General features: G+C 72.7%; 59 protein-coding genes (1 of these 59 cut by a window edge). 31 read left to right on the top strand and 28 right to left on the bottom strand.

The window, feature by feature from the left end; genetic code table 11:
- Positions 1-194: 194 nt before the first annotated feature.
- On the bottom strand, positions 195-503 hold the full coding sequence (locus tag C4U44_RS32180; RefSeq protein WP_103889596.1) for a hypothetical protein: 309 nt from the start codon (positions 501-503) through the stop codon (positions 195-197).
- A 263-nt stretch (positions 504-766) separates the two neighbouring features.
- On the opposite strand from C4U44_RS32180, the gene C4U44_RS32175 reads away from it, so the two are divergent.
- The 5 genes from C4U44_RS32175 to C4U44_RS32150 all read left to right on the top strand — a co-directional run bounded on the left by C4U44_RS32175 (position 767) and on the right by C4U44_RS32150 (position 5,856).
- Positions 767-1,777 carry a bifunctional lytic transglycosylase/C40 family peptidase gene (locus C4U44_RS32175; RefSeq protein WP_103889595.1) on the top strand — a complete coding sequence of 337 codons (1,011 nt, stop codon included), beginning with the start codon at positions 767-769 and terminating at the stop codon, positions 1,775-1,777.
- Positions 1,778-2,191: 414 nt separating this feature from the next.
- On the top strand, positions 2,192-2,881 hold the full coding sequence (locus tag C4U44_RS32170; protein WP_103889594.1) for a phosphatase PAP2 family protein: 690 nt from the start codon (positions 2,192-2,194) through the stop codon (positions 2,879-2,881).
- Between the two features lie 300 nt (positions 2,882-3,181).
- Entirely contained in the window at positions 3,182-3,862 is a 681-nt protein-coding gene (locus C4U44_RS32160; protein ID WP_160145155.1) for a hypothetical protein, read from the top strand.
- 312 nt (positions 3,863-4,174) lie between these two features.
- The gene (locus tag C4U44_RS32155) at positions 4,175-4,843 is read left to right on the top strand and encodes a hypothetical protein (RefSeq protein WP_103889591.1); all 669 of its coding nucleotides are present in this window, start codon (positions 4,175-4,177) and stop codon (positions 4,841-4,843) included.
- The gene (locus C4U44_RS32150) at positions 4,840-5,856 is read left to right on the top strand and encodes a hypothetical protein (RefSeq protein WP_235032500.1); all 1,017 of its coding nucleotides are present in this window, start codon (positions 4,840-4,842) and stop codon (positions 5,854-5,856) included. Before C4U44_RS32155 ends, C4U44_RS32150 begins: the two co-directional genes overlap by 4 nt.
- An 89-nt stretch (positions 5,857-5,945) precedes the next feature.
- On the opposite strand, the gene C4U44_RS32145 is transcribed toward C4U44_RS32150, so the two are convergent.
- Together C4U44_RS32145 and C4U44_RS32140 are read right to left on the bottom strand one after the other, a co-directional pair.
- The gene (locus C4U44_RS32145; RefSeq protein ID WP_103889590.1) at positions 5,946-7,493 is read right to left on the bottom strand and encodes an FAD-binding oxidoreductase; all 1,548 of its coding nucleotides are present in this window, start codon (positions 7,491-7,493) and stop codon (positions 5,946-5,948) included.
- Between the two features lie 202 nt (positions 7,494-7,695).
- Complete coding sequence (locus C4U44_RS32140; RefSeq protein ID WP_235032499.1) at positions 7,696-7,902, bottom strand: hypothetical protein; 207 nt, start codon at positions 7,900-7,902, stop codon at positions 7,696-7,698.
- 269 nt (positions 7,903-8,171) lie between these two features.
- Here C4U44_RS32140 and C4U44_RS32135 point away from each other — a divergent pair, with 269 nt between their 5' ends.
- Positions 8,172-9,065 carry a hypothetical protein gene (locus C4U44_RS32135; protein WP_103889589.1) on the top strand — a complete coding sequence of 298 codons (894 nt, stop codon included), beginning with the start codon at positions 8,172-8,174 and terminating at the stop codon, positions 9,063-9,065.
- 133 nt (positions 9,066-9,198) lie between these two features.
- A complete protein-coding gene (locus tag C4U44_RS41735; RefSeq protein WP_160145154.1) occupies positions 9,199-9,372 on the top strand; it encodes a hypothetical protein in 174 nt (57 codons plus the stop codon).
- A gap of 71 nt (positions 9,373-9,443) precedes the next feature.
- Here C4U44_RS41735 and C4U44_RS32130 read toward each other — a convergent pair whose 3' ends face one another.
- Complete coding sequence (locus tag C4U44_RS32130; protein ID WP_103889588.1) at positions 9,444-9,770, bottom strand: metal-sensitive transcriptional regulator; 327 nt, start codon at positions 9,768-9,770, stop codon at positions 9,444-9,446.
- 190 nt (positions 9,771-9,960) lie between these two features.
- Between C4U44_RS32130 and C4U44_RS32125 the strand changes: the two genes are divergently transcribed.
- Positions 9,961-10,581 carry a DUF47 domain-containing protein gene (locus tag C4U44_RS32125; RefSeq protein ID WP_103889587.1) on the top strand — a complete coding sequence of 207 codons (621 nt, stop codon included), beginning with the start codon at positions 9,961-9,963 and terminating at the stop codon, positions 10,579-10,581.
- A gap of 5 nt (positions 10,582-10,586) precedes the next feature.
- The gene (locus C4U44_RS32120) at positions 10,587-11,582 is read left to right on the top strand and encodes an inorganic phosphate transporter (RefSeq protein ID WP_103889586.1); all 996 of its coding nucleotides are present in this window, start codon (positions 10,587-10,589) and stop codon (positions 11,580-11,582) included.
- Between the two features lie 148 nt (positions 11,583-11,730).
- Here the strand turns inward: C4U44_RS32120 and pstB are convergent, their stop codons facing one another.
- From pstB to C4U44_RS32050, 14 genes are all read right to left on the bottom strand, one after another.
- Positions 11,731-12,507 (bottom strand): phosphate ABC transporter ATP-binding protein PstB, encoded by a 777-nt coding sequence (pstB, locus tag C4U44_RS32115; protein WP_103889585.1) that lies wholly within the window; start codon positions 12,505-12,507, stop codon positions 11,731-11,733.
- Positions 12,508-12,550: 43 nt separating this feature from the next.
- Positions 12,551-13,633 carry a phosphate ABC transporter permease PstA gene (gene pstA / locus C4U44_RS32110; protein ID WP_103889584.1) on the bottom strand — a complete coding sequence of 361 codons (1,083 nt, stop codon included), beginning with the start codon at positions 13,631-13,633 and terminating at the stop codon, positions 12,551-12,553.
- The gene (gene pstC / locus C4U44_RS32105) at positions 13,630-14,613 is read right to left on the bottom strand and encodes a phosphate ABC transporter permease subunit PstC (RefSeq protein WP_103889583.1); all 984 of its coding nucleotides are present in this window, start codon (positions 14,611-14,613) and stop codon (positions 13,630-13,632) included. Before pstC ends, pstA begins: the two co-directional genes overlap by 4 nt.
- Before the next feature lie 110 nt (positions 14,614-14,723).
- The gene (pstS, locus tag C4U44_RS32100; protein WP_103889582.1) at positions 14,724-15,875 is read right to left on the bottom strand and encodes a phosphate ABC transporter substrate-binding protein PstS; all 1,152 of its coding nucleotides are present in this window, start codon (positions 15,873-15,875) and stop codon (positions 14,724-14,726) included.
- A gap of 368 nt (positions 15,876-16,243) precedes the next feature.
- Positions 16,244-16,657 carry an NUDIX hydrolase gene (locus C4U44_RS32095; RefSeq protein ID WP_103889581.1) on the bottom strand — a complete coding sequence of 138 codons (414 nt, stop codon included), beginning with the start codon at positions 16,655-16,657 and terminating at the stop codon, positions 16,244-16,246.
- Entirely contained in the window at positions 16,654-17,895 is a 1,242-nt protein-coding gene (locus tag C4U44_RS32090; protein ID WP_235032498.1) for a CHAD domain-containing protein, read from the bottom strand. Before C4U44_RS32090 ends, C4U44_RS32095 begins: the two co-directional genes overlap by 4 nt.
- Before the next feature lie 64 nt (positions 17,896-17,959).
- On the bottom strand, positions 17,960-20,221 hold the full coding sequence (locus C4U44_RS32085) for an RNA degradosome polyphosphate kinase (RefSeq protein ID WP_103889580.1): 2,262 nt from the start codon (positions 20,219-20,221) through the stop codon (positions 17,960-17,962).
- Between the two features lie 376 nt (positions 20,222-20,597).
- Entirely contained in the window at positions 20,598-21,527 is a 930-nt protein-coding gene (gene mshD, locus C4U44_RS32080; RefSeq protein WP_103889579.1) for a mycothiol synthase, read from the bottom strand.
- Entirely contained in the window at positions 21,524-22,720 is a 1,197-nt protein-coding gene (locus C4U44_RS32075) for an MFS transporter (protein WP_103889578.1), read from the bottom strand. Before C4U44_RS32075 ends, mshD begins: the two co-directional genes overlap by 4 nt.
- A gap of 140 nt (positions 22,721-22,860) precedes the next feature.
- Positions 22,861-24,318, bottom strand: a complete 1,458-nt coding sequence (locus tag C4U44_RS32070; RefSeq protein WP_103889577.1) for a sensor histidine kinase — start codon at positions 24,316-24,318, stop codon at positions 22,861-22,863.
- On the bottom strand, positions 24,315-25,058 hold the full coding sequence (locus C4U44_RS32065) for a response regulator transcription factor (protein WP_103889576.1): 744 nt from the start codon (positions 25,056-25,058) through the stop codon (positions 24,315-24,317). Before C4U44_RS32065 ends, C4U44_RS32070 begins: the two co-directional genes overlap by 4 nt.
- Before the next feature lie 125 nt (positions 25,059-25,183).
- Positions 25,184-26,425 (bottom strand): S1C family serine protease, encoded by a 1,242-nt coding sequence (locus C4U44_RS32060; RefSeq protein WP_103889575.1) that lies wholly within the window; start codon positions 26,423-26,425, stop codon positions 25,184-25,186.
- A gap of 147 nt (positions 26,426-26,572) precedes the next feature.
- Positions 26,573-27,595, bottom strand: coding sequence for a LacI family DNA-binding transcriptional regulator (locus C4U44_RS32055; RefSeq protein ID WP_103889574.1), 1,023 nt, complete (start codon positions 27,593-27,595; stop codon positions 26,573-26,575).
- 43 nt (positions 27,596-27,638) lie between these two features.
- Complete coding sequence (locus tag C4U44_RS32050) at positions 27,639-28,475, bottom strand: response regulator transcription factor (protein ID WP_103889573.1); 837 nt, start codon at positions 28,473-28,475, stop codon at positions 27,639-27,641.
- A gap of 195 nt (positions 28,476-28,670) precedes the next feature.
- On the opposite strand from C4U44_RS32050, the gene C4U44_RS32045 reads away from it, so the two are divergent.
- The 7 genes from C4U44_RS32045 (at position 28,671) to C4U44_RS32015 (ending at position 34,388) form a co-directional block, all read left to right on the top strand.
- The gene (locus tag C4U44_RS32045) at positions 28,671-29,480 is read left to right on the top strand and encodes an alpha/beta hydrolase family protein (protein ID WP_103889572.1); all 810 of its coding nucleotides are present in this window, start codon (positions 28,671-28,673) and stop codon (positions 29,478-29,480) included.
- Positions 29,481-29,533: 53 nt separating this feature from the next.
- Positions 29,534-29,821 carry a MoaD/ThiS family protein gene (locus C4U44_RS32040; protein WP_103889571.1) on the top strand — a complete coding sequence of 96 codons (288 nt, stop codon included), beginning with the start codon at positions 29,534-29,536 and terminating at the stop codon, positions 29,819-29,821.
- Position 29,822: 1 nt separating this feature from the next.
- The gene (locus tag C4U44_RS32035; RefSeq protein WP_103889570.1) at positions 29,823-31,496 is read left to right on the top strand and encodes a hypothetical protein; all 1,674 of its coding nucleotides are present in this window, start codon (positions 29,823-29,825) and stop codon (positions 31,494-31,496) included.
- 113 nt (positions 31,497-31,609) lie between these two features.
- Positions 31,610-32,317: an LmeA family phospholipid-binding protein gene (locus C4U44_RS32030; RefSeq protein ID WP_103889569.1), complete on the top strand. Its 708-nt coding sequence runs from the start codon at positions 31,610-31,612 to the stop codon at positions 32,315-32,317.
- Between the two features lie 431 nt (positions 32,318-32,748).
- Positions 32,749-33,585, top strand: a complete 837-nt coding sequence (locus C4U44_RS32025; protein WP_103889568.1) for a sulfurtransferase — start codon at positions 32,749-32,751, stop codon at positions 33,583-33,585.
- A gap of 38 nt (positions 33,586-33,623) precedes the next feature.
- Positions 33,624-33,914 carry a DUF1416 domain-containing protein gene (locus C4U44_RS32020; protein ID WP_103889567.1) on the top strand — a complete coding sequence of 97 codons (291 nt, stop codon included), beginning with the start codon at positions 33,624-33,626 and terminating at the stop codon, positions 33,912-33,914.
- A 129-nt stretch (positions 33,915-34,043) separates the two neighbouring features.
- Positions 34,044-34,388 carry a DUF3099 domain-containing protein gene (locus tag C4U44_RS32015; RefSeq protein WP_103889566.1) on the top strand — a complete coding sequence of 115 codons (345 nt, stop codon included), beginning with the start codon at positions 34,044-34,046 and terminating at the stop codon, positions 34,386-34,388.
- A 129-nt stretch (positions 34,389-34,517) separates the two neighbouring features.
- On the opposite strand, the gene C4U44_RS32010 is transcribed toward C4U44_RS32015, so the two are convergent.
- Complete coding sequence (locus tag C4U44_RS32010) at positions 34,518-34,880, bottom strand: DsrE family protein (protein ID WP_103889565.1); 363 nt, start codon at positions 34,878-34,880, stop codon at positions 34,518-34,520.
- Between the two features lie 129 nt (positions 34,881-35,009).
- Between C4U44_RS32010 and C4U44_RS32005 the strand changes: the two genes are divergently transcribed.
- From C4U44_RS32005 to ygfZ, 7 genes are all read left to right on the top strand, one after another.
- Positions 35,010-35,711 carry a hypothetical protein gene (locus C4U44_RS32005; RefSeq protein ID WP_103889564.1) on the top strand — a complete coding sequence of 234 codons (702 nt, stop codon included), beginning with the start codon at positions 35,010-35,012 and terminating at the stop codon, positions 35,709-35,711.
- 162 nt (positions 35,712-35,873) lie between these two features.
- On the top strand, positions 35,874-36,644 hold the full coding sequence (locus tag C4U44_RS32000; protein ID WP_103889563.1) for a hypothetical protein: 771 nt from the start codon (positions 35,874-35,876) through the stop codon (positions 36,642-36,644).
- Positions 36,641-37,576: a hypothetical protein gene (locus C4U44_RS31995; RefSeq protein WP_103889562.1), complete on the top strand. Its 936-nt coding sequence runs from the start codon at positions 36,641-36,643 to the stop codon at positions 37,574-37,576. The genes C4U44_RS32000 and C4U44_RS31995 overlap by 4 nt, the downstream gene beginning before the upstream one ends.
- A gap of 44 nt (positions 37,577-37,620) precedes the next feature.
- A complete protein-coding gene (locus C4U44_RS31990; RefSeq protein WP_235032497.1) occupies positions 37,621-38,526 on the top strand; it encodes a hypothetical protein in 906 nt (301 codons plus the stop codon).
- A gap of 222 nt (positions 38,527-38,748) precedes the next feature.
- Entirely contained in the window at positions 38,749-39,312 is a 564-nt protein-coding gene (locus tag C4U44_RS31985; protein ID WP_103889560.1) for an FABP family protein, read from the top strand.
- 19 nt (positions 39,313-39,331) lie between these two features.
- Positions 39,332-39,766: a Fur family transcriptional regulator gene (locus tag C4U44_RS31980; protein ID WP_103889559.1), complete on the top strand. Its 435-nt coding sequence runs from the start codon at positions 39,332-39,334 to the stop codon at positions 39,764-39,766.
- A 64-nt stretch (positions 39,767-39,830) separates the two neighbouring features.
- The gene (gene ygfZ, locus C4U44_RS31975; protein WP_103889558.1) at positions 39,831-40,811 is read left to right on the top strand and encodes a CAF17-like 4Fe-4S cluster assembly/insertion protein YgfZ; all 981 of its coding nucleotides are present in this window, start codon (positions 39,831-39,833) and stop codon (positions 40,809-40,811) included.
- 42 nt (positions 40,812-40,853) lie between these two features.
- Here the strand turns inward: ygfZ and dtd are convergent, their stop codons facing one another.
- Positions 40,854-41,279, bottom strand: a complete 426-nt coding sequence (dtd, locus tag C4U44_RS31970; protein WP_103889557.1) for a D-aminoacyl-tRNA deacylase — start codon at positions 41,277-41,279, stop codon at positions 40,854-40,856.
- Between the two features lie 321 nt (positions 41,280-41,600).
- On the opposite strand from dtd, the gene C4U44_RS31965 reads away from it, so the two are divergent.
- Complete coding sequence (locus C4U44_RS31965; RefSeq protein WP_103889556.1) at positions 41,601-42,215, top strand: RsiG family protein; 615 nt, start codon at positions 41,601-41,603, stop codon at positions 42,213-42,215.
- 186 nt (positions 42,216-42,401) lie between these two features.
- Here C4U44_RS31965 and C4U44_RS42080 read toward each other — a convergent pair whose 3' ends face one another.
- Positions 42,402-42,569, bottom strand: a complete 168-nt coding sequence (locus C4U44_RS42080) for a hypothetical protein (protein WP_200823472.1) — start codon at positions 42,567-42,569, stop codon at positions 42,402-42,404.
- Between the two features lie 173 nt (positions 42,570-42,742).
- On the opposite strand from C4U44_RS42080, the gene C4U44_RS31960 reads away from it, so the two are divergent.
- The 3 genes from C4U44_RS31960 to C4U44_RS31950 are packed head-to-tail and all read left to right on the top strand — an operon-like array spanning position 42,743 to position 45,625.
- Positions 42,743-43,654, top strand: a complete 912-nt coding sequence (locus tag C4U44_RS31960; protein WP_103889555.1) for a winged helix-turn-helix domain-containing protein — start codon at positions 42,743-42,745, stop codon at positions 43,652-43,654.
- A 60-nt stretch (positions 43,655-43,714) separates the two neighbouring features.
- Complete coding sequence (locus tag C4U44_RS31955) at positions 43,715-44,863, top strand: phosphotransferase (protein WP_103889554.1); 1,149 nt, start codon at positions 43,715-43,717, stop codon at positions 44,861-44,863.
- A gap of 42 nt (positions 44,864-44,905) precedes the next feature.
- Positions 44,906-45,625 (top strand): HAD family hydrolase, encoded by a 720-nt coding sequence (locus tag C4U44_RS31950; RefSeq protein ID WP_103889553.1) that lies wholly within the window; start codon positions 44,906-44,908, stop codon positions 45,623-45,625.
- Between the two features lies 1 nt (position 45,626).
- On the opposite strand, the gene C4U44_RS31945 is transcribed toward C4U44_RS31950, so the two are convergent.
- Complete coding sequence (locus tag C4U44_RS31945; RefSeq protein ID WP_235032496.1) at positions 45,627-46,037, bottom strand: GNAT family N-acetyltransferase; 411 nt, start codon at positions 46,035-46,037, stop codon at positions 45,627-45,629.
- Positions 46,038-46,121: 84 nt separating this feature from the next.
- Between C4U44_RS31945 and C4U44_RS31940 the strand changes: the two genes are divergently transcribed.
- Both C4U44_RS31940 and C4U44_RS31935 read left to right on the top strand, forming a co-directional pair.
- Positions 46,122-47,096, top strand: a complete 975-nt coding sequence (locus C4U44_RS31940) for a dihydrodipicolinate synthase family protein (RefSeq protein ID WP_103889551.1) — start codon at positions 46,122-46,124, stop codon at positions 47,094-47,096.
- A gap of 85 nt (positions 47,097-47,181) precedes the next feature.
- Entirely contained in the window at positions 47,182-48,234 is a 1,053-nt protein-coding gene (locus tag C4U44_RS31935; protein WP_103889550.1) for an aspartate-semialdehyde dehydrogenase, read from the top strand.
- A gap of 205 nt (positions 48,235-48,439) precedes the next feature.
- Here the strand turns inward: C4U44_RS31935 and C4U44_RS31930 are convergent, their stop codons facing one another.
- The 5 genes from C4U44_RS31930 to C4U44_RS31910 all read right to left on the bottom strand — a co-directional run bounded on the left by C4U44_RS31930 (position 48,440) and on the right by C4U44_RS31910 (position 53,561).
- The gene (locus C4U44_RS31930) at positions 48,440-49,714 is read right to left on the bottom strand and encodes a M14 family zinc carboxypeptidase (RefSeq protein WP_103889549.1); all 1,275 of its coding nucleotides are present in this window, start codon (positions 49,712-49,714) and stop codon (positions 48,440-48,442) included.
- A gap of 227 nt (positions 49,715-49,941) precedes the next feature.
- Positions 49,942-51,174, bottom strand: a complete 1,233-nt coding sequence (locus C4U44_RS31925) for a M14 family zinc carboxypeptidase (RefSeq protein WP_103889548.1) — start codon at positions 51,172-51,174, stop codon at positions 49,942-49,944.
- A 111-nt stretch (positions 51,175-51,285) separates the two neighbouring features.
- The gene (locus C4U44_RS31920) at positions 51,286-52,029 is read right to left on the bottom strand and encodes a flavin reductase family protein (protein WP_103889547.1); all 744 of its coding nucleotides are present in this window, start codon (positions 52,027-52,029) and stop codon (positions 51,286-51,288) included.
- Positions 52,030-52,127: 98 nt separating this feature from the next.
- On the bottom strand, positions 52,128-52,715 hold the full coding sequence (locus tag C4U44_RS31915) for a GrpB family protein (protein WP_103889546.1): 588 nt from the start codon (positions 52,713-52,715) through the stop codon (positions 52,128-52,130).
- Between the two features lie 147 nt (positions 52,716-52,862).
- Positions 52,863-53,561 carry a class I SAM-dependent methyltransferase gene (locus C4U44_RS31910; RefSeq protein WP_103889545.1) on the bottom strand — a complete coding sequence of 233 codons (699 nt, stop codon included), beginning with the start codon at positions 53,559-53,561 and terminating at the stop codon, positions 52,863-52,865.
- A gap of 85 nt (positions 53,562-53,646) precedes the next feature.
- Here C4U44_RS31910 and C4U44_RS31905 point away from each other — a divergent pair, with 85 nt between their 5' ends.
- A complete protein-coding gene (locus C4U44_RS31905; protein WP_103889544.1) occupies positions 53,647-54,387 on the top strand; it encodes a hypothetical protein in 741 nt (246 codons plus the stop codon).
- A gap of 35 nt (positions 54,388-54,422) precedes the next feature.
- Here the strand turns inward: C4U44_RS31905 and C4U44_RS31900 are convergent, their stop codons facing one another.
- The gene (locus C4U44_RS31900; RefSeq protein WP_103889543.1) at positions 54,423-55,565 is read right to left on the bottom strand and encodes a saccharopine dehydrogenase family protein; all 1,143 of its coding nucleotides are present in this window, start codon (positions 55,563-55,565) and stop codon (positions 54,423-54,425) included.
- A gap of 185 nt (positions 55,566-55,750) precedes the next feature.
- Here C4U44_RS31900 and C4U44_RS31895 point away from each other — a divergent pair, with 185 nt between their 5' ends.
- A protein-coding gene (locus C4U44_RS31895; protein WP_103889542.1) for a LysR family transcriptional regulator crosses the window boundary here: on the top strand, positions 55,751-55,806 show its beginning. The gene runs 877 nt beyond the window's last position; 56 of the gene's 933 nt are visible here — the first part of the coding sequence; it begins with the start codon at positions 55,751-55,753; its stop codon lies beyond the right edge, outside the window.

Here is a 55,806-nt window from a genome sequence, read left to right as displayed (position 1 = left end):
CGGGCGCCGCGGGCACGGCGCGCGGGCGCGTGTCGCGGCGGAGCGTGTCGCGGAGGACGACAGCGCTGCTTGGTTGAGTGGGCATCAGCACGCAGCCTTGGTCGGGACGGTGGAGCCTGGGACGGGCTCCGGAAGGGGAACGGTGGTGCCCGCGGGCACCCGGGGATGGTCCGGCCGCGCCGGCCGGACCGGGGCTAGATCGCCATCCCGTAGACGATGGTGAACAGCGTGCCCAGGGAACCGATGATGAACACGCCGGTCAGCCCGGCGATGATCAATCCCTTGCCCTGCTCCGCGCTGAAGGTGTCGCGCAGCGCGGTGGCACCGATCCGCTGCTTGGCCGCACCCCAGATCGCCAGGGCCAGGCACAGCAGGATCGCCACCGCCATGATCACCTCGACCAGGACACGTGCTTCGTTGCCGAGGGAACCGAACGGTCCCCAGTCCGGGGCGATGCCACCGATGATGGTGTTGATGTCGCCCTTCGCCGCTGCCTGAAACATGTAACTCACCACCCCGCTCGATCAGTTGGCTCCCTCGCCGGGGCGCAAGGGGCCATCATCTATCTTGACGGAGGAATCCGCTGTTGCATGTCGACTGAGCGACTTTCTCGGCGGATCGTCCGTGTGATCCGGCCCGCAGCAGCCAGACTGGTGAACGGACCGGTGTTCGAGGGACACAGACGACTACTGTGTGTATCACGAGCATCACCGTAGGGCAACGAAGAGAGCGGGATCGTACGAGGATCGGAAGGGGTGGGGACCGCGTGCGCCGCATCTGGCTCGTCGTCATCATCGCGCTGGGCCTGTGCTTTTCGTTCCTCGCGCTGCTCGTGGTGGGGACCTTCTCGGCCGCGGCCGGGCTGACGGACGGCGAGAACGGACAGGCCGTCACACTGGCCAAGGGCTCGGTGCCGGCCGAGTACCAGCCGATCGTGCTGAAGTGGGGCAATCTGTGCCCCGCCCTCAACCCGGCGCTGCTGGCCGCGCAGCTCTACCAGGAGAGCGGGTGGAACGCGCACGCGCAGAGCGGGGCCGAGGCGCAGGGCATCGCGCAGTTCATCCCTGGCACCTGGGCGACGCACGGCATCGACGGCAACGGGGACGGCAAGGCCGACGTCTGGGACCCGCAGGACGCGATCCCCTCCGCGGCCACCTACGACTGCCAGCTCGCCGACTACGTGAAGAACGTGCCGGGCGACAACACCGACAACATGCTCGCCTCCTACAACGCGGGCGCGTACGCGGTGATCAAGGCCGGCGGCATCCCGCCATACGCCGAGACGCAGCACTACGTGACGATCATCCGCACCCTCGCGCAGAGCTTCGCCGCGCCGGTCGCGCGGCTGGAGCCCACCGAGCAGGCCGCGGGCGCGATCAACTACGCGCAGTCGAAGCTCGGCACGAAGTACCTGTGGGGCGGGGAGGGGACGCCGGCGCAGGGCGGGCGGTTCGACTGCTCGGGGCTGACGCAGGCGTCGTACCACGCGGTCGGGGTGAGCCTGCCCCGGGTCGCCAACGATCAGTGGAACGCCGGGCCGCACCCGACCAGGGCCGAGCTGCTCCCGGGCGACCTCGTCTTCTTCGCCTACGACCTCAGCGACCCGCGGTCGATCCACCACGTGGGGATCTACGTCGGCGGCGGCTACATGATCGACGCGCCGCACACGGGTGCGGTCATCCGGTTCGACAAGATCGACTCGCCCGACTACATCGGGGCGACCCGGGTCACCGAGAGCGGGGCGCAGGCGCTGCCCACCGCGTCGCCGACGAGCTGACGCGTATTGGCTGACGCCGGCGGGCCGACTCCGGCGCGTTCGCGTCCGTGTGTTCGGGTCCGTGCGCCCGCGTGTCCGTACGTACGTGCCTTCGCGCGTTCGCGCGCCCCTGCCTCCATGCGCCCGCGCGTCCGCCGGGAGCGGGTGGGGGCGGGGCCGGGTGCGCCGGGACGGATGTGACGGGTGCGCACCGTGAGGCTCTGCCCCGAGGGTTGGGCGGATCGGGCGCGTAATCGTTCCTCCTGGTCACCCTTCCATAACGTCCTGGTGATCATCTGGCGAAGACCGGAACGCTACGTAGTGTGCCGGCCGTTGTACGGGGGAGAATGGCGCGAGACGCAAGCGACGGGGGTTGCGCACGAGCCGACCGATGGCACACGTTCAGTTGCGTTGACGGAAGAGTGGTGGTCCGCGATGGCGAAGGTCGCAGGCGACAGCGCGAACCCTGACGTCAGCCTGCTGCGCGGGGTCAACGGGCTGTCCGGGCACGCCCCGCGCGGGGTCGACCGGGCGGTGGAGTGGGCCGGCGGGTACGGCCTGGTCGCCCTCGCGCTCGTGCTGGTCGTCCTTTGCTGGTGGCGGGTGGCCCGGCGGGCCGAGGACGCGCCGGCGGCGGTCGCCGGCGTGCTGTGGTCGGCGCTGGCCGCGGGGATCGCCCTGCTGCTGGACCTGCCGATCCGGGCGCTCGTCCAGCGCCCCCGCCCGTACCTCGACCACGACGGCCTCCATGTGCTGGTGCACGAGGGCGGCTACTCCTTCGTCAGCGTGCGCAGCGCGGTGATCGCCGCGGTCGCCGTCGGGCTGTTCACGGTCAGCCGCAGGTTCGGCGCCGTCGCCCTGCTCGCCGCGCTCGCCGAGGGGTTCTGCGACATCTACGTCGGCACGCACTACCCGACCGACGTGATCGGCGGGTTCGCGCTCGGCACGGCCACCGCTCTGCTGCTCACCGCGCCCGCCGTCGCCCTGCTCACCGCGCTCACCACCCGGCTGGCGCGCGGCCGCGCCTCCGCCCTGGTCCGCTCGCCGCGCACCGTCCCCGCCGCCGGGCGGATCGGCCCCCGCGAGGTCCGGCACAGCGCCACCGACAAGGACCTGGCGGCCTGATCCCGCCCGCCAGGCGCGGCGGATGCGTGGGCCGGGGAGATCCTGTGCGCGTCGGTGGCGCGGGCGCGACGCGCTGGTAGCGTCGGGCCGCAGACTCCGTCTGTGACGTCTCTGTGGGGGGGGACTTCCATGGTTCGCGCACGCCTGCCCGCGGTGGCCGCGTTGCGGTTCGCGGCCGGCCCGTCGTACTGCCGACTGCCGTACCGCGGGCCATCACGTGGTGCCGACGGCACGCCGCACCCCCTCGCCCGCGCTGAGTGCCCCGCCAGCACGTCCACCACGGACCCGAGGGAAACCACGATGACCCGTTCCACCACACTCGGCGTTGCGGCGCTCTGCGCGGCCGGCGCCTTCCTGCTCTCCGGGTGCGGAGGCGGGGGCGGCGCCGACGACGGCGCGCACCCGTCCGGCTCCGGCTCCGCGTCGTCCTCGGCGACCAACCCGACCCCGTCCGCCACGGCTTCGGCGACCGCGCCCGCCCTCTCCGGGGCACCGAAGTTCGACCTGCCGCCCGACGTGACCGTGAGGTTCGACGGATTCGACGGCGGTTCCGCCACGCACGCGGCGCTGCTGCGCGACACCTCCTACGCGGCCACCGCGGTGCTGGAGTTCGAGGCGCACGGCTATCCCACGGAGCCGTCGAACTTCGCCCGCTACTGGGCCGGCGGCACCGGCGCCGAGTACGCCGACTCGATCATCTCCCAGGAGAAGGACGGCACCGTCATCACCGGCGCCTACCACTACTACCGCCCGGTGGTGAAGTCCCTCCCCGACTCGGGAGGCAACATGTCGGTCACCTACTGCGAGGACCAGCGCAAGGCGTACTCCAAGGTCGCGAAGACCGGCAAGGTCCTGACCACCCAGCCCTCGCTGTCCGACTTCCGCCAGTGGACCCTCCTGATGACCAAGGGCCCCCACGGCGACTGGCAGGCCTTCAACCACACCTGGACCAAGGGCGCGAAGCAGTGCGAGATCTCCTGACCCCCGGGCCGCACCCGGTACGAGTTGCTCCTGTTCCGGGATACGGCCGACGGCGTGTGGCAGGCGTCGCGGATCACCGTCGTGCAGAGCGCGAGTTGTCGGGCGTGAGCTCTGCCGAGAGGCGAAACGTGGGGAGTTGACGGGGGGAGGGGGAGGAAAGGCCGGGGGGCAGTGGGGTTGTGCGGTCTGTGTGCCGGACCGGTCACAGATGGGGCGGAACCCTTCCTGCCGCCACGAGCCCGCGGGTAGCGTCGACCTGCCAGCTTTTCTCGCATGTTCGGCTATCTCAGGTATCTCACGGGGGATGTCATCGTGACCCGCTCTTTCCTGCCCACCGTGTCGGCTGTCTCGGCGGTGGCCGCAGCCGCCCTGCTCCTGACCGGTTGCGGCGGCGGTTCGGGCGGCTCGGACAAGATCGACCAGTCCGACGCCACGACGACGTCCGCGGCGGCCCCGACGACGACGGCCAGTGCGACGCCGTCCGACACGGTCAAGCGGCCCTCGACAGTGCTGCCCAAGGACCTGACGATGACGTTCGACTGGCCGAAGACCGGGGACACGACGAAGGACGCGGTGCTCAACGACGCGGAGCAGTACATCCGCGGCTACAACCGTGCGGCGGCCGCCCACAACCTCAAGGACCCGGCGTACCAGTTCTATTCGCGGGACCAGGGTCTGACGTACGCGCAGGCGCAGATCAAGGCGAACATCAGCGGCAACTGGGCGCCGATGGGTGATGACCGGTACTACGGCGACAAGCTCAAGGTGGTGGGCTCCGGTTCCGTCACGTTGAGCTACTGCCGCAACCAGACCAAGGCGTACAGCAAGAACTTCACCTCCGGGAAAGTCAACATCACCACACCGAGCGACAGCGACTACGTGCTGTACAACGTGCTGTTCACGAAGGACGCCGTCTCCAACGGCGTGTGGCAGGCGTCGCACGTCGTCGTCGTGGAGAGGGCCACCCAGTGCAAGCAGTGAGAACGCGGAAGACGCTCGTCGTGCTCGCGGTGGCCGGACTGACGCTGCTCGCGACCGGTGGACCGGCCCGCGCCGGCGACGCACCGGCCCCGGGAGTCGGTGCCGGCAGCGGCGACGGGAACATCAGCGCTTCGGCGGCGGCCTACCAGGTCACGTACACCCCCGCCGAGCCCCCGAAGGGACACCCGCTCACCGCGAACACCGGGTGGACCCCGCCCGCTTGCTGGCAGGCGCCGGTCGCCACACCGAAGGAGCTCAAGGCGGAGCGGGAGAGCGTGTGGGGGGAGGACTCCACCGGGTACGAGTGGGACTCCACGCAGCGCGACTACTACGTGAACGGCCACCCGCACAAGGACTTCGAGATCCCCAACACCGGCAAGGGCATGTGGTGGAACGGGCAGGCGAACCCGAACCGGATCGGCGACCCGGGCGCGCTGTCGTGCTTCAAGGAGTACGACGACTGGGTGCTCAACGGTGACACGCCGCCGGCTCCGAAGGGCCCGATCGTGACCCCGGAGATCCTCGCGGAGTCGGCCTACGACCGGATCCGCATCCCGGAGAACCCGATCACCCTCTCCCCGTCCGCCAACGACGTCCAGACCGTGAACCTCAACACGTGGGCCTGGCTGGACAAGGGCGACGTCGCACCGGTGTCGGTGACGGCGCGGCTGGCCTCGCTGAACCTGTGGGCCACCACGACCGCCACACCGGAGGGGCTCCATCTGAGGGCGGGCACGCCGGACGCGGACCTCTACCCGGCGTCCGGGGACTGCCCGCTCAACGCGGACGGGTCGATCGGCGAGAAGTACGTGAAGGCCGACGGCAACAAGGTCCCGCCCTGCGGGCTGACCTACCGCCGCTCCTCCGACGGCGGCACCTTCCCGCTCAGCGCGACCATCAGCTGGAAGGTGAGCTGGACCGGCAGCGGCGGTACGGGCGGGGATCTGGCCGGCGGCAGCTTCGAGTTCGACCAGGACGTCCAGGTCCAGGAGATCCAGTCCGTCAACCACTAGCCCAACCGCCCGATCCCGAGCACCGAGCACCGATTCGGGACGCCGATGCCGGGGCGGCACCCCGGCATCGGCGGTGGCCGGGGCGGCGGTCAGAGCGCCTGCGGGAAGTCGAAGAGGCGGTTCGGGTCGAGTTGCTTCTTCAGGGCGGTGAGGCGGGCCGCGTTCTGGCCGTAGTACGCGGTGCGCCAGTCCGTCAGGGACGGGTCGGTGTAGTTCTGGTAGGCACCGCCGGAGGCGTAGCGGCGCAGGGCGGAGTGGGTCGTGTCCAGCCAGTTGGTGCCGGTCAGGGCGTGCGAGGCGAGGTACTGCGCGAGGAAGCGTGAGCCGCGGTGGGAGAAGGCGGTGGCCGTGGGGGAGACACGGTTGACCGCGCCGCCGAGGGCGGTGAGGGCGATGCTGCCGGAGCCGCTGCCGGACTGGCTCGCGAGCCGCTGCATCTGGGCGACGAGCGTCTCGATGCCGCCGGCGGGCAGGTTGGTGTCGTAGAAGTCGGAGCACGCGGTGTACGTGTCGCGTTCGAGGCTGCCGGCCGGGGCGAGATGGCACTGGGCGGCGCTGCGGCCCTCGCAGCCGGCGTAGGAGAACATCGCGTCGACGTAGGTGTGCGGTCGCAGCGACACCGAGGTGGCCGGGGAGCCGACGGCGCTCGCCAGCCGGTCCGCGGCGGCGGCGAGGTCGGTGCGGGAGCCGGTGGAGGTCATCGCGACCGCGATGGTGGGGGTCTGGCCGACCGTGCAGTTCAGGTCCAGGGCCGACCAGATGTGGTCGGGCAGGTCGGGACCCCAGGACTGCCAGCCGCGGACCAGGTCGGCCGCCCGGTTCCACGGCCAGGTCAGGTACCCGGTCACCACGTCGGGCACCGGGTGGGTGCTGAAGGTCAGCGACGTCACCACTCCGAAGTTGCCGTTGCCCGCGCCGCGCAGCGCCCAGAAGAGGTCGGGCTCGGCGTCGGCGGAGACCGTGTGGCTGCGGCCGTCCGCCGTGATCAGCGTCGCCCCGGCGAGGTTGTCGCAGGTCAGTCCCATCGAACGGCTCATCACGCCGTGGCCGCCGCCGAGCGCCAGCCCCGAGATGCCCACCGACGGGCAGGAGCCGCCCGGCACCGTCCTGCCGGACTGCGCAAGGGTGTTGTAGACGTCGATGAGCTTCGCGCCCGCGCCTATCGTGGCGGTCGTGCCGTCCACCCGGATCGAGTTGAGCTTCGAGACGTCCACGATCAGCCTGCCGTTGCCGCTCGACCAGCCCGCGTAGGAGTGGCCGCCGCTGCGGATCGCCGGCACGGTGCCGGTGCGGCGGGCGAAGTCCAGGCAGGTGCGGATGTCGTCGGCGCCGGTGACGTAGGCGACGGCCGCCGGGCGCAGCGTGTCGAAGCGGGTGTTGTAGAGGCGGTGGTCCAGGTCGTACCCGCTGTCCTGCGGGCGCACCAGGCTGCCGTCCAGCGACTTCGCGAGTGCGGTCCAGTCCGGCTTCACCAGCGTCGGGGACGGTGAGGAGGTCGGGGCCGCCGGCGACGTCGTGCCCGAACCGGACACCGGCGAGGGGGCCTTCGCGTCGTCGCCGCCCGCGTTGTCGCACCCGCTCAGCAGCGCGCCGGCCAGTACGCCACCGCCCGCCGTCAGCGCTTTCCGCCGCTTCACCCGTCCACCGCCGCATCCGCCCCACCGGGGCCTCTGAACTCGGTGCGTCGGTCACTCCCGCACCTTCAGAATCCCTAGACGCCGGACCCCCCCTCCCGGTTGCCACGAATTTTCCCCGCGGGGACCGGTCGGGGGAAGTACGGCGACGTGTCCCCGAACGGGAGGGCGGTGGACGGTCCGCCGGGGAAGACGGAGGAGGGGTTCAGCCGGGCCGGTGGCGTGCCGCGTCTCTGCGCGCGCTGTCCCGCGCGCGCCGGGCGGGCCCCTTCCATCCGCACGAGCAGCGGGCCACGGCGAACGACCCCCGCTCGACGACGGCGAGGTCGTGGTGGTCGCCGTCGCTCGACGGGCGGGCCGGTTCCGGGTCCTCGGCGGAGGCGGACGCGGAACCACTTCCGGCATCAGGCACGCCTCCACCGTAACGGGCGTGACGGCCCGCTCAAGAGCGTCGTTATCCGGGTGAGACCCAGCCGGCCGGGCGGGTGCAGGGACGGACAGGCGATGGTGGCAGCGGTGACCCCAGCGGCGGGCGCGACGAAGAGCGAGACGGCGGGCGCAACGACGGACGGTACGGCGACGGGTGCCCGCCGAACAGGCCGGGCAGGCGGGCGGATCCGGCCGGACCGGGCCGGCCGGGTGGACCGGAGGGACCGGGCGGGCCTCGGGGCACGCGGTCGCGTGACCGTACGCCGGACCGCCGGCGCCGCGGGCCTGGCCTGCGCGGCCGTGCTGGCCTCGGGCTGCGGCGGCCCGGCCGCGGGCACCTCCGCGGGTGCGGCTCCCGCCGACGCGGCGCAGGTCCGCGCGGTCACCAACGCCGCGGACACGCTCGGCAAGGCGGGCAGCGCCAAGGTGAGCAGCGCGCTGCGGACGGCCAGCGGCGGCACCTGGGTCACCATCACCGGCACCGGCGGCTTCGACTTCGCCCGCCGGCAGGGCGAACTGGTGCTGCTGCTGCCCAAGGACGCGGTCGGCAAGGAGGAGCACAAGCCGATCACCGAGCTGATGACGCCCGGCGCGCTCTACATGAAGAACCGCGGCGCGGGCGTCCCCGCGGGCAAGTGGGTCCGGGTGGACACCACCCGCATCCCCGACGGGAACCTGGTGACCGGCGGCGCCACCGAGCCGCTGGCGGCGGCCGAACTGCTGCGCGGCGCCGAGGACGTGACCTACGCCGGGACCGTGCGGATGCAAGGCGTCCAGGTGCGGCACTTCCGGGGCACGACCGACATCGCCCGGGCCGCCCGCACCGCCTCGCCCGCCGTGCGCGGCCCGCTGGCCGCCGCGGCGAGGGGCTTCACGGTGACCCGGGTGCCCTTCGACGCCTGGCTGGACCCGCAGGGCCGGCTGCGCAAGCTCTCCGAGCAGTTCACGATGACGGTGTCCGGCAGCGGGACCGCTGCGGCGAAGGACGGCACGGGCGCAAAGGACACGAAGGACGCGCAGGGCGCCGCGCGGAATGTGATGGTTGTCTCCACGACGACCTACGACGCCTTCGGCACCCCGGTCGCGGTGACCATGCCGGGCAACAGCGACATCTGGACCGGAAAGATCGTTTCTGCTCAGCCGTGAACACGGCTCGGCCGGATGGAGGCCCGCTCGGAAAATGGTCCATCCGTGCCATGCGCCGGGTCGCGTATGGTCCCTACGCTTGATGACGGCCGTTCGCAGGCGTACGGGGATGCGTAGAGGAGGTGGTGCGGGTATGGCACTGTCGCTCATGACATCGGTGCAGGACGATCCGGTGGCGCTGGCCGAGATCGATCTGTGCGGCGAGCTGATGATCGCCGCTTCCGCCGCCGTCGAGGAGCGGTTGAGCGTCGACCGGATCGACGAGGTGCTGGAGGTCGCCCGGGTCCGGGTGGCCCAGGCGAGCTAGTCCCGGACGGCTCGCCGCCCGGCCGCGACCTGCCGCCGCGCCCCGGTTTCCCGGCCGTAGCGGCACCCTGGTCAGGTGCGCAGCAGCCGCGCTATCGCCGCCGTCGCCTCGGCCACCTTCTCGTCGATCTCCGGGCCGCCGCCGACCGCGGCCGCGGCCACGCAGTGCCGCAGGTGCTCCTCCAGGAGCTGGAGGGCGAAGGACTGCAGCCCCTTGGTGCTTGCCGAGACCTGGGTGAGGATGTCGATGCAGTAGACGTCCTCCTCGACCATCCGCTGCAGCCCGCGCAGCTGGCCCTCGATCCTGCGCAGCCGTTTCAGGTGGGACTCTTTGTCATGGCTGTAGCCATGCGGCCCGTGCGGCTTCACAATCTCCCCCGCAACGCTTTCCGTGGCCATCCGCCTGTCCGCCCTTCTGTCCCGTTATACCCCCGATGGGTATACCTTACCGAATCGATACCCTGTGCGAGGCATCCCCTGTCAGGGGGACTTCGTCCGATGGGCGACACTGGTGGACGCCGGTCAGCCGCGGCCGGATGATGCACCTAGCATCAACGAGACCGAAACTCATGCACCCCGAGGACCTCACGTGCGCTTTCGTCTGACCCCCAGGGAGACGAGCTTCTATGACATGTTCGCCGCATCCGCGGACAACATCGTCACCGGTTCGAAGCTACTGATGGAACTGCTCGGGGCCGATTCGCCGACCCGGACCGAGATCGCAGAACGCATGAGGGCGGCCGAGCACGCCGGGGACGACGCGACCCACGCGATCTTCCACCAGCTGAACTCCTCCTTCATCACGCCCTTCGACCGGGAGGACATCTACACCCTCGCCGGCTCGCTGGACGACATCATGGACTTCATGGAGGAGGCCGTCGACCTGGTCGTCCTCTACAACGTCGAGGAACTCCCCAAGGGCGTCGAGCAGCAGATCGAGGTGCTGGCCCGGGCCGCCGAGCTGACCGCCGAGGCGATGCCGAACCTGCGCACCATGGCGAACCTGACCGAGTACTGGATCGAGGTCAACCGGCTGGAGAACCAGGCCGACCAGATCCACCGCAAGTTGCTCGCGCACCTGTTCAACGGCAAGTACGACGCCATCGAGGTGCTCAAGCTCAAGCAGATCGTCGACGTGCTCGAAGAGGCCGCCGACGCGTTCGAGCACGTTGCCAACACGGTGGAGACCATCGCCGTCAAGGAGTCCTGACCTTCGTGGACACCTTCGTTCTGGTGGTGACCATCGCGGTCGCGCTCTTCTTCACCTATACCAACGGCTTCCACGACTCGGCGAACGCCATCGCCACCTCGGTCTCCACCCGCGCGCTCACCCCCAAGGCCGCGCTGGCGATGGCCGCGGTGATGAACCTGCTCGGCGCCTTCCTCGGCTCGAAGGTGGCCGCCACGGTCAGCAAGGGCCTGATCGCGACGCCCTCGGGCCGCAGCGGCATGGGCATCCTGTTCGCGGCACTCGCCGGGGCGATCGTATGGAACCTGGCGACCTGGTACTTCGGGCTGCCGTCGAGTTCCAGCCACGCGTTGTTCGGCGGGCTGGTCGGCGCGGCGCTGGCCGGCGGCACCGCGGTGCACTGGAACGGCGTGGTCGACAAGGTCATCGTGCCGATGTTCCTGTCCCCGGTGGTCGGCCTGGTCGTCGGCTACCTGGTGATGCTGGCCATCCTGTGGTTCTTCCGCCGCTCCAACCCGCACAAGGCGAAGCGCGGCTTCCGGATAGCGCAGACCGTCTCGGCCGCGGCGATGGCGCTCGGCCACGGCCTCCAGGACGCCCAGAAGACGATGGGCGTCGTGGTGCTGGCGCTGGTCATCCACGATCCCGGCCGCGGCTTCGGCATCCCGATCTGGGTGAAGTTCGTCTGCGCGGCGATGATGTCGCTGGGCACCTACGCGGGCGGCTGGCGGATCATGCGGACCCTCGGCCGCCGGATCATCGACCTGGACCCGCCGCAGGGTTTCGCCGCCGAGACCACCTCGGCCGCGATCCTCTACACCACGTCGTACGTGTTCGCCGCGCCGGTCTCCACCACGCACGTCATCACCTCCGCGATCATGGGCGTCGGCGCGACCAAGCGGGTCAAGGCGGTGCGGTGGGGCGTGGCGAAGAACATCGTCGGCGGCTGGTTCATCACGATGCCGGCCGCGGCGCTGGTGGCCGCCGCCTGCTACTACCTGGTCCGGCTCGTCTTCGGCTGACCCTCCGGCCTTCTGGGCTTCCGGGCTCACCGGCCTCCAGGCCATCCGGCCCCGGCGACACAAAAGTGCCCCGGCTCCCTTGGGGGGAGCCGGGGCTTTTCGCGCCCTGCGGTGGCACCGCCATGCAGCACCGCACGGCGGTCTGGGGTCAGCCGAAACGGCCGGAGATGTAGTCCTCGGTGGCCTGGACCGACGGGTTGGCGAAGATCCGCTCGGTGTCGTCGATCTCGATCAGCTTGCCGGGCTGGCCGACCGCGGCGAGGTTGAAGAACGCGGTGCGCTCCGAGACCCGCGCGGCCTGCTGCATGTTGTGGGTGACGATCACGATGGTGAAACGCTCCTTCAGCTCACCGATCAGGTCCTCGATGGCGAGGGTGGAGATCGGGTCGAGCGCGGAGCAGGGCTCGTCCATCAGCAGCACCTCCGGCTCGACCGCGATGGCGCGGGCGATGCACAGTCGCTGCTGCTGGCCGCCGGACAGGCCCGAACCGGGCTTGTTCAGCCGGTCCTTGACCTCGTTCCAGAGGTTGGCGCCCTTCAGGGACTTCTCGACGATGGTGTCGAGCTCGCCCTTCCTCCGGATGCCGTTGAGCCGCAGGCCCGCCGCCACGTTGTCGTAGATCGACATGGTGGGGAACGGGTTGGGGCGCTGGAAGACCATGCCGACGGTGCGCCGCACGGTCACCGGGTCGACCCCGCTGCCGTACAGGTTCTCGTCGTCCAGCATCACCTTGCCCTCGACGCGGCCGCCGGGGGTGACCTCGTGCATGCGGTTCAGGGTGCGCAGGAAGGTGGACTTGCCGCAGCCGGACGGGCCGATGAAGGCGGTCACGGAGCCGGGCTCGACGGTCATCGAGATGTCGTCGATCGCCTTGTGGCTGCCGTAGTAGGCGGACAGGCCGCTGACGTCGATTCGCTTGGCCATGGTGGGGATCACTTCATTTCTGCTAGGTCTGCTGATGGCCGCGTCAGCGACCTGAGTGCTGCGGCGCCTTCCAGCGCGCGATGAGACGGGCGACGAGGTTCAGGATCATCACGAAGGCGATCAGGACCAGGGCCGCGCCCCAGGCACGGGCGTAGCTCGCGGGGTTGCCGTCCACGTACTGCTGGTAGATGTAGTACGGCAGCGATTCCTGCGGGCCCTTGAAGGGGTTGTTGTTGATGTACTGGGCGCCGTAGATCAGCAGGGCGACCGGGGCGCTCTCGCCCGCGATGCGGGCCAGGGCGAGCATGACGCCGGTGGTGATGCCGCCGATCGCGGTGGGGACGACGACCTTGGTGATCGTGCGCCACTTCGGCACGCCCAGCGCGAAGGACGCCTCGCGCAGCTCGTTGGGCACGAGCTTGAGCATCTCCTCGGTGGAGCGGACCACGATCGGGGTCATCAGGATCGCCAGCGCCAGCGAGCCGGCGAAACCGGACTGCGGTGCCTTGTCCAGCAGGATGAACCACAGCGACAGGATGAACAGGCCGGCCACGATCGACGGGATGCCGGTCATCACGTCGACGAAGAACGTCACGACCTTGGCGAGCCAGCCCCGGCCGTACTCGACCAGGTAGACCGCGGTGAGGATGCCGATCGGGGTGGCGATCGCCGCCGCGATGGCGACCTGCTCGATGGTGCCGATGATGGCGTGGTAGATACCGCCGCCGGGCTCGATGGTCAGCACGTTCTTCATCGAGTGGGTCAGGAAGGTGCCGTTGATCACGCCGGCGCCCTGCTTGATCGTCGTCTCGATCAGCGAGTACAGCGGCAGGACGGCCAGGATGAACGCCGACCAGATCAGGCTGGTGGCGACGCGGTCCTTCGCCTGGCGGCGGCCCTCGACCCGCGCGGTGATCGCGTAGGAGCCGCCCACGAAGAGCAGCAGGGCGATCAGGCCCCACTGGATGTGGCTGTGCAGGTCCGCACCGGCGCCGATGGCGACGGCGACCACGATCGACCCGCCCGCGACGGCGGCGGGGGTCCAGCGCGGCAGCCGGCGGGTCGCCAGCCGCGGGGAGGCGGGGCGGGCGGCGGACGCGGTGGCGTCCACGGCGGTGTTCGTCATGCGTTGGCCCCCGAGTACTCCTTGCGCCGGGCGATGATCAGCCGGGCGGCTCCGTTGACCAGCAGCGTGATGACGAACAGCACCAGGCCGGACGCGATCAGGGCGTCCCGGCCGAAGTTGGTGGCCTCACCGAACTTGGCGACGATGTTCTGCGAGAAGGTGCCGCCGCCCGGGTCCAGCAGGTGCGCGGACAGCGTCGAGTCGGCGGACAGCACGGTGGCCACCGCCATGGTCTCGCCGAGCGCGCGGCCCAGGCCGAGCATCGAGGCGGAGATGATGCCGGAGCGCGCGAAGGGGAGCACCGACATGCGGATGACCTCCCAGCGGGTCGCGCCGAGCGCGAGCGCCGCCTCCTCGTGCATCTTCGGCACCTGGCGGATCACTTCGCGGCTGACGTTGGTGATGATCGGCAGGATCATGATCGCCAGCAGGATGCCCACGGTGAACAGCGAGCGCGGGGTGGAGTTCGGGTCGCTCTTGTGGAAGATGACCGTCCAGCCCAGGTAGTGGTTGAGCCAGAGGTTCAGGCCCTGCAGGTGCGGCACCAGGAAGAGCGCGCCCCACAGGCCGTAGATGATGCTGGGCACCGCGGCGAGCAGGTCGATGACGTAGGCGATCACGTCGCCGAGCCGGCGCGGCGCGTAGTGCGTGATGAACAGCGCGATGCCGACCGCGATGGGCACGGCGATGGCCATGGCGATCACCGCGCTGACGATGGTGCCGTAGGCGAGGACCGCGATGCCGAACTGCGGCGGGGTGAGCGCCGCGTTCCACTCGAAGGTGGTGAAGAAGTTCGCGTGGTCCTTGGAGATGGCGCTGACCGCGCGGATGGTCAGGAAGAGCGCGATGGCGCCCATGATCACGAGGACGAAGATGCCCGAGCCGCGGGAGAGGCCGGAGAAGATCCGGTCGCCCGGTCGGGTCACGGTCTTCGCCTTGTGCGGCGGGGGCGCGGTGGGGGGCGGTGCGGTGGTTGTCATGGGAACTCCGGTCTGGGGTGGGGGAGGGGTGTCCCCCGGCGGCGGTGCACCGGATGTGCGGCGGGCCCCGCGGTGGTCGGACGATCCGACCGCGGGGCCCGCCACATGGGTCAGGAAAGGGCGGAGATGGTGGAGCGGACCTTCGTGGCGATCGCGTCCGGCAGCGGGGCGTAGCCGGAGCTCGCGAGCTGGCCCTGGCCGTCAGTGCTGGCGATGTAGTTCAGGAAGGACTTCGTCAGCGGCAGGGTGTCGGACTTGTTGCCCTTGTCGCAGGCGATCTCGTACGTCACCAGGACGATCGGGTAGGCGTTGTCCGCCTTGGTGGTGTACGCGGCGCTGAGGTCCAGCGCCAGGTCGGAGCCGGTGCCGACGATCTTGGCCTGGGCGATGCCCTGGGAGGCGTTGGCGCTGGAGGCCTCGACCGGCGCCGAGGCACCGGTGTTGATCTTGACGGTGGGGATCTGGTCGGCGGTCGCGTAGGACAGCTCGAAGTAGCCGATGGCGCCCTCGGTCTGCTTGACCTGCGAGGCCACACCGGAGGACTGGGCGACGGCCTGGCCGCCCTTGCCCGCCCACGCCTTGGCGTGCGGGTACGGCCAGTCGGCCTTGTCCGCGCCACCGAGGTACTTGGTGAGGTTGTCCGTGGTGCCGGAGTCGTCCTGGCGGTGGAAGCTCTGGATCTTGGTGCTCGGCAGGTTCACACCCGGGTTGAGCGCCTTGATCGCGGGGTCGTTCCAGGTGGTGATCTTCGAGTTGAAGATCTTCGCCAGGGTCTTCGCGTCCAGCACCAGGTTGCTCACGCCGGGCAGGTTGTAACCGATGGCGATCGGGCCGCCGACCATCGGGATGCTGATGCCCTCGCCGCCCGAGCAGACCTTCTTGGAGGAGGCGGTCTCGTCGGGGGCGAGCGGGGAGTCGGAACCGGCGAAGGCGTCCGTGCCCTGGTTGAAGTCGATGATGCCCTGACCGGACGACGACGGCTTGTAGTTGATCGTCGCGCCGGAGCAGGCCTGCTGGTAGTTCTTGACCCAGGCCTCGATCGCGTTCTGCTGGGCGGTCGAACCCGAGGACAGGATCTGTCCCTTGGCGCAGGAGATCGACGACGCGTTGGAGCTGGTGCTGGCCGAACCGCTGGGCGACGAGGAGGTCTTGTCGCTGCTGTCGTTGTTGTCCGAACCGCAGGCGGTCAGGACCAGCGCGCCGGTAATCGCGACCGCGCCGACGGTCAGGGCCCGCATTCCGCTCTTACGCTGAAGCTTCACCTTCGTGTGTTCCTTCCAAAAGCCCGCCGGTGGACGGCGAAGCAGAGGGTTTGGTTTTCTGCATCCACCCGGCGCAGTACTGCTCACCGGTAAGGCCGAAATTAGGCAGATCAGGTGAAGCGGTCGGCGGAAGAGGGTGAACGCGAGGTGAACCTCGTCCGTCGGTGTGGTGGCCCCGTGTTCGAAGGTCGCTCGTATGAGCTTCCTGGGGTGCACGGGGAGCACGTGACCAGGGCATGAGCGCGCGCGGCGGCCCCACGGGCGGCAGCGCGCGCGGGACGGCGGCCGGTGGCCGGCGGGACGGGAGGCGGGTACGGGAGTGGCTGCGGCCGCGGTCCGCGGGCGCGTGCCGGTGGGGCGGAGCGGGGTCAGCCCGCCAGGGTGCGCAGCAGCGCGGCGATCAGCTCGCGGTCCCGGTCGTGGGTGAGGCGGCGCCGGGCCTCGACCGGCCCGAGCCAGGCCAGCCGGTCGACCTCGTCGTTGGGGGAGAAGGGCGCGAGGGCGGCGGGCGCTTCGGCGGCCCAGTAGCGGACCTCCTTGGGGCGCCCGGAGGTCCAGTAGTACGACGCCGGCAGCGGGGTACCGAGCACGCACTCCACGCCGGTCTCCTCGCGGGTCTCGCGCACCGCGGCCGCCGCGGGCTCCTCGCCCCGCTTCAACTTGCCCTTGGGCAGGCTCCAGTCGTCGTACCGCGGCCGGTGGATGAGCGCGATCTCGATCCCGGCGCCGTACGTGGCGCGTCGCCACAGCACGGTGCCCGCCGCCCTGACCGTGGTGCTCATGCCTGCCACAACCGGGAGAAGGCGAACCGGGCGGCCTCCACCTCGTGCCGCTGGTCGGCGTGCAGCACTCCCAGCGCGTAGGCGGTGGCCGGCGCGATCCGGGGGGTACGGGCGGCCGCGGACACCGCCGCGGCGGACTCGGCCGCCTCGTGGTGCCGCTGGAGGACCAGCGCGGCCTCGGCCAGCCGCGGGTCGCCGTGGCCGCCGGCACCGGGCACCTCCGCGGCGTACCGGCTCAGCCGCAGCAGGATGCGCACCTGGTGCCAGGGCGCGTCCTGGAGGTCGGCGGTGAGGTCGGCGCCGAGCGACGCCTGCACCGCCTCGGCGTTGTACGGGTGTGCGGCCCGGCGCAGCGGCAGGGTGCCCGCGGCCTCGGCGAGCCGGGCGTGTGCCTGCGCGGCCAGTGGCGGCAGTACGGCGGTGGCGGGCCCGGCGGCCCGCGCGGTCAGCGGCACCTCGGAAGCGAGCACCGCGATGGAGTCGGCGAGCGCGTGGAAGCGGGCGGAGCCCATCGCCTGCAGCGTCGCCGAGTGCGCCCGGGTCCGGGCCAGGGTGAGCTGCCGCTCCAGCAGGGCGGCCGCCCGCGCCGCTCCGACCGCCAGCGCGCCGGCCGGGGCTCCGCCCCCGCCGCGAGTGGCGACCGCGGCGCCCGCCGCGGCCGGTCGCGAGGTGGCCGTCCGGCCGGGCCCGCCGGCCGCCGCTGCGAAGCCGCTCCCGGCCGTCCGGTCGGCGCCGCGCGCCGCAGCCGAGCCGGTGGCGTCGCCGCCGGCCGGGCCGGTCGGCGCGCCCGGCGCCGTACCCTTCATCGAATCCGGGCCCGGGCCGGGCTCGGGGATGCGCAGCGTGTCCCGGCCGGCGGCCTCGGCCGCTCCGCCCGCCGGGGACGGGAACGCCGCCGCGGGCGCCGGGTCCTCCGGCGGGGTGAGTTCCGAGAGGCGGCGCAGGGCGTCCAGCAGGCGGCCGAGCCGGACCGTGTACTGCGGCTCGCGGCCGAGGGTGGCGCCGAGCCAGCCCAGTTCGGCCCGCATCGGCTCGGCCCAGCCGGCGTCGGTGAGCTCGCCGTAGGTGTGCAGCACGCCGGCGATCCGCCGGGCGCTGCCGCGCAGCAGCGAGTCCGCCACCGTCTCGTCCTCGCCGCGCAGGCCGATGCCGCGCAGGAACGCGGTCGCCTGCGTGCGCAGGTAGTTCGACAGCGCCGCGCCGGCGCTCCCGCCGTCGGCCCCCGTGCTGGCGTCCACCGCAATGCTCCCCGTGTGATTACCGTCGCCCGGCAGACCGGGGATCTCCTGCGCGAGCAGGTCGCTATGTTGCTGCTGACGGGCCACGCCGGCGCCTCCGGGCGTCGATGAGCATTTCCTGGACGTTGCGCAGCGGATGGCCGTCGGAGTCGGTGCTGTGCCGGCTCCAGTCGCCGTCGGCCGCCAGGTGCCAGGACGACGTGGCGTCCGACATCCCGGTCTCCAGCAGGCCGTTGAGGGTGGCGCGGTGGCCCGGGTCGACGACCCGTACCAGCGCCTCGATCCGGCGGTCGAGGTTGCGGTGCATCATGTCGGCACTGCCCAGCCACACCTCGGGCTCGCCGCCGTTGCCGAAGATGAAGACCCGGGAGTGCTCGAGGAACCGGCCGAGCACGCTGCGCACCCGGATGTTCTCCGACAGGCCCTCCACACCGGGTCTGACCGCGCATATCCCGCGCACCCAGATGTCGACCGGCACGCCGGCCTGGGAGGCGCGGTAGAGCGCGTCGATCACCACCTCGTCGACGATCGAGTTGAGCTTCATCCGCACGTAGGCGGGACGCCCGGCGCGGTGGTGGCCGATCTCGGCGAGGATGCGCTGGATCAGCCCGTCGCGCAGGCTGCGGGGGGCGACCAGCAGCCGGTTGTAGGTCTCGCGGCGCGAGTAGCCGGACAGCCGGTTGAACAGGTGCGAGAGGTCAGCGCCGACCTTCGGGTCGGCGGTGAGCAGGCCCAGGTCCTCGTAGAGCCGGGCCGTCTTGGGGTGGTAGTTGCCGGTGCCGACGTGGCTGTAGCGGCGCAGGGTGTCGCCCTCCTGCCGCACCACCAGCGACAGCTTGCAGTGCGTCTTGAGGCCGACCAGGCCGTAGACGACGTGGCAGCCGGCCTCCTCCAACTTGCGGGCCCACTTGATGTTGGCCTGCTCGTCGAAGCGCGCCTTGATCTCGACCAGCACCAGCACCTGCTTGCCGGCCTCGGCCGCGTCGATCAGCGCGTCCACGATCGGCGAGTCGCCGGAGGTGCGGTAGAGGGTCTGCTTGATGGCCAGGACGTCGGGGTCGGCGGCGGCCTGGTCGAGGAAGGACTGCACGGAGGTGGAGAACGAGTCGTACGGGTGGTGCAGCAGGACGTCCCGCTCGCGCATCGCCGCGAAGATGTCCGGCGGCGAGGCGGACTCGACCTCGGCCAGGTCGCGGTGGGTGCCGGCGACGTAGGGCGGGAACTTCAGCTCCTCGCGGTCCAGCGCGGCGATGGCGAACAGCCCGGTGAGGTCGAGCGGTCCGGGCAGCGGGTAGACCTCGGTGTGCTTCATCTTCAGCTCGTGGACGAGCAGGTCGAGCACGCGGGGCGCGATCGACTCCTCGACCTCCAGCCGCACCGGCGGGCCGAAGCGGCGCCGCATCAGCTCCTTCTCCAGGGCCTGGAGCAGGTTCTCCGCGTCGTCCTCCTCGACTTCGAGGTCCTCGTTGCGGGTGACCCGGAACATGTGGTGGTCCAGCACCTCCATGCCCGGGAACAGCTCGTCGAGGTGGGCGGCGATCACGTCCTCCAGCGGGACGTACCGCTGCGGGCTCGCCTCCAGCAGCCGGGACAGGATCGGCGGCACCTTCACCCGGGCGAAGTGCTCGTGCCCGGAGACCGGGTTGCGGACCACCACCGCGAGGTTCAGTGACAGGCCGGAGATGTACGGGAAGGGGTGCGCCGGGTCGACCGCCAGCGGCGTCAGCACCGGGAAGATCTGCTTGCGGAAGAGGGTGGCCAGCCGGGCCTGCTCCTGGCCGGTGAGGTCGCCCCAGCGGATGACGTGGATGCCCTCGTCGGCCAGCTGCGGGCCGACGTCGTTCTGGAAGCAGGCGGCGTGCCGGGCCATGAGCTCGCGGGAACGGGTGAGGATCAGGTCCAGCACGTCGCGCGGCTGCAGGCCGGAGGCGGAGCGGGTGGCGACACCGGTGGCCATCCGGCGCTTCAGGCCGGCCACCCGGACCATGAAGAACTCGTCGAGGTTGCTCGCGAATATCGCCAGGAAGTTCGCCCGCTCCAGCAGCGGGGTGGAGGGGTCCTCGGCGAGTTCCAGGACCCGCTCGTTGAACGCCAGCCAGCTGCGCTCGCGGTCCAGGAAGCGGCCCTGCGGCAGTTCCTCGCCGAACTCCTCGCCGGCCTCCGCCAGGCCGGGCGGTTCGGGATCGAGGTCGGGCACGACGCGCGGCCGGAAGGTGCCGTCGGGGGAGCTGAAGGTGCCGTTCGCGGTGGGCCCGCCCGAGCTCGCCCCGGCCTGCGCCGCCTGGGAGACCTGCGCGGGTACATTCGGGTGATTTGTCTGGGCCATGGGTTTCGAGCCCTCCTCCGGTTCCGGCACATCCGCCCCAGGGGCGGCCCCCGTACGGCGGCCGACGGCCGCCGCTCCATTGTCCCGTGTACCTGTGGGTTTCGGCAGGTCGGGCGGGGGTGTGGGGGGGCGAAGCAGCGGGCTGCACCCCGCGATGTTCGCAAGCGCGGTTGAATGACCGGTAAAGAGAGCGTTGCCGTCAGGCAAGCGGGATGCTTCCAGCCGGGTGCCCCTGACTCCCCAGGGTGCCCCTTTCTGCCCGGTTGAGGGACCACCTGCCGGTGGTGGGTTGCCCGCGCGGTTCCCCGCGCCCCTGAGTACGTGCGGGTCCTCCCGGGGCACGCCGGAGGGGAGCCGTTGTTACGCAGGGGTGCGCTCAGCTCTCGGTGCGGTACATCAGGTCGGTCTCGTGGGTGGTGAAGCCGAGGCGTTCGTAGACGGTGACCGCGGGGACGTTGTCGGCGTCGACGTAGAGCATCGCCGTGGGCAGGCCGCGGTCGCGCGCGAGGTGGCGGAGGCCGATGGAGGTGAGGGCGCGGCCGAGCCCGCCGCCCTGCTCCCCGGGGGAGACGCCGACGACGTAGACCTCGCCGAGCCGCTCCGCCGCGTGCACCTTGGTCCAGTGGAAGCCGGCCGGGGTGGACCCGCGGAAGGCGAGGAAGAAGCCGGCCGGGTCGAACCAGGGCTCGGCCATGCGGTCGTCGAGGTCGCCGCGGGTGAGGCTGCCCTGCTCGGGGTGATGGGCGAAGGCAGCCGCGTTGAGCCCCAGCCAGGCGTCCTCGTCCTGGCCGGGCACGAAGGTGCGGACCGTGATCCCGTCGGGCAGCCGCGGCTCGGGGAGCCCGGTCGGCTCCGGGTCGAGCGGGCGGCGCATCTGCCGCAGCTCCCGGAAGAGCTTGAGGCCGAGCCGCTCGGACAGGTGCCGGGCCGGGGGGTGGCCGCCGTGTGCCCAGACCCGCAGCCGCTGGCCGGTGGCGTCGAGCAGGGCCCGGCCCAGCGCCTCCCCGTGGCCGCGCGAGCGGCGGCCCGGGTGCACCAGGAACTCCGCGGCCGGCGCCTCCACCGGGTCGGTGCCGTCGATCTGCCCGTAGCCGGTCAGCTCCTCGGCCGCGGAGCCGTCCGGTCCCGGCGTCCACAGCAGCAGGTGCCGTACGCCGGCCCGCCCGGACCTGCGGACGTGCAGCCTGCCCTGCTCCGAAACGGCTGCTTGCCCGTCCTCCTCGGCGGCCGTCCCGATCAGGTCGAGGACGGCCCGTGCGGCATCGGCGGGCAGGTCGGTCAGCGTTTCGATGCGGCGGTCGGTCATGCCCTGATCGTACGACCCGGCTCCCTGCCGTCCGGCGCCGCCACCGGCCGCCGTACCGGAATGATCGCGGCCGAGACGCAGGCGATCGCCGCGGCCAGCACGAAGCCCGGCCAGTAGGCGGTCGCCGAGATCAGCGCGGCCATCGCCGGGGGCACCACGGCGGCCGTCAGGTTCTGCCCGGTGTTGTGCACGCCCAGGGCGCGGCCGGACCAGGCCGGGCCGGCGCGCTCCGCGGTGGAGGTGAAGGACAGCCCGTTGGTGCTGGCCGAGATCGCGATCGCGACGACCAGCAGGACCGGCGTCAGCGGCGAGGGGAAGGCGGTGGCCAGCGCGGTCGCGCCGATCACCGCGGCGGTGACCGCGGCGAGCTGCCGCATCGGGCGCAGCCGCTCGCCGACCGCGTCCGACCAGCGTCCGACCAGGATGCGGGCGACCGCGCCCAGGCCCTGGGCGACGGCGATGAGCTGCCCGGCGTGCACCGACGACCAGCCGCGCACGTCCACCAGCAGGACCAGCGCGAACGCCCCCGCGGTGAACTGCGGGACCACCAGCAGCGCCGCGGACCCGTGGATCCGCCACAGCACGCGGGAGCCGCGGTACGGGTTCGGCGCGGGCTCCGCCGCCGCCTTCGCGGTCCGGGCCGGGTCGGCCGCGAACAGCGCGATCAGCACGGCGATCACCCCGCAGGCCGCCGCGAGGAAGCCGATCGCGCCGGGCAGGCCGTGCGCGTCCGACAGCGGCGGCATCGCCAGCGCGGCCACGCCCATGCCCAGCGGGGTCGACGTCTGCCGGATGCCCATCGCCAGGCCGCGCTCGTGGGCGGCGAACCATCCCATCACCAGCCGGCCGCTGGCGGAGTACACCGAGGCGCCGGCGGCGCCGGCCACGACCAGCAGCAACCCCAGGGCGAGCATGCCGTGCGCGAACCATGCGGCCAGCGCGAGGGCGCCCGCCGCCAGCCCCAGGCCGCAGGCGATCACCACCCGCTCGCCCCAGCGGTCGGCGGCCGCGCCCCACAGGTAGAGGGCGAGCACCAGTCCGGTGGTGGGCGCCGCGACGAGCAGGCCGACCTGGGTCAGCGACAGGTGCTCCTGCCTGCGCAGGGTGTCGGCGAGGTACGGGATGCCGTAGACGAACGCGCAGGCGGCCGTCTGGGCCGCGGTTCCCAGGGCCAGCATCAGCCAGCGGCGCATGGGTGCACCTCCTTGGTAGGTGGTGCACCCAACTATGTCGGCTCGCCGAGGAGTGAGACGGAAGATTTCGTATGGTGAGACGGATTGCTGGGATCGCCCAGGCCGGCGCCGATGGCCCGCCGCCTCGGTCGACCGCCGCCTCAGGCGGCCGGCGGCGGCGGTGCGGTGGGCGGCATGTCGGGGGGCGTCTCCGGCGGGGCCGTCGCCGCGCCCGGCAGCCGCAGCGCCGCCAGGGTGCCGCCGCCCGGGGCCGGGGAGAGCGAGACCTCGCCGCCGGCCTGCTGAGCGGTACGGGCCACGATCGCCAGCCCGAGCCCGCTGCCCGGCAGCGACCGCGCGGACGGCGAGCGCCAGAACCGCTCGAAGACGTGCGGCAGATCCTCCTCCGGGATGCCCGGTCCGTGGTCCCGCACGGTGAGCAGCCCCCCGCGCAGCCGGACCTCGATCTCGCCGCCGGGAGGGGAGAACTTCACCGCGTTGTCCATCAGGTTCACGATCGCCCGCTCCAGGCCCGCCGCCTCCGAGCGGACGTACCACGGCGCCACGTGGGCGCTGATCTCCAGGTCGGGGCCGCGCAGCCGGGCCCGGCGCAGCGCGGTCTCCGTCACCTCGTGCAGCGCCACCACCTGGAGCGCCGGGCCGGTGTCCGGCCGGGACAGCTCCTGGAGGTCCCCGATCAGCGCCGCGAGCTCGGTCATCTGCGCCTTCACCGACGCCAGCAGCGCCCGGCGGTCGTCCGGCGGGATCGCCCGCCCGGTCGCCTCGCTGCGCTCCAGCAGCTCGATGTTCGTCCGCAGGCTGGTCAGCGGCGTGCGCAGCTCGTGCCCCGCGTCCGCGATGAGCTGCTGCTGCCGGTCCCGGGAGGACGCCAGCGCGGCGGTCATCGAGTTGAACGACGCGGACAGCCGGGCGATCTCGTCCTGCCCCTCGACCGGAATGCGCACGTTCAGGTCCTCGGTGCGCGCGATGTGCTCGACGGTCTGGGTGAGGGTGTCCACCGGCCGCAGCCCGGCCTGCGCGATGAGCAGGCCCGCGCTGGCCGCGCCGATGGCGCCGATCCCGGTGACCGCGAGCAGGACCCAGGCGAGGGTGGTGAGCGGGTCGGTGACGACGCTCAGCGGGCGCGCGACGGACAGCGCGATCGGCTGGGTCTGCCCCCCGATGCTGATGGTGGCGTCAGGGTTCACCGTGTAGACCCGCAGCGTCGTGCCGTTGCTGTGTACGGTGTGCGTCACGGAGTGCTGCCGCGGATCGGTCGCGACCTCGCGGTCCGCCTGGGTCGTCGTGAACGTCTTGGTACCGGTGATCAGGCAGGTCCTGCCGTCGGGCAGGACGATCTGCGCGGACACGTTCGACGGGTTGATGTTGTACTGGCCGTTGTCCAGCGCTTGCGACTCGCAGGAGAAGCCCGGGAGCCGGCTGGCCCGCTGGAGCTGCTGCTTCGCGTCCGCCAGGCCCTGGCTGAGGGACTTGTCCAGCTGCGAGTTCAGTTCGTTCCGCGTGATCAGCCAGCACGCCAGCGCGGCCAGCGCCACCGCGACCAGCACCGCGGCCGCCGTGAGGATGGTGAGCCGGGAGCGCAGGGGAAGGCGGTTCACGCGCGCCCGCCGTCGGGGGCGCGCAGCACGTAGCCGACGCCGCGCACGGTGTGCACCACGCGCGGCATGCCGCCCGCCTCGGTCTTGCGCCGCAGGTACATCACGTACACGTCGAGCGAGTTGGAGGAGGGCTCGAAGTCGAAGCCCCACACGGACTTGAGGATCTGTTCCCGGGTGAGCACCTGGCGCGGGTGGGTCAGGAACAGCTCCAGCAGCGTGTACTCGGTGCGGGTCAGTTCCACCGGCCGGCCGGCCCGGGTGACCTCGCGGGTGGTGGTGTCCATCCGCAGGTCGGCGAAGGTCAGGGCGCGCGCCGCCTCGTCGTCGGCCTGGCCGTGCGCGGTCGCGTAGGAACTGCGGCGCAGCAGGGCGCGCAGCCGGGCGAGCAACTCGTCCAGCTCGAACGGTTTGACGAGGTAGTCGTCGGCGCCGGCGTCCAGGCCGGTGACCCGGTCGCCCACGGTGTCCCGCGCGGTCAGCATCAGGATCGGCGTGGTGACGCCGGTGGACCGCAGCCGCCGCGCCGTGGTCAGGCCGTCCATCCGCGGCATCAGCACGTCCAGCACGATCGCGTCCGGCCGGTAGCTCTCCGTCTGCTCCAGGGCGGCCAGGCCGTCGGCCGCGAGCGCGGTGTCGTACCCCTCGAACGCGAGGGTGCGCCGCAGCGCCTCCCGCACGGCCGGCTCGTCGTCCACGATCAGAACTCGTGCGGGCGCCTCGCCGCTGTCCCCGTTGCTCATGCGTTTCCTACCTCGCAGACCCTTCCGTGACGTGTCCAGCCTCGCACGTCCCCCCGGAAGGACGGCACGCCGTCGCCGTCCTTCCGTGAAGGGAGCCGCACTTCTTCTCCGGGGGCGGCCACCCCCTACTTCTGGTCCCCACCGGACTGCAGGTAGGACAGGTCGGACTTGACCGTGTTGATCGGGATGGCGAAGCCGAGGCCCACGCTGCCCGCGTCGGAGCTGGAGCTGCTGTCGGAGGAGCCGGAGTACATCGCCGAGTTGATGCCGACGATCTGCCCGCTCATGTTGATCAGCGCGCCGCCGGAGTTGCCCGGGTTGAGCGAGGCGTCGGTCTGGATCGCCTTGTACGTGGTGGTGGAGCTGCCGGTGCTCCCGTTGTACTGGTTGCCGCCGAAGGAGAACGGCCACTGGTCGCTGCCACCGCTGCCGCTGCCGCCACCGAGGCCGCCGCTGCCGCCGCCGAAGCCCTGCCCGCCCTGATCCTGGCTCTGCTGCTGCTCCTCCTCGACCGGCACGGTCACGTCGCGGTTGAGCGCGGAGACGATGCCGCTGGTCACGGTGTCGCTGAGGCCCTCGGGCGAGCCGATCGCGACGACCTGGTCGCCGACCGCGAGCCCGGAGGAGTCGCCGAGGACCGCCGCGGGCAGCCCGCTCGCGCCGTTCACCTTGATCAGCGCGAGGTCCTTCTTGGCGTCGGTGCCGACCACCGACGCGGACGCCTTCTTGCCGCTGCTGTAGGTGACGGAGACGCTCTGGGCGCCCGAGATCACGTGGTTGTTCGTGACGATCTGGCCGTTGGAGGTGATGATGATGCCGGCGCCGGTCGAGGTGCCGTCGCTCAGCGTCGCGGTGATCTCCACGACGCTGGGGTTGACCGCCTTGTACACGCCGGCCACGCTGCCGTCGACGGCCGAGGCGTTGACCGCGGCTGCCGCCGTCACGCTGTTGCTCGAGTGGTCGGTCGCGTGCCCGATCAGGGCGCCCGCGCCGCCGCCGATCACGCCCGCGGCCAGCGCCACCGCCGCGGCGAGGGCGAACGGACGGCTCATCCTGCGCCGCCGGTGCGGTGCGGGCGAGGCGCCCGCGGCCGCGTAACCGGCCTGGTAGGGGGGCGGCGGCGGGTAGCCGCCGCCGGTCGCCGTCTCGGGCGGGGCGGGGACCACCGAACCCTGGATCACCGTGTGCCCGGGCTCGCCGACCGCGTACGGGTCCTGGTGGGCGCCCGGGTACGGGTACGGCTGCGGGTCGGGCCGGAGCGGGGACTGCTGCTCGTGCGGAGACTGCCGCTCGTGCGGAGACTGGGGTTCGCCGCCGGGGGTTGCCTCCCAGGCGGAGTTCTGGGGGAGGTTGCTCTCGCTGGTCATGTCTATGACTGTGGGCTCGGTTCATGAGAGCTTCCTGAGTGCACGCTGAGAAGCCCGACAGAAGTGGGTATGCCCGAAATAAGGAAGATCGGTGCCGGCCGGGCGCGCGCTTTATCCGGCCCGAACGCCGTTACCCCGTACGGCGGTTCAGCCGCAGCCGCACGAAGCCCGGACGACCAGCCGGGACGGGAACTGCCGCACCCGCTCGCGGCGCGAACCGGGCACCCGCAGCGAGTCGTCGAGCACCGCGTCCACCGCGGCCCGCGCCATCGCCTGCCGGTCGGAGGCCACCGTGGTCAGCGGCGGGTCGGCGAGCGCGGCCTCCTTGACGTCGTCGAAGCCGGCCACCGCCAGTTTGCCGGGGACGTCGATCCGCAGCTCGCGGGCTGCCCGCAGCACGCCGATCGCCTGGTCGTCGGTCGCGCAGAAGATGGCCGGCGGCCGGTCCGGACCGGCGAGCAGGTCGAGCGCGACGGTGTAGGCGTCGTACCGGTTGTACGGGGCCTGGAACAGCCGGCCCTCGGTGGACTTTCCGGCCTCCTGCATGGCCCGCCGCCAGCCGACCACGTGGTCGGTGACGGGGTCGCCCACCTCGGGGGTGACCTCGGTGCCGCCGAGGCACGCGACGTAGTCGTAGCCGTGCTCCAGCAGGTGCCGGGTGGCGAGCTGGGCGCCGCCGATGTCGTCGGTGACCACCGCGATGTCGTCGATCGCCTCGGGCCGCTCGTGCAGCAGCACCACCCGGGCGTCCCAGGCGTCGATCTCTATGGCCGCGTTCTCGCTCGGGCCCTGGCTGATCAGGATGAGGCCCGACACCCGCATGCCGAGGAAGGCCCGCAGGTAGTGCACCTCGCGGTCGTCGAGGTAGTCGGAGTTCCCGACCAGCACCATCTTGCCGCGCTCGGACGCGGCCTGTTCGACGGCGTGTGCCATCTCCGCGAAGAACGGCTGGCGCGCGTCCGGCACGATCAGGCCGATCAGGTCCGTGCGGCGGCTGGCCATCGCCTGGGCCACACGGTCCGGGCGGTAGCCGAGCTGCTTGATGGCCGCGAGCACGCGCTCGCGGGTGGCCGGTGCGACCGGCCGGGGTCCGTTGTTGATGACGTAGCTGACGACCGCGGTCGAGGTCCCTGCCAGCCTGGCCACATCGTCACGCGTCACCTTGGGCACGACGCGCAGTCTACGCGTGTCCAACCTGCCGTCATATAAAAGTTCAGACGGTCTGCTCGGCTGACCTGCGGCCGTCCGCATACCGGTCGGTGGAGTGCTCCGAGGGATACCGGCCGCTGCCGGCGCGATCGGCCTCCGTGTCGGCGGGCTCGTCCGTGCCGGCCGGCTCGGTCCGCCCGCCCTTGGCGGCGCCCTCCGGCTTCTCCGGCTTCTCCGGGGTGACGAACCGGTAGCCGACGTTGCGCACGGTGCCGATCAGCGACTCGTGCTCCACGCCGAGCTTCGCCCGCAGCCGCCTGACGTGCACGTCCACGGTGCGGGTGCCGCCGAAGTAGTCGTACCCCCACACCTCCTGGAGGAGCTGGGCGCGGGTGAAGACCCGGCCGGGGTGCTGCGCGAGGTACTTCAGCAGCTCGAACTCCTTGAAGGTCAGGTCGAGCACCCGCCCCTTGAGCTTCGCGCTGTACGTGGCCTCGTCGACCGAGAGGTCGCCGTTGCGGATCTCCATCGGGCTGTCGTCGCCAGTGATCTGCTGCCGGCCCATGGCCAGCCGCAGCCGCGCCTCGACCTCGGCCGGGCCGGCCGTGTCGAGCAGCACGTCGTCGATGCCCCAGTCCGCGGTGACCGCGGCCAGGCCCCCCTCGGTGACCACCAGCATCAGCGGGCAGCCGGGGCCGGTGGAACGCAGCAGCTGGCACAGGCTGCGCACCTGCGGCAGGTCCCGCCGGCCGTCGATGAGGATCACGTCCGCACCGGGGGTGTCGACGAGGGCCGGGCCCTCGGCCGGTGCCACGCGCACGCTGTGCAGCAGGAGACCGAGGGCGGGCAGCACCTCGGTGGAGGGTTGGAGGGCGTTGGTCAGCAGCAGGAGAGAACTCACCGGGTGCTCCCGTAGGTCGTCGTCCGGCCGCGGTACACCTGCGGGGACGGGAGCGGCGAGGTCAGGACGCGTCTGCCGACCTGTCTCAAAACCGATCCCTCCTCGATCCCGTGCGAGGCGCTGCGCGTGCCGGAAAGCACGAAAGGACCCGGGGGCGACATTGCCCAGGTCCTCTTCCAGGGAACAATAGCCCACATGGAAAGCCCTGCCGAGACCACTGACAGCCATTCGCGTGTTTCGGTGATCACTTCGGGTGTTCGGCGCACGGTCCTGTTGACCTCCGACCAGGTGCCCGTGGAGGCCGAGCACGCTCCCGGGCCGTCCGGTTCCGGCCGACTCGCGATCGTCGTCGCGCACGGCTTCACCGGCGCCCTGGAGCGGCCCGCGCTGCGCCGCGCCGCGGGGCGGCTGGCGGCCTACGGCGGCGTGGTCACCTTCTCCTTCCGCGGCCACGGCGGTTCCGGTGGCCGCTCCACGGTCGGCGACCGCGAGGTGCTCGACCTGGAGGCCGCGGTGGGGTGGGCGCGGCGGCTGGGATACGAGAAGGTCGCCACGGTCGGCTTCTCGATGGGCGGGTCGGTGGTGCTGCGGCACGCCGCGCTGGTCGGCGTGGACGCCGTCGTCTCGGTCAGCTCGCCCGCCCGCTGGTACTACCGCGGCACCCCGCCGATGCGGCGGCTGCACTGGGTGGTGACCAGGCCCGTGGGGCGGCTGGTCTCCCGCTACGGGCTGCACACCCGCATCCACACCCGGGGCTGGGACCCGGTGCCGCTCTCCCCGGTGCAGGCGGTGCCGCTGATCCCGCCGACGCCGCTGCTGGTGGTGCACGGCGACCGCGACGCGTTCTTCCCCCTGGACCATCCGCGTTCGCTGGCCGAGGCGGCCGGGCCGGGCGGCGCCGAGCTGTGGATCGAGCCAGGCTTCGGCCACGCGGAGAACGCCGCGGAGCCGGAGTTGCTGGACCGGATCGGCGCGTGGCTGACCGCCCGCTTTCCCGCGAGCTGACGCGGACGGGCCATGATGGACCCGCACGACGTACTGACATGAGGACGGGAGCGATGGCAGCACCTGAGACGGCGGTGGCGCCCGCGGCGGGCACCATCCGCTACTGGGCCGCCGCGAAGGCCGCCGCGGGCACGGCGGAGGAGCCGTACCGCGCGGCCACCCTCGCCGACGCCCTGGCCGCGGCCCGCGAACGGCACGCACGCGAACCGGAGTTCGCCCGGGTGCTGCGGCGCTGCTCCTTCCTGGTCGACGGCACGCCCGTCGGCACCCGCGACCACTCCGCGGTCCCCCTGCCAGACGGCGGCACGGTGGAGGTCCTTCCGCCGTTCGCCGGAGGATGAGATGAACGATTTCCCCACGTCCGACGGGCCCTACGGCGGCCCCCACCCGGACCACCCGCACGGCGCCCCCGGCACTCCCGGTGCCCAGGGCGCCGACGGCTTCCCGGTCGAGGGCCACCCCGGTCCGGCGGCCGACGGCCACGGCTCGTCGTACGGCTACCCGCCGCCCGCGCCCGGCGGCTGGGGCGGCGCCCCGGCACCCGACCCCGCTCCCGGCGGCTACCCGCAGGAGGGCTACCGGCAGGCCGGAGCCGCCGACGGGTATGACGGGTACGCCGGGTACGCCCCGCAAGGCGGCCACGCCCAGGGCGGCTACGACCAGCACGGCTACCCGCAGCCCGGCCAGGACCAGGGCGGATTCCAGGGCGGGTACGACCACGGGGCATACGTCCAGGGCGGATACGCACAGGACGGCTTCGCGCAGCCGCAGCAGCCCGATCCCTCGGCCCACGCCGCGAGCGCCGATGCGTACGGCGGCACGCAGCAGGCGTACGGCCACGGCTCCGCCGACGGGACCACGTACGTCCCCGAGCCGCTCACCACGCACCTGCCCTCCGACGTCGATCCCGGCACCGGGTTCGGGGCGTCCGCGGGCGGCGGCACCTGGGGCGGGCAGGACCCCGCGCGGCAGCCGCACGGCGCCGCGCCGGCCACCGACTCCTGGGCGGCGGCGCCGGCTCCCGCCCCGGCCTGGGGCACCACGCCCGGCGGCGCGCCCGGATACGCACCGGGCCAGGACGCCGGCGTCGGCTCCGGCTACGGACGCCAGCCGTCGCCCGCACCCCGGCACGCCCCGGGACAGGTTCCCGGCGGCCACGCGCCCGGCCCCGCGTACTCCGGCCCCGAGCCGGAGACCGTGCTCGAGCGGACCGCCGCGCTTCCGGTGGTCGAGCTGGAGGAGGAAGCGGCCGGCGCGGCGCACCGGACCGGCTCGCCGATCATCCCGCCCGGCATCCAGCCCGCCGGGCTGACCGCGGCGCTCGGCCTGCTCCTCGCGGGCGGGGCGGCGGTCGGCCGACCCGGCCTGGCGGTGGTGCTGGTGCTGCTCCAGGCGGTGACCGCGGCCGGCTGGTTCCGGCTGAACGGCATGTGGCCCGCCCGGCAGGGCATCGTGCTGGCCTTCCTGTCCGGCGTCACCGCCGACATCGCGGTGCTCGCGGTCAGCGGTGGCCACGGCCCGGTCGCACTGCTCGGCACCCTGGGGGTGTGGCTGCTGCTCGTCCTGGTGCTCCAGCTGCGCCACCACGGCTCGGCCGACGAGCGCCTCGCGTCGCTCACCGCCACCTCCGCGTCGACGCTGCTCACCGTGGTGGCGACCGGCTACCTCGTCACGGCGACCTCGCACGCGGGGACCGACCCGGTCGTCGTCGGCACGATCGCGGTGGCCGCCGCGACGCTGGTACGGGCGGTGCGGCTGCCCGGAGGGGAGCCGGTCTCGCTGGTCGCCGCGCTCGTCGTCGCCGCCGTGACCGGGGCCCTCACCGGCCCGGCCACCGGCTTCGGCAGCGGCCACGCGGTGCTACTCGCCGCCGCCGCGGGGGCCTGCGCGCTGATCGGCCTGCGGGTGGCCAGCTACGACTGGCCGTCCCGGTTCGTGCACTTCACCGCCGGCGTCGCGCTGCCGCTGACGGCGGCGGCCCCGGTCGTCTATGCCCTGGGCGTCGCGCTGACCTGATCATCACCGTGAGATAAATGATCCGCCCGGCGGGAACCGTTCGGGCCCCGCCGTCCGTCAGGCGTTGCGGACGAGTCGAACGGTAGAACGGTCAACAGCCGGGGGAGAAACCTATGCGAGCGGCACGAATAACCCTGATCGTGGTGCTGGTGCTCGGCGCTCTCTTCGTCGGCCTCGACCGGCTCGGCGTGTACGTCGCGCAGAACAAGGCCGCCGACCAGGCCCAGACGTCGGAGGGTCTGACCGACAAGCCCAAGGTGTCGATCAAGGGCTTCCCGTTCCTCACCCAGGCCGTCTCCCGCAAGCTGGACCATGTCTCGATCAACGCGGACGGCGTCTCGGCGTCCAGCGGCGGCCAGACCGTCCAGGTCGAGGACTTCCACGCCGACCTGTACGACGTGAAGCTCTCCAACGGCTACAGCCAGGCCAAGGCCGCCCGCGCCACCGGCACCGCGAAGATCAGCTACGCGGAGCTGACGAAGGCCGCGCCCCAGGGGATCACCGTGTCCTACCCCGGCGGGGGCGCCAAGGACACCGTCCGCATCACCGGCTCCTACCTGGGCACTCACCTCAGCGTGCTCAGCAAGGTCACCGTCGCGGACCCCAAGGACGGCAGCCCCCGGAACACGATCCAGCTGCACGCCGACGGGCTGCCGAAGGCGTTCACCGCGCTCGGCCTGGAGGCCAAGCTCCGCAATCAGATCGACTTCACCCCCCAGCTCACCCACCTGCCCCAGGGCCTGGGCCTGACCGACGTGGTGACCGGCCCGGACGGCATCACCATCACCTTCGGCGGGACCGGCGTGGTTCTCGCGGGCTGAGACACCGCAGTCCACCGCGGTCGGTCCTCGACCGCTCCCGGTACCCCGCCCGCGGCGCTCGAACGCACGCGCGAGGGGTCACGAGGGGTGCCGCGCGGCCCCTCTCGAGCGTTGTCCCGGCATGCGGACAATACGGTCTCACTATTCGACACGCCGGTGACACTTCGCGCGGTATTTCCCTACGATCGGTACTCATGAAGCGACAGGCGGACCTCACAAAGCGGCGGGCAGTGGACCTGTGCCGCGTGGCCGCCATGCTCTGTCGACTTTCCTGAAGGGCGCCCGCCTGCTGTGCCGCAGTAGCCGCACAGCCGCCGCGCAGCCGGCCTGCCCGCCTCCCACCTGCCGCAAGGCACTCCCGACGCGCCTTCGCGCTTCGACGCAAGCAACCGCGCCACCGCGCATTCCGTACTGCCCCGGAGGAGAACAGCATGAGCCGCAGTGAAGTCCTGGTGGACGCCGACTGGGTCGAGGCCCACATCGACGACCCCACCGTGGTCATCGTGGAGGTGGACGAGGACACCTCCGCCTACGAGAAGAACCACATCAAGAACGCGGTCCGCATCGACTGGAAGACCGACCTCCAGGACCCGGTGCGCCGTGACTTCGTCGACCAGGCCGGGTTCGAGGCGCTGCTGTCGGCCAAGGGCATCGCCAACGACAACACCGTGGTGCTGTACGGCGGCAACAACAACTGGTTCGCGTCGTACGCCTACTGGTACTTCAAGCTCTACGGCCACGACGCGGTGAAGCTGCTCGACGGCGGCCGCAAGAAGTGGGAGCTGGACGCCCGCGAGCTGGTCGACGAGGTGCCGGTGCGCGCCACGACCTCGTACCACGCCAAGGCCCAGGACGCCTCGATCCGCGCCTTCCGCGACGACGTGGTGGCCGCGATCGGCGCGCAGAACCTGGTCGACGTGCGCTCGCCCGACGAGTTCTCCGGGAAGCTGCTCGCCCCGGCGCACCTGCCGCAGGAGCAGTCGCAGCGTCCCGGCCACGTGCCGAGCGCCCGCAACATCCCGTGGTCGAAGAACGCCAACGACGACGGCACCTTCAAGTCGGACGACGAGCTGAAGGAGCTCTACGCCGACGAGCAGGTCGACCTCGCCAAGGACACCATCGCGTACTGCCGGATCGGCGAGCGCTCCGCGCTCACCTGGTTCGTGCTGCACGAGCTGCTGGGCGTGCACAACGTCAAGAACTACGACGGTTCGTGGACCGAGTACGGGTCCCTCGTCGGCGTGCCGATCGAGCTCGGCACGAACTGAAACCGGGCACGACCAAGACGAGGCGAGGACTGATCCTTATGTGTGGAGCGAAGACCGGCGGCCCTGACCTGGCAGGAGTTGACGTGGCGAAAGAGACGATCATCCAGGGGTCGGTGACCCGCGACGGCGAGCCGGTCAGCGGTTACGTGCGGTTGCTGGACGGTGGCGGCGAGTTCACCGCCGAGGTGCCGACCTCGGCCACCGGCCAGTTCCGCTTCTTCGCGGCTCCCGGTACCTGGACGCTGCGTGCCCTCGTCCCGGGCGCCACGGTCGACCGCACGGTGGTGGCCCAGCAGGGCGCCGCCGCCGAGGTCGCCATCGCCGTCTGAGCCGGCACCGAGGACCCGGACGGGCCGCACCCCGCGCAAGGGGGTGCGGCCCGTCCGTGCTTCCCGCCGGGCTGCGGCGGCATCACCCTGTCGGGTGCCATTCCCGGTGGGCCGACCTACCCTTGAAGTGTGTACGCGCGTCGTCGTCACTGGTACTTCGCCATGATGGGCACTTGCGTAGTGTTCTTCGTCCTGGCGTGGTCTGTCGTGCGCCTGTGGTCGGTGCCGGCAGCGATCGGGATGTGCCTGTTCGCGATGGTCATCCCGCCGTTCGCGGCGATCGTGGCGAACCGGAAGGGCCCGGAGGACCGGTGGTGGGACGAGAAGGACCCGGGTTCGGGAGAGGCTGAACGCAAGGCCGAGGAGGCCGCACCGGAGCCGGACAAGCGGGCGAAGGGCAGCTGCGGCGATCCGCAGTCCGACGCCTGGTGGGCGGAACTCGACCAGGGCCACCGCAGGAACCGCCGCGACTGACCGACCTTCCGCGCCTCCTTGCTGCGTGCCGCCTTCTCCCTGCCGCTCAGCGCCGGCACCCAGGCGTCCGGACGGCCGGGCACGGACGGCCACGCGTCGCCACGGGCGGCAACCGGCCGCGTGCGACGGTCAGTAGACGAGCGCCTGCACACCGTCCTTGGTGATCTCACTGACGAACACCTGCGCGCCCGCGATCCGTACGCCATCGATGACGTCGTGCTCGGTGATGTCGCGGCGGGCCGCGCACTGCGTGCACAGGGTGACGCCGCCGCCGGCCAGCACCGCGTCGAGCAGCTCGGGCAGCGGTGCGGAGTGCGGGAGTTCGAACTCCGCGGCCCGCCCGGGCAGCGCGAACCACGCGGACTCACCGGTCAGCCACAAGGACACGTCCACGCCGCTGGCCACAGCGATCGCGGCGACGGTGAACGCCTGCGAGCACCGCTCCGGCGCGTCCGCCCCCGCCGTCACCTTGATCACGAGTTTATTCGTCATACGAACACCCTAAGCGGTGATATAAAGCAGGTCCGCGCGGATCGATCGCGTGTACACAGGTTGTGCCCGGGGGGGCTGGAAGTGGGAGACGTGGACGGCGGACGCCGTCGTGGGGGACTTGCCGTCGCCGTGACCGGACTGGTCGCGCTGGCGGCGCTGGCAGCCGGCGCGGTGATCGCGTTCGGCTCGCCCTCGGGTGGCGCGGACGCCGCCGCGACGCCGTCGGCCACGGCGCCGGCCCCGCGTTCGGACGCGCCGACCGCAACCGCCGAACCGTCCGGGCCGGGGTCCGCCGCGTCCCCGTCCCCGGCGGCCGGGAAGGCCGCCGGCCGGGTCGCGCACGGTGTGCACACCGGCGATCTGCGGTACTTCCTGATCCCTCCGCCCGAGCAGGCCGACGTCTACGGCGACCCGGCCGGCAGCGCGGACACCGCCGCCGACGTGGCCGCGGGTTCCGCCGACGAGAGCCAGGCCCAACGGGCCCTGACCACGTACGGCTTCCGATCGGCGGCCTCGCGTACCTACCTGACGGCCGACGGCGTGTCCGAGGTGACCGTCGAACTGGTCCGCCTGCACGGGCCGAGCCAGGCGGCCGCGTACTACTCCGCCTCCTCCTACCAGGCCACCACCCTTCCGCTGCAGGGGAGTTACCCGGCCCGCGGCTACGACCTGTCGTCGGGCTCCGCGGAGTCCTCGGACACGCTGCTGGCGATCTCCTACCAGGGCGACGTGCAGATCACGGTCTCCGTGACCGGCGGGCGGACGCCCTCCCACACGCTGCTGCAACACCTGCTCGACGCGCAGTACCAGAGGCTGAAGACGGGTCACTGACCCGCGCTCGCCGACCCGTTCACCTTCCTTGGAGTGAGTGACCCCTTGTCCGAAGACACCCCTGCCCGGAGACCGGACCCGGTTCCGGAACCGGATGACGTTCAGGAACCGGATGCCGTTCCGGTACCTGAACCCGAGCCGGAACGGGAGACCGAGCCGGAGTTGGCAGCCGAGCCCGAACCGCAACCCGCACCGGCAGCGGACGCCGTACCCGAACCCGCGCCGTACCGGCCGCGGCGCCGGGGCAGGACCACGCTGCTGATCGCCGCCGCCGCGGTGCTCGGCGTGCTCGCCGGCGGCGGCCTCGGCTACCACATCCAGCAGCAGCGCAGGCCGACGCCGCTGCCGCCGCTCACCGGACCGGTGCTGGCCCAGCCGAAGGGAGCCGGCCCGGCGGCACCGAAGCTGACGGCCGATCAGGACGGCGGGGTGGTCTTCCGGAGCGACCTGCTCAAGCTGCTCGTCCCGACGCCCAAGGGCGACAAGGAGGAGGAGCGGGACTGGAACTCGCTGCTGGACTACGCCGAGGAGTACACCCAGCCCGCCGGGATCTTCACCGACCTGGCCGGCGACTCCTTCCAGCGCAGCGTCGAAGCGGCCTGGACGGACAAGCACCACACCTACTACCAGGTCGCCCTGACCCAGTTCCGCGACGACACCTACGCCAACGCGAAGCAGTTCTTCGAGGACGAGCGGAACGCCGACAACGACGTGCAGGGGATCGGCCACCGGCACGACCTCACCGACGTGACGCACGGCACGGTCTGGGGTTCGACCCGACCGCACACGGAGGCGGGCTACCTGCCCGATTACCAGGGCCGCGGTATCGCGCAGGTCGGCAACATCTACGTCGAGGTCTACGTGGACTCCCTGCACCCGGTGAAGGCCGGGACGGCCCAGGCGATCCTCGAGAAGCAACTGGAGCGGCTGTGACCGACGAGACCCCCCGGCCGGCCGCGTCGGGCCCGCCCGCCGAGCCGGACGTCGCGCCGCCGCTCCCGCCCGCCCCGCCCGCCCCGCCGGCCCTCCCGGTCGACGCGCACGGCGCGGGCACGGAGCACCCTGCGTACCCCGCCTACCCGGGCTTCCCGGGCTTCCCGGCGGAGCCGGCCCCGCCGGTTGCCCCGCGGTCCCGGCGCGGCCTCGCGCTCGGCCTGGCCGCCGCGCTGGTCGCCGTCGTCGCCGGCGGCGGCGTCGGCTACGCGGTGCTGCACGACAAGGACGGCGGGACGGACGCGAAGCCCGCTGCCGCCCCGTGGACCTCGCCGACGCCGACCGCCACCAAGGCGTTCGGCGCGAAGTCCGGCGGCAGTCACTACGGCAGCCTGCGGCTGATGCTGCTGCCGATCCCCACCGGGTACTCACCCGGCCCCGACGTGGACCAGTACGGCAACGACGTCACGCTGGACGCCGAGCAGGCGCGGGCGCTGGTGCTGGGCGACGAGAAGGGCATGTCCGCCAAGGAGCGCAAGACGGTGGGCGCGGCCGTGGACGACCTCCACATCGAGGGCGCGGGCATGCGCACGTACACCGAGGCTGCCGGGGAGCTCGTGGTCCAGATCCGGATCGTGCAGATGAAGAACAAGGAGGCGGCGCGGGCCCAGACCGACTACTTCAGCGCCTTCACCAAGGCGATGGGCGTCTTCCGCACCGGTCCGAAGGTCAAGGGCTACCCGAAGGCCACCTGCGTGCTGCCGCCCGCCGAGCCGGGCGACAAGCTCGACACGATGACCTGCCAGGCCACCGAGGGCGACCTGATGGTGACGATGACGGTCGAAGGCACCCGGCCTCTGGACAAGACCACGGCGGCGGGGCTGCTGAGCAGGCAGCTCGACCGGATCAAGGACCCCGGAGAGGCAGTCTGATGACCGACACGACACCCCAGGCGCCCGCAGATCCGGTTCCACCCGTGGATCCCGTCCGGCCCGCCCCCGCGGCGCCTCCCGCCCCGCCCCTTCCCGCCGCCCCGCTCGCGGAGCCGGCGGACTGGCACGTGCCGGGACCCGAGGCGTACCCCGGCGGTATTCCGGTGGCGCAGCTGGACGCGCCGCCACCGCCCCGGCCGGCCCGGCGCAGGCTGCGCGCCGCCGCCCGCTGGACCGCCGCCGTGCTGGTGTTCGCCGTGCTCGGCGGCGCGGCGACGTACGCCGTGACACGGCCGGAGCGGACGAGGATCCCCGGGCTGAAGACCCCCGCTGACGGCCGGTGGGCGTACCCGCCGCTCGCGCTGCCCAAGCTGCCCGCGGGCGAGCCGCGCCCGCTGGCCACGGCCAACACGGCCGGCGTGCACTACGCCGACCTGCGGTCGCTGCTGCTCCCGCTGCCGGAGCAGGCGGTGTCGGACCACTCGTTCCCCGGCCCGACGGGATGGCTGCCGTACGCGACCTACCTGAAGCGGTACGACTTCGGCCTCCCCGACCTCGCGAAGAACGCCGGCCTGGCCGGCCGGGACGACGGGCTGCGGCACATCGCCGCCCGTGCCTGGACCATGCCCGACGGCACCAGGACCGAGGTCTACCTGGCCCAGTTCCTCACCGCGCCCTACCGCGCCGCCTTCTTCGACGACATGTCGAGCGCCGCGATCAGCGGCGCCCTCGACGTCGTCAGCGACCCCACGGTGGAGTCCACGGTGATCCCGGCGGACATCAACGCGCTGGCCATGAAGGAGACGAAGCCCTACGGGGCCACCGCCGCCCGGTACGCGTACCTCTCCTCGGGCGACACCCTGGCCCTGGTGGTGCAGACCCGGAAGGGCTCGGTGGCCGAGGTGCCGTTCGACCAGACGGTGCGGCTGCAGGCCCAGCTGCTGGGCTGAGCCGCACGGCGGACGGCCTGGTCGCGACCGCGGCGGGGCCGCGCACTAGACTTCGGTACGGCCCGTGCCGTACCCGTGCGCGGTCCCGCACCGTCTGCCGCCCGAGGAGCCCGTCCGTGGAAATCCAGTACTACTTCGACGCCCTGCTCGTCCTGGTCTGCCTGGGCGTCGCGGCGTTCGCGCTCTACGCGGTCAAGAAGCTGTACCAGGGTCAGCGCTGACATGATCGAGATCCCCTCCGACCTGCACCCCGACCTGGTGCCCCTGGCGTTCCTGCTCGGTCGCTGGACGGGCGCGGGCGTGCACGACTTCCCGGGCGCCGAGAAGTGCAACTTCGGCCAGGAGGTCTCCTTCACCCACGACGGCCGGCCGTTCCTGGAGTACACCTCGCACACCTGGGTGCTGGACGAGGAAGGCCGCAAGGTCCGGCCGCTGGAGTCGGAGACCGGCTACTGGCGGATCGACGCCGAGCGCAAGGTCGACGTGACCACCACCCGCGACGAGGGCGTGGTGGAGATCTGGACCGGCGAGCTGGCCGAGGGCAAGCCGCAGATCGACCTGGTCACGGACGCGGTGGCGCGGCTGCCGGTCGCCCCCGAGTACAGCGGCGGCAAGCGGCTGTACGGGTACGTCAACAGCGACCTGATGTGGGTCGGCGAGAAGGCCACCCCCGAGGTGCCGCTGCGCGCGTACATGTCCGCGCACCTGAAGAAGGTGGTGGACCCCAAGGAGTGGGCCGCCGATCTGAAGGACCTCCCGGACGACGGGATCGCCTTCTTCAAGTAGGCGTCCCTACACTGGGCGAGTGGCGAGCACCGACTGGAAGAGCGATCTGCGGCAGCGCGGGTACCGGCTGACACCGCAGCGCGAGCTGGTCCTGGAAGCCGTCGACACCCTCGACCACGCGACGCCCGAGGGCATCCTGTGCGAGGTGCGCAAGACCGCCTCCGGGATCAACATCTCCACGGTCTACCGGACCCTGGAGCTGCTGGAGGAACTCGGCCTGGTCAACCACGCCCACCTCGGGCACGGCGCGCCCAGTTACCACCTCGCCGACCGCTACGACCACATGCACCTGGTCTGCCGCGACTGCGAGCGGGTCACCGAGGCCGACGTCGCCCTGGCCGGCCCGCTCAAGGACGAGCTGCGGGCGAAGTTCGGCTTCGAGACGGACATGAAGCACTTCGCGATCTTCGGTCGCTGCCGGGAGTGCACCCGCAAGGACGCCTCCGACGGGTAGGGCCCGTCGTGGGGCCGTCGCCCGCAAGGACGCGTCCGACGGCCGGCGCCGTACGCTTGCTGACATGAACAAGAGCCCTTTGCTGTCGCTGCCCGGCGCCGTCCCCGCAGAAGGCCCTGACGAAGGCGTCGCCGCCCATTACGGCGACCTGTTCCGCGAGCAGCGCGCGCTCGCGGACGGATCCGGTTTCGTGGACCTGTCGCACCGCGGAGTCGTGACCGTCAGCGGGGCGGACCGGCTGTCCTGGCTGCACCTGCTGCTCACCCAGCACGTCGAGCAGCTCCCGCCGCGCCAGGCCACCGAGGCGCTGATCCTCTCCGCGCACGGCCACATCGAGCACGCCCTGTACCTGGTCGACGACGGCTCCAGCACGTGGATACACGTCGAGCCGGGCACCCAGGACGCGCTGCTGGCCTACCTGGAGAGCATGAAGTTCTTCTACCGGGTGGAGGCCGCCGACGCGACCGACCAGTACGCGGTCGTGCACCTGCCCGCCGGGTCGATCACCCAGGTCCCCGTCGAGTGGGCGGTGCGCGAGACCTCCTACGGCCGCGACGTGTTCGTGCCGCGCGACCAGCTGGAGGGCTTCACAGCCGGCGCCGGGCCCGCGGCGGGCGTGCTCGCCCACGAGGCACTGCGGATCGAGGCGCACCGGCCGCGGCTCGGCCTGGAGACCGACCACCGGACGATCCCGCACGAGCTGGGCTGGCTGGAGAGCGCGGTGCACCTGCACAAGGGGTGCTACCGCGGCCAGGAGACGGTGGCCCGCGTGCACAACCTCGGACGGCCGCCGCGCCGCCTCGTCTTCCTCCACCTCGACGGCAGCGAGGTGCGGCTGCCGGCCCACGGCGCCCCCGTCCGCGTCGCCGCGGAGGGCGGCGACAGTGCCGAGGGCCGCGCGGTCGGGTTCATCACCTCGTCGGCCCGCCACTGGGAACTCGGCCCCATCGCCCTCGCCCTGGTGAAGCGGAACACCCCGGAGAACGCGACGCTGATCGCCGACGAGTCGACGGCGGCGGCACAGGAGACCGTGGTCGCGCCGTAGCCGTAGCCGTAGCCGTAGCCCGCGCGGGCGTGGGCCCGGCGGTCACAGGTCCAGGACGACCGTGAAGGGACCGTCGTTCGTCAGGGACAGCTTCATGTCGGCGCCGAAGACGCCGGTGGCGACGGTCGCCCCGAGCCCGCGGAGCTGACCGACCACCTCGTCGACGAGGGGCTCGGCGACCGGGCCGGGGGCGGCCGCGTTCCAGGTGGGGCGGCGGCCCTTGCGCGCGTCACCGTAAAGCGTGAACTGGCTCACCACGAGCAGGGGCGCGTCGATGTCGGAGCAGGACCGCTCCTCGGGCAGGACGCGCAGGCTCCACAGCTTGCGGGCGAGCGCGGCCGCCTTCTCCTTGGTGTCGTCGTGCGTCACACCGACCAGGACGCACAGCCCCGGTCCCTGGATGGCGCCGACGGTCTCCCCGTCGACGACGACCTTCGCTTCGCTCACCCGCTGGGCCACTGCTCGCATGCCGTTCATTGTGGCGGGTCGCGGCGGGCGTCCCTCACACGGGTGACAGCGTGCGGCGGACGGCCGCCGTGCGCCCGGTCGGCGGGCTCGCACAACTGTTGCGACGGCCGTTCGGGTGCAGACTCGATGCGGTGTGCCAGAGGCAGATGGCAGCATCGAAGCCGGGAGGGGCGTGCGGCACGCCCGAAAGGGACGACAGGTATGAACAGATCCGGCGCTGGAGAGAGATCCGGCACCGTGCAACCGCGGGTTCCCGCGGCGCCCGGCACCACCGTACCGAGGGCCGCCGCTTCGTCGGCGCACAGCAGGAAGGGCCAACTCATGCTGAAGGCCGACTCCACGGGCCCGTTGCGGCCGCCGGCGCCACGCGGTCCGCTCGCCGACCCGCCCGCTCCCGACCTGCGCACGACGGACCTGGCGGCGCTGCGCGCGCTGCGCCGCGACGCGCAGCGCGAGGAGGCCGACCTGTCGTACCTGCGGCGGATGCTGCACGGGCGGATCGACATCCTCCGGGCCGAGCTGGCCCGGCGGGACGGCTCCGAGGAGCCGTCGGCGCCCGCGCGGCAGGGCGAGGCCGGGGACGCCGGCGGCGCGGCCGGCCCGGACGCGGCCGTGGTCGACCGGCTCTCGGAGATCCTGGCCGACGGGCCGTCGCGGGTGCGGTCCTCGGCCCGGCACGTCACGCTCGGCACCCCGCTGACCGAGCGGGTGCGGCTGCTCGCCGAGGAGATGCTCTCGGAGGTGGAGCTGTCCGACCTCGACGCCCGCACCGACCCCGAACTGCACGCGGCGATGGCCCGGCTGGCGCGGCACGAGCAGCAGGTGTCCCGCCGCCGCCACGCGCTGCAGCAGACCGTCGACGGCTGCTCGGCTGAGATCACCCGCCGCTACCGGGCCGGCGAGGCACACGTGGAGGATCTGCTGACGGAGGGGTGAGCTGCCTCCTCCCGGGCGGGCCGACCGCGGTCGTACGTCGCCCCCTGCCCCTGCCGCCCGGGGCGTTCGGCGGTCACGCGAAGGCGGCCCGGGCCGCGGAGACCTGCTTCCGCATCCCGTGCCGCCCTTGGTGCCGGAGGTCCGTCGATGTCGGCTCCGACGCCGGCCCGTAACGTCCTGGCGACGTCACTGGGCCAGCAGCAGCGCCAGCGCGGTCAGCCCCAGGGCCGTGCAGGCGGTGCTCTTGACCTTGTGCCCGATCGTGACGAGTCCGACGGACACCATCCCGACCGCGCCGTACCTCCACTGCACCAGTTCCTCGAAAGCGAAGGCACACAAGCTGAGTGCGAGCATGGACGACACCTCCCACCTCCTGATCGAGGTTGGATCATTCAACTTGCCAACTTGGGTGGATCTACTGGTAGTTGAATGAGCTTTCTTGTTCCTGGATGTGCCCGGAAGAGTGAGATCGGTAAACTAGGTTCAGCCAAGTACTCCGACGAGACAGGAAGTTGTAACGTTGCTCCGTGGCTGACGAACCGGTCTCACCCGCCGACTCCCGACCGCCGTACCTGCACATCGCGGATGTGCTGCGCGGCGAGATCGACGACGGCCGCTACCGGGTCGGTGAACGCATCCCGTCCCAGGCCGAGTTGGAAGAGCGCTTCGACGTGTCCCGGCCGACCGTGCAGCGCGCGCTGAAGGAGCTGCGCCGCGAGGGCTACATCGACAACCAGCGCGGCCGGGCCGCCGAGGTGCAGGCCCGCCACGCACGCGGCCGCGCCGCCGGCACGGAGGAGCCGGAGCGCGCCTTCGCCGCGCTCGACGCCCACGTGGCCGCCGCGTTCGAGCAGCGCGACGTGGTGATCGACACCTTCTCGCTGACCACCGAGACGCTCAACAGCGCGCTGTCGCAGCAGTTGCAGCGGGTCCGGCTCGGCGAACTGCGCCCGTCCTCCATCACGTTGCGGGTCCTGCTGCCCAGCACCGACGCGGCCCTGGCCTTCCCGCGCATGGTGGCCGACGCCGACGACCCGCGCCCGCTGCGACGCCTGCGACTGCTCATCAACGCCCATGTCACGGCGCTGCGCAGCACGTTCAACGGCCTGTCGGTGATCAACCCGGATCTGCGCTCGAGCATCGAGTTCCGGTCGCTGCCGATCACCCCGCTCTTCAAGCTCTACCTGCTCAACCACGACACCGCGTTGCACGGTCTGTACCGGGTGGTGCCCCGCGTGGTCTCCTTCGACGACGACGGCGGGGCGCCGGTCGGCGAGGGGGAGATCTACGACGTGCTCGGCATCAGCGCCACCCTCTTCCCCTACCGCCGCGACCCGGACGAGCCGAAGTCACGCGACACCAGGTTCGTCCAGGAGTCCCAGGACTGGTTCGACTCCGTGTGGACGACGATCGCCGGGCCGCTCATCCTGGGCGACTAGGGAGGGATATCGTGGTCGCTTTCAAGTGACCGTTGATCCACACCAGCGGCGAGGAGTGCCTTGACGACGACGGCGGCCACGCGGGGCGTCACCGATCAGGTGGACGCGGTGGGGGCGAGCCGGGTGGAGGGGCCCCTCAAGGGCTACCACCACCAGGCCTTCGCCGTGCGCCTCGACCAGGGCTCGCCGCTCGCCAAGGACTTCCGCTGGCTGAAACTGCGCGAGCCCCGGAGCGGTGTCCTGTGGTACGACATGCGCTGGTTCCGCTCCGAGGACGAGCTGCTCCAGCTGCTGCACACGCGCTACGGCGGGATGCTGCCGCGCGTCCCCCAGGTGGGTGAACAGCTGCTGCAGGGGCAGAAATTCACCTTTCTGGCCTTCATCGAGGGCGTCACCCTCGACCGGGTGCGCGGCGGGCGCGCCGGCCGGGTGCCCGCCCACTACCTCGACCAGATCGAGGAGCTCTTCCGGGCCCTCGCCCTCGTCGACGCCGAGGGCCTCGTGGCGCATGGCGGCCCGTCGCCCGGCACGGACTGCGGCCGCTACGACCTGGGCACGTACCCCGAGCGCGGCGGCGCCACCGGATTCCTGCGCGCCCTCACCCACTTCACCGTCGCCCACGCCTACCAGGACCAGCAGAAGGAGATGGACGAGCTGCTGGACGGGCTCGGGGTGGCGTCCGCCATGCTGGACGCCTTCGAGCGGCGCGCGTACCGCCTCACCGACCGCCCGCGCACCCTGCTCCACGGCGACCTGCACCGCAAGAACTTCGTGGTCGACCGGGTCGGCGACCTGTGGACGATCGACTGGGAACTCGCCCTGGTCGGGGACCCGTTGTACGACCTCGCCACCCACCTGCACCTGATGGGCTACCAGGCCGACCAGGAGCGGGAGATGGTCGCGCGCTGGCAGCGCGCGGTCGGGCCGCACCGGTCGGCGGGCGCCGCCGAGGACCTCCCGCACTATCTCGCCTACAAGCGCGTCCAGTCGCTGTGCACCGACCTGGTCAGGACCGCCTCCCGGCTCAGGGACCTGCCGGAAGGGGACGGTGCCGCGGCCGACCGGGTCCGGCTGCGCGGCGCGGCCATCCTCGTACGGCGGGCACTGGTCGCCGCCCGCGAGCCGCTGGGGCTGCCGTCCGTGCCGCCAATGGATCAGGTCGAGTCGGTATTCGCCGACTGGTGGTACCGGAACCGGCCGTCGCACTGAATCGGTCTGGTTTTCGGCCGCCCGGCCACTGACACTCTTCGAGTGACCTCTCCGCACCACGACCGCCGCCCCGCCCGCTCCGTCCCCGAACTGCTCGCACGCGCGCGCTGCCTGCTGCTCGACTTCGACGGCCCCGTGTGCCACCTGTTCCACACCCGCTCGGCGATGAGCATCGCCACGCTGCTGCGCACCCGGCTCGCCGAGCGCGGGGCGCCCGTGACGGACCCCGGCCTGCTGCGCGGCTCCGACCCGCACGCGATCCTGCGGGCGGCGCCCTGGCCGGAGTTGGCGGCGGAGCTGGAGATTCTGCTCGCCGAGGAGGAGGAATTGGCCGCGCTCGGCGCCGAAGGCACCGAGTACGCCGAGGAGTTCATCCAGGCCGTGGCCGACAGCGGGAGGCTGCTCGCGATGACCACGAACAACGCGCCGGGCGCGGTGCGGACCTACCTCAAGGAGCGCCGCCTCGACGGCTGCTTCGGCGAGCGGATCTTCGGGCGGGACCCGGTGCACCCGGCGCTGATGAAGCCGGACCCGCACTGCCTGCGCACCGCCTACACCTCGCTCGGCATACCCCCGCAGGACTGCCTGATGATCGGGGACTCCGCGGCGGACGAGCGGGCCGCCGACGCGGCCGGGGTGCCCTTCCTCGGCTACCTGCGCGTTGGCGACGAGGCGCACCGGTTCGGTGCCGGCTACCGCGGTCCGCTGGTGCACGGGATGAAGCAACTGGAGGCGGCCGCAAGGGCGTTGCGGCCGCTGTGAGTCACTGCAGGCTCAGGGCCATCCACTTCGACGGTTCCGTCAGCGGCTCGAACCCGAACTTCGCGTAGACGCCGTGCGCGTCGGCGGTGGCGAGCAGGACGCGGCGCAGGCCGTACGGCGCGAGGTGGTCGCGGACGGCCGCGACCAGGGAGGTGCCGAGGCCGGCGCCTCGGGTGGCCGAGTCGACGTACACGTCGCACAGCCAGGCGAACGTCGCCAGGTCCGTGACGACGCGGGCGTACGCGCGCTGCTCACCGGTGTCGGGGTCGTACGCCCCGAAGTTGAGGGAGTTGGCTATCGCGGCCTGCTGCTTGTCGAGGGGGCGCCCCAGGGCCCAGTACGCGTCGGTGGACAGCCACTTGTGGACGCGGGCGACGTCGATCCGAGCCGGGTCGGTGGAGATCTCGTACATGCCCGGAAGCGTAGGACCGCTTAAGAGTTCCGTGCACGACATTTAACTGGACCTTGTCCTTCCCGGCGGCGCACACTCGCAGGCATGATCCACGTACCGCTGATCACGCCGTTCGGTCCGGCCGGGGATGTCGACGTCACCGCGCTGGAGCGGCTCGGGCGCGAGCTGCTCGACGCCGGGGCCGGGGGACTGGTCGCCCTCGGCACCACGGCGGAGGCGGCCGCGCTGGAACCGGAGGAGCGGGCCGCCGTCGCCGCCGCGGTCGGCCGGGTCTGCCGGGCTCACGGCGCCCGCTTCACCGTCGGGGTCGGCGGCGCCGGGTCCACCCGGCGGGCCGCCCGGGAGGTGGCCGCCCTCGCCGAGCTGCCCGACCGGCCCGACGCGGCCCTCGTCACCGTCCCGTCCTTCACCCGGCCGGGTGAAGCGGGGGTGCTCGCGCACTTCCGCGAGGTCGCCGCGGCGAGCCCCGTCCCCGTGCTGATCTACCACGTCCCCTACCGCACCGGGCAGCCGCTCTCCGCCGCCGCGCTCACCGCCCTCGCCGGGATCCCGGGGATCGCGGGCGTGAAGTACGCCGCGGGCGGCATCACGGCCGAGACGGTGGACCTGCTCGCTTCGGCACCCCCCGGGTTCGAGGTCCTGGCCGGGGACGACGTCGTCGCGCCCGCACTGCTGGCCCTGGGCGCGCACGGCGCCGTCCTCGCGTCGGCACACCTGGCGACCGGGCGGTGGGCGGCCCTCGCGGCGCGGGACGGGGGCTTCGGCGGCGCCCTGGACGGGGGCTCCCACGGGCGGGCGGAGCCGGACGGCCCGGCGGTCCGGGCGGGCCGGGAGCTGTCCGCGCTGGCCGCCGCCCTCTTCCGCGAGCCGAACCCGGCGGTGGTCAAGGCGGTCCTGCACGCCCAGGGCCGTATCCCCACCCCGGACGTGCGGCTCCCCCTGCTCCCGGCGAGCCCCCATGCCCTGGCAGCCGCCCTCACAGCCCTCGCGGCCCTTACCGCCCTCGGCGCGCCGGCGGCGGTGGAGGCGGCCGCGGGCCCGGGGCGTCTCGCCCCGTGAAATCCCGCCACGTCCTTCGCCCGGGCGGGGGGATACTCGAAACGGACGGGCACCCCATACAGGCACTGATCGGAGAGAGAGCGTCATGAGGATCGGAATCGTCGGAGCGACCGGGCAGGTCGGCGGGGTCGTCCGCAAGGTGCTGGCCGAGCGGAAGTTCCCGGTCACGCAGCTGCGCCTGTTCGCCTCGGCCCGTTCGGCCGGGCGCACCCTCCCCTGGGAAGGCGGCCCGGGCGGGACCGGGAGCATCACCGTCGAGGACGCGGCCACGGCCGACTACACCGGCCTGGACATCGTGATCTTCTCCGCCGGCGGCGGTACCTCCCGCGCCCTCGCGGAGAAGGTCGCCGGCCAGGGCGCGGTCGTGATCGACAACTCCTCCGCGTGGCGGCGCGACCCCGACGTCCCGCTGGTCGTCGCCGAGGTGAACCCGCACGCGCTCGCGGACCGCCCGAAGGGCATCATCGCCAACCCGAACTGCACCACGATGGCCGCCATGCCGGTGCTGCGCCCGCTGCGCGACGAGGCCGGCCTGGTCGCCCTCGTCGTGGCCACCTACCAGGCCGTCTCCGGTTCCGGCCTGTCGGGCGTGGCCGAGCTGCACGGCCAGGCGACGAAGGTCACCGAGCAGGCCGACCGCCTCACCTTCGACGGGTCCTCCGTCGACTTCCCCGAGCCGGCCGTCTACCAGCGGCCCATCGCGTACAACGTGGTGCCGTTCGCCGGGAACCTCGTCGACGACGGCAGCTTCGAGACCGACGAGGAGCAGAAGCTGCGCAACGAGTCGCGCAAGATCCTGGAGATCCCCGAGCTGAAGGTCTCCGGCACCTGCGTCCGCGTCCCGGTCTTCTCCGGCCACTCCCTCCAGATCAACGCCCGTTTCGCCCGCCCGCTGAGCGTCGCGCGCGCGTACGAGCTGCTCGCCGCCGCGCCCGGGGTGGAGGTCTCGGAGATCCCCACCCCGCTGCAGGCCGCCGGCACCGACCCCTGCTACGTGGGGCGGATCCGGGAGGACGAGACGGTCGAGAACGGCCTCTCGCTGTTCGTCTCCAACGACAACCTGCGCAAGGGCGCCGCGCTCAACGCGGTGCAGATCGCGGAGCTGGTGGCGGCGGAGATCGGGGCGGTCACGGCCTGACGCTCGTCGGTCACCGAGGCCGACCCGGTCGAACGGGGCCCATGGGTGGCCGGGCGCGCGGGGGTCTGCGGGCCCCTCCGGACGCGCCGGGTCGGGCCGTTCCTCACGGGTCGGCGTGAATCCGGGTCGGGCTGGCTCCGGGTCGGGCGTGCCTCGGGGCCTCGGGTCGGCCGGGCCCGCCCGCTCCTCCGGGTGGCCCGCGCTCTCACCCCTCGCCCATGGCCAGCCGGAAGGCCGCCAGCACCGCCTCCGACTGGACCCGCACCTGCTCGTCCACCGGTACCCACACCGGGTCGTGCCCGGCGGTCAGCTCGTCGGCCCATTCCACCAGCTGCCGTTCGCACGCCGCCTTGACCTCGGTGGTGGCCGGGTCGGGCCGGCCGTCGAGCAGCCCGAGCAGCGTGCCCGCGGCCCGCAGCGGGATACGGCGGGCCGCTATGTCGAGGGCCGCGAGGTGCGCGGCGGTCAGCGGCACCGCGTCCGGGGGCAGCCGCTCCCACTCCGCCGCGACCTGCGGGCAGACCGCGGCCATCTCCGCGACCACCCGCAGCAGGTGGGCGCGGTCCGGGGCGGCGGCCGGCAGCGCCTCCCGCACCTCGGCGAGGAGAACCTCGACCCGGCGCGCCTGGCTGCGCAACAACGCGCCGAGCCGGGCGAGTTCGCGCGACGGGTCCGGATGCGGCGCCGGGTCGGCCACCGTCCGGGCGGCCCACATCGGCACCTCGAACAGCGCCGTCATCCCGCCGTGCCGATGCGGCCGGGTCCAGGTCGAGCGGTCGACGTCCGCCGGAAGCCGGTCCGACCGTGCCCGCGCGCCGGGTTCGGGCAGCACGTACACGCCGGGGCCCGAGACCGTCCACCGCAGCGCGTCGTAGGTGCCGATCTGCACCGGCACGTCGTGCTCGGCCGCCAACTTGCCCAGCGGCTCGGCGAGTCCGGGAACGTCGCGGGTCAGCTGGATCCAGCAGCCGCCGAGGTCGTTGCCGTGCAGCGAGCACTGCAGGGCCGGGCGCAGCTCGTCGATGAGGTCCAGCAGCGCCTGGGACTCGGGGAGTTGGCCGTCGGGCGGGCGGATCGACGGCGCCCACTCCGGCTGTTCGTCGGCCGGTGGGCGGTACGCGTGCCGGAAGTGCGCGGCAGGGGTGCGCCGGACCGGCGGTCCGCTCTCGTGGCGCACCGTGCCGTCGGGGTCCAGGCAGAGCAGCAGGTGCCACGAGGTGTCCGCGCCCGCGTGCAGCAACGGGTCGTGCGCGACGCGTTCGGCCAGCCGCAGCGCCGTCGCCGCGCCGACCCGCTCGTCCGAGTGCGGTCCCGCCACCACCAGCACGTTGCGCCGGCCGTGCCCCACGGTCAGCAGGTGCAGGGGCCGTCCCGCCCTGGACCGGCCCACCACGCTCAACTCGCAGAGACCGGGATGGAATCGGGCGAAGGCAGCCGCCGTCGCCACCACTCCGGCGACACTCGGATACGCGTCGGCCATCGCCGAGCTCACGCTCCGCAGGTCGTCGTCGCCACGGGTTCTCCTCGCAGTCCAAGTCGACGGCCACACGGCGAAGTTGACGGGTAATCGCCGATTTGCCCGATGCCCCGCCAAGGTTCCGGCCCCCCGGCCCGCCTGTCAAGACCGCACCGGCCGGTAGCCTGCGGCGGTCCGGGACCGGCTCCGCGGGCGGGTGCCCCCGGGCGTCCTGGCGGGAGGGCCGCGGTTCAGTCGAGCCCGGCGACGGCGGCCAGTACGGTGCGCGCCTGCAACTCCATCTGTTCGGCGATCGGCACCCACGCCGCGTCCATCGCCGCGATCAGATCCCCGGACCCGGCGTCGAGGCGCCGCTCCAGCCGGGCCCGCAGCCGCGCGGGCGTGCTGTTCGGGTCCTCGTCCAGCCGCGCCTCGTCGAGCAGGCGCAGCAGCATCCCCGAGGCGCGCAGCGGTGCCCGCCGCGCGGCGATGTCGAACGCGGCGACGTGCGCCATGGTCAGCGGCACGGGCGCGCTGCGTCCGATCGCGTCGAAGTCCGCGGCGAGCCGCTCCCACGCGGTGACCGCGTGCCGCACGGCCCGCAGCAGCGGCCCCTCGCACGATCCCCCGAGCAGCGCCAGCGCCTGCGTGAACGTGTCCTGCCCGGTGGCCCCCTCGTTCCGCAGCCGCGCCGCCAGCACGGCCAGGACGTACTCCGGGTCGGGGTGGGGTTCGGCGTAGGCCACCCGCCGGGTCGCCCACATCGGCACCTCGACCCGCAGTTCCGGCCCGCCGCCGCGCACCGGGGCGGCCGGCCGGACGAAGACCCCAGGCCCCGCGCCGTACGAGTCCAGGGCCTCGTACGTACCGGTCTGCACGGGGATGTCGAGCTCCGCCGCGCTCTTCCCGAACGGCTCGGCCAGACCCGGCAGTTCGCCGGTCAGCCGGACCCAGGCGCCGCCCACGTCCGTGCCGTGCAGCGAGCAGTGCAGCACGGGCCGCAACTCGTCCAGAAGCGCGGACAGTGCCAGTGCCTCGGGGAGTTGGTCCGCGGCCGGCAGCAACGAGCCCGCGGCCTCGGGCTGTTCGGCGGCGGCGGGGCGGTAGGTGTGCCGGAAGTGCACGGCGGGCGGGCGGGGGCCGGCTGGCCCCGCCTCGTTGAGCACCGCGCCGTCGGGGTCGAGGCAGAGCAGGAAGTCCCAGGTCAGACCGGCTTCCTTGAGGCGCTGCCGGTCGTGCACGGCCTGCTCGGCCAGCCACATCACGGTGCCGCCGCCCGCCTGCTCGTCGCCGTTCGCGCCGGCCACCACCAGCACGCGCCTGCCACCGCGTCGCGGATGGCCGACGGACAGCAGCCACAACGGGCGCCCGGACCGGGACTCGCCCGCGAGTCGCATCCGGCACAGGTCGGGGTGGCGCAGCGTGAGCACCCGGGCCGCCGCGGCGACACCCGCCACCGTCGGAAACGCGTCTGCCCCGCGCATGACCGCTCCTTCGCTGCCGTTGGCCCGCCGTGCAAGGGAAAGGGAGTGACGGCGCGGCTTCGGTCCGTGGTGGCGCGCCCAGGCCCAGCGTCGGCGGGTGGCCCGCGGGTGTCAAGGGCGCACGGTGGTGACTCCAGCGGCGTGCGATCGGGCGATGTCCGGCCCGCGGTACATGTCCTCGGGGATGCTCGCCAGCCTGGACTCCCGCAGCCGGCCGCCGAGTCCGTACAACTCCTGGAAGCTCATCACCAGCGGCCGCCAGCGGTCGGGGTCGATCCGGTCGCGGGTGCCGGGCATCCGTATCGCGTCATGCACCAGCACCCGCTGCACCCGCACCTCGAACACCACGATGCCGCCGCGCTGTTCGGGGTCGTCGTCGGCGAGCGGGTGGGTCGCCTCGACCACCGCCTCCATCGCCACCGGGCACTGCCCGGCACGCGGCGGCCGTACGGTCAGCGACGGGACCGCGGTGAGCCCGGCCCGCGCGAACTTGTCCTTGTGGAAGCGGTATCCGCGCTTCCACTTGCCGTCGGGTACGGGGTCGCGGCCGGTGGTCAGGGCGAGGGCGTCCACGGCCGCGGCGAGCGAGTCGTCGGGCAGGTTGAGCACGCACTCGCCGGTCCGCAGCAGGTTCCGCGCGGTCTGCGACCTCGCGCCGAGCCCGAGCATCGCCCGCCAGCCGAGCCAGAAGGCGGACGACATCGGCGCGAGGTTCGCGCTGCCGTCCTCGTTCTCGGTGGAGAGCAGCACCACGGGGGTGCCGAAGTAGAGGATGCCGGGCTCGATCGGGGTGTGGGCGGGGGCGGTGCCGGGGGTCCCGCCGTTCGTGCCGTTCGTGGTGTTCTGCGTGGTCATGCGGCAAGTCTTGTCGCCGGTACACGGGCGCGCTGGCGGGAATCGGACGTCGCGAGGTGCGGCCGCGCGAGACCGGTCGGGCCCGCCGATCGGCCCGCTCAGCGCGGGTCGTCCGGCCCGTCCACCGTCCACCCGGTGCTCGCGGCCCAGCGTTCGGCGCCGGCCATCAGCACCTGGGTCGCATGCGCCTTGATCCGGCCGTAGTCGAAGAGGTCGGGCACGCTCGCGGCGAGCCGCTGCTTGAAGGCGCCCCAGCCGTCGCGGGCGGCCCCGTCCGCTCGCAGGTAGTCCCGGAAGAGCAGCGCGAAGCGGGAGTTGGGCCCGTCGGCCCGCCGGAGGTGCACGTTGCAGGAGCGCGCGCCGGGCGGCGGCGCGAAGACGAGCTTGCGGCACTCCCGCCCGCCCGACACCTCGACGCGGTTCCAGGGCTCGGGGCGGCAGCGGAACCCGATCGCCGCGAGCAGCGGCTCCTGCCGTGCCCGGTCCACCGCGCGCACCCGCACCTGGACGTCGACGCAGTCCTTGGCGGCCAGTCCCGGCACGGACGTCGACCCGACGTGGTCCACCGCGACCGCCTCGGCGCCGAGCGCATCCCGCAGCCGCCCCGCCAGCTCCGCGAAGTCCGCGGGCCACCCGTCCCGGTACGGCACGACGGCGACCGGCCTCATCTCGTCCTCGAACGGCATGGGTCGGGACGCTACCAACCCGGGTGGTGCCCGCGCGCCTTCTTCACGGCGCCCGGGTGGTGCCCGCGCGCTGTCTTCACGGCCCTGTCGTGGCAGGCACGCACCCGCCCCGCCGCACGCGGGTGGACGTCCGCCGCCCGCCCGGCGTCATTCCGGCGCGGGGGAGCCGGCACCCTCCTCCGCCGGCCGCCTGGCGAGGAAGAACGCCTGCCGTCCCTGCGTCGCCCGCTCGGAGTCGTCCGGTTCGCGGACGAGGCGGGCGTCCACGGTGAACCCGGCGCCTGCCAGCGTCTCGGCGACCAGGTCGGGGTCCGTCCAGTACACGTCGAGTGCGAGGCCGTCGTGGCCGTAGGCGCTGGTCAGGTGGCGCAGCCGGTCGCCCACCTTGAACGCCAGCAGCAGGTGACCGCCCGGGGCGAGCACCCGGTGGAACTCGGCGAACACCCTGGGCAGCAGCTCCCGCGGGGTGTGCACGATCGAGTACCAGGAAAGGACGCCGCGCAACGACCGCTCCGGCAGGTCGAGTTCGAGCATCGAGCCGACCTCGAAGCGCAGCTCGGGATGCGCCCGCCGGGCGACCTCCACCATCCCCGGCGACAGGTCCACCCCGAACACGTCGGCCACGCCGAGACGGTGCAGGTGGGCCGTCACCCGGCCCGGCCCGCAGCCGAGTTCGGCGACCGGCCCGGCAGCGGCGCCGTCGGCACCCACCAACTCGGCGAAGGCGCCCAGCATCGCCCGATCGAGCGGTTTCGTATCGAGTTCCGACGTGAGGATGCGGGCGTAGTCGGCGGCCACGGTGTCGTAGGCCGTGCGAGTGCTGTGGAGGTACGTCGCTTCGCTCATGGCGGTGGACCCTAGTGGCCGCCTCCGACATCCGGCGCCGGACCGATGCCGTAGCATCCTCATCCGCCGTCGGAGGGAGCGCGCGATGTTCACGGTCGAGGAGCGCGACCGGCTGCGGGAGCGCCTGGTCGCGCGCGCCGAGACGGACGGCGCCGTGGTGGGCGCCGCCTTCACCGGTTCGTACGCCGCCGGCGCGGGCGACCGCTGGTCGGACACCGACCTGGTGCTGGCCGTACGCGGCGACCTCGCGGCTGTGCTGGCGCGCTGGACGGACTGGCTGCACGGCGAACTCGGCGCCCTGCACCACTGGGACCTGCCGGTCGGCGCCGGCACCGTGCGGGTGTTCCTGCTGCCCGGCTGGCTGGAGGCCGACATCACCTTCGCGCCCGAGGCCGAGTTCGGCCCGCGCGGCCCCAACTGGCGCTTGCTCTTCGGCCGTTCGCAGCCGCTGCGGCCCTACGGGGAACCCGATCCGCGCACCCTCACCGGGCTGCTGTGGCACCACGCCCTGCACGTGCGCGTCTGCCTGGCCCGCGGCCACCTCTGGCAGGCCGAGCACTGGATCGGCGCCATGCGCGAGCACATCCTCACCCTTGCCTGCCTGCGCCTCGGGCTGCCCACCGCCCACGCCAAGGGGGCCCATCTCCTCCCCGGCGACCTGACCGCCCCGCTCGCCGCCACCCTCGTCCGTGACCTCGCCCCCGCCGAACTCCGGCGCGCCCTTGACGCCACCCTCGAAGCCGCCACCGCGGAGATCGCGCACGCCGACCCCGCCACCGCTGCCCGACTCGCCCCGCTGCTGGCGGAGTTGGCGGACGGCGACTGAGCCGTCGCTCTCGGGGCGTCCCGGCCGCGGTGCCGTCAGGACGTCCCCGCCGCGGCGCCGTCGACGAGGAGCGTGCCTCCCGCCGCCACCGCGAGATCGGGACCGAAGAGCGCGCCGGGGGTGTACGCCCCGGGCCGCCCCTCGGACCGGGCGAGCCGGGCGGCGACCTCCGCGGCCGCCGAGGCGGTGAAGTCCAGCGCCTCACCCGCCCGCAGCCAGCCCTCCCGGACACCACCGTCGGCGTCCTCCACCCGGGCACGCGCCCAGGAGAACTCCCTGCTCCGCTCGCCCGCCGTGACGCGGACCCGGGCCAGACGGCGCTTCACGGCGTTGCCGAACGGGCGCCAGGCCAGCAGGACCGCGGTTGCGGGGAGCACGGCGCGGACCGCGCGCCCGGCCGGCATCGCGCCGGACGCCGCGACGACCCAGGGTGCCCCGCTCGCCCGGTGGGCCGCCTCCAGCTCGCCGGACGGGCCGCTCGCGCTGTGCGCGGTCGAGTCGTCGGGCAGCGCGAACCGCTCGAAGTCGCCGGCCAGCCGGGCGCGGACGAGCCGGCCCCGCTCGTAGCGCCGCCCGCCGACCGCGACGGCGTCGACGATGCTCGCCGCGAGCGCCGTGCCGAGCCGACCGGGCTTGTTCGCGACCGCCGCGAGCGCGTCGACCCGTACCCGCGCCGGCGCCGGCCGGCCCGCGCACAGCGCCAGCACGACACTCTCGGTCGCCAGCACCCCGAAGCCCGCGCCGGTCACCAGGCAGCGGCCGTCGGCGACGGCCTCGTCGTGCATTCCGAGCAGGCCGGTGACCGCGGGGAGTTCGTTGGCGAGGTCGACGTAGTGGGTGCCCGGCGGGCAGGCGCGGGCGATTACCGGTGCCGTCTCCGTGAAGGGGCCGATCGTGTTGACCACGACGGCGGGCCGCTCGGCCGCGATCCGCGCGGCGAACCCGGCGACGGCACGCCGGGCGGCCCCCGCACCACCCGCACCACCCGCGCGGGCCCGCGCGGCGCCGGCCGGGTCCAGCACGATGGTGCGCGGCGCGCCGCCGAGCGTTCCGGCCAGCTCGTCCAGGCCGGCGGAGTCACGTCCCACCAGGGTCAGCGGGACGTTCGCCAGCGCCAGCCGGGTGGCGATCGCCCGGCCGGACCGGCCGGTCGCCCCCAGGATCCAGATCTCGTCCATCGCTCCGCTCGTTCACTCGTTCGGCCTCTCGGGACGCTGCCGGGCCCCGCGCTGCCACCTTGCGCGAGCCCGGCCCGGCCGGTCCGGTGATTGTTTCGGGAGTCGCATACCGATTCCCGCATCACCCCAGCTCATGGCGTGCATCGACAGCCAGCCGGGTGCCGTTCGGGCGCTACGCTGAAGTCATGACGACGGACCGGCCGGCGCCGCGCGAGGACCTCGACCTGCGGCTCGTACGCTC

The sequence above is a fragment of the Actinacidiphila yanglinensis genome, assembly GCF_900107965.1.
In the GTDB taxonomy this organism is placed as follows: Bacteria; Actinomycetota; Actinomycetes; order Streptomycetales; family Streptomycetaceae; genus Actinacidiphila; species Actinacidiphila yanglinensis.
The sequence above is the reverse complement of the archived record's forward strand: the minus strand, read 5'-3'. Positions and strand labels throughout refer to the sequence as shown.

Coding starts and splice junctions, on each gene's coding strand:
- C4U44_RS32180 (WP_103889596.1), bottom strand. CDS start 503: ATGTTTCAGGCAGCGGCGAAGGGCGACATCAACACCATCATCGGTGGC.
- C4U44_RS32170 (WP_103889594.1), top strand. CDS start 2,192: ATGGCGAAGGTCGCAGGCGACAGCGCGAACCCTGACGTCAGCCTGCTG.
- C4U44_RS32160 (WP_160145155.1), top strand. CDS start 3,182: ATGACCCGTTCCACCACACTCGGCGTTGCGGCGCTCTGCGCGGCCGGC.
- C4U44_RS41735 (WP_160145154.1), top strand. CDS start 9,199: ATGGCACTGTCGCTCATGACATCGGTGCAGGACGATCCGGTGGCGCTG.
- C4U44_RS32130 (WP_103889588.1), bottom strand. CDS start 9,770: ATGGCCACGGAAAGCGTTGCGGGGGAGATTGTGAAGCCGCACGGGCCG.
- pstB (WP_103889585.1), bottom strand. CDS start 12,507: ATGGCCAAGCGAATCGACGTCAGCGGCCTGTCCGCCTACTACGGCAGC.
- pstA (WP_103889584.1), bottom strand. CDS start 13,633: ATGACGAACACCGCCGTGGACGCCACCGCGTCCGCCGCCCGCCCCGCC.
- pstC (WP_103889583.1), bottom strand. CDS start 14,613: ATGACAACCACCGCACCGCCCCCCACCGCGCCCCCGCCGCACAAGGCG.
- C4U44_RS32095 (WP_103889581.1), bottom strand. CDS start 16,657: ATGAGCACCACGGTCAGGGCGGCGGGCACCGTGCTGTGGCGACGCGCC.
- C4U44_RS32085 (WP_103889580.1), bottom strand. CDS start 20,221: ATGGCCCAGACAAATCACCCGAATGTACCCGCGCAGGTCTCCCAGGCG.
- mshD (WP_103889579.1), bottom strand. CDS start 21,527: ATGACCGACCGCCGCATCGAAACGCTGACCGACCTGCCCGCCGATGCC.
- C4U44_RS32075 (WP_103889578.1), bottom strand. CDS start 22,720: ATGCGCCGCTGGCTGATGCTGGCCCTGGGAACCGCGGCCCAGACGGCC.
- C4U44_RS32065 (WP_103889576.1), bottom strand. CDS start 25,058: ATGAGCAACGGGGACAGCGGCGAGGCGCCCGCACGAGTTCTGATCGTG.
- C4U44_RS32060 (WP_103889575.1), bottom strand. CDS start 26,425: ATGACCAGCGAGAGCAACCTCCCCCAGAACTCCGCCTGGGAGGCAACC.
- C4U44_RS32045 (WP_103889572.1), top strand. CDS start 28,671: ATGGAAAGCCCTGCCGAGACCACTGACAGCCATTCGCGTGTTTCGGTG.
- C4U44_RS32040 (WP_103889571.1), top strand. CDS start 29,534: ATGGCAGCACCTGAGACGGCGGTGGCGCCCGCGGCGGGCACCATCCGC.
- C4U44_RS32035 (WP_103889570.1), top strand. CDS start 29,823: ATGAACGATTTCCCCACGTCCGACGGGCCCTACGGCGGCCCCCACCCG.
- C4U44_RS32030 (WP_103889569.1), top strand. CDS start 31,610: ATGCGAGCGGCACGAATAACCCTGATCGTGGTGCTGGTGCTCGGCGCT.
- C4U44_RS32025 (WP_103889568.1), top strand. CDS start 32,749: ATGAGCCGCAGTGAAGTCCTGGTGGACGCCGACTGGGTCGAGGCCCAC.
- C4U44_RS32020 (WP_103889567.1), top strand. CDS start 33,624: ATGTGTGGAGCGAAGACCGGCGGCCCTGACCTGGCAGGAGTTGACGTG.
- C4U44_RS32010 (WP_103889565.1), bottom strand. CDS start 34,880: ATGACGAATAAACTCGTGATCAAGGTGACGGCGGGGGCGGACGCGCCG.
- C4U44_RS31985 (WP_103889560.1), top strand. CDS start 38,749: ATGATCGAGATCCCCTCCGACCTGCACCCCGACCTGGTGCCCCTGGCG.
- ygfZ (WP_103889558.1), top strand. CDS start 39,831: ATGAACAAGAGCCCTTTGCTGTCGCTGCCCGGCGCCGTCCCCGCAGAA.
- dtd (WP_103889557.1), bottom strand. CDS start 41,279: ATGCGAGCAGTGGCCCAGCGGGTGAGCGAAGCGAAGGTCGTCGTCGAC.
- C4U44_RS31965 (WP_103889556.1), top strand. CDS start 41,601: ATGCTGAAGGCCGACTCCACGGGCCCGTTGCGGCCGCCGGCGCCACGC.
- C4U44_RS42080 (WP_200823472.1), bottom strand. CDS start 42,569: ATGCTCGCACTCAGCTTGTGTGCCTTCGCTTTCGAGGAACTGGTGCAG.
- C4U44_RS31945 (WP_235032496.1), bottom strand. CDS start 46,037: ATGTACGAGATCTCCACCGACCCGGCTCGGATCGACGTCGCCCGCGTC.
- C4U44_RS31940 (WP_103889551.1), top strand. CDS start 46,122: ATGATCCACGTACCGCTGATCACGCCGTTCGGTCCGGCCGGGGATGTC.
- C4U44_RS31935 (WP_103889550.1), top strand. CDS start 47,182: ATGAGGATCGGAATCGTCGGAGCGACCGGGCAGGTCGGCGGGGTCGTC.
- C4U44_RS31930 (WP_103889549.1), bottom strand. CDS start 49,714: ATGGCCGACGCGTATCCGAGTGTCGCCGGAGTGGTGGCGACGGCGGCT.
- C4U44_RS31925 (WP_103889548.1), bottom strand. CDS start 51,174: ATGCGCGGGGCAGACGCGTTTCCGACGGTGGCGGGTGTCGCCGCGGCG.
- C4U44_RS31920 (WP_103889547.1), bottom strand. CDS start 52,029: ATGACCACGCAGAACACCACGAACGGCACGAACGGCGGGACCCCCGGC.
- C4U44_RS31915 (WP_103889546.1), bottom strand. CDS start 52,715: ATGCCGTTCGAGGACGAGATGAGGCCGGTCGCCGTCGTGCCGTACCGG.
- C4U44_RS31910 (WP_103889545.1), bottom strand. CDS start 53,561: ATGAGCGAAGCGACGTACCTCCACAGCACTCGCACGGCCTACGACACC.
- C4U44_RS31905 (WP_103889544.1), top strand. CDS start 53,647: ATGTTCACGGTCGAGGAGCGCGACCGGCTGCGGGAGCGCCTGGTCGCG.
- C4U44_RS31900 (WP_103889543.1), bottom strand. CDS start 55,565: ATGGACGAGATCTGGATCCTGGGGGCGACCGGCCGGTCCGGCCGGGCG.